The organism is Actinophytocola sp. (genome assembly GCF_036555685.1).
GTDB lineage: Bacteria > Actinomycetota > Actinomycetes > Mycobacteriales > Pseudonocardiaceae > Actinophytocola.
Genome location: NZ_DATBKY010000215.1, coordinates 1 through 46,945, shown reverse-complemented (window position 1 = coordinate 46,945; position 46,945 = coordinate 1). Strand labels below are relative to the sequence as shown.

Here is a 46,945-nt window from a genome sequence, read left to right as displayed (position 1 = left end):
TGATCAGCGTCGCGATGAGGCCCGTGCGCTTCTTCGGCGGCGGCGGGCCCGGAAAGCCTTGCGGCCCTTGGGTCCACGGCGTCGTCGGCTGGGGACCCTGGTTCCACTGGCCCTGGCCGTACGGCCCCTGGTTGTAGGGGTCGGGTTGCTGCCCGTAGGGCCCCGGCTGTCCTGGCGGACCGGGCGGGCCGGGCGGCTGCGGCGGGTACGTCATGATCTCCCCCGTGTGATCGACAGTGGCACGCCGCCGACAGAGTAGTGTCACGCGAACTTCAGCGAAGGGAGCAGGGTGACGGAGGTCAGGGCGAGCGGACCGTTCCGGGAGGGGGATCGCGTTCAGCTGACCGATCCCAAGGGCAGGCACTACACGCTCGTGCTCACCCCGGGCGGGCAGTACCACACCCACCGCGGCGCGGTCGCCCACGACGAGATCATCGGTAAGCCGGAGGGCTCGCTCGTGACCTCGGCCGGCGGCACCTCCTACCTCGCGCTGCGGCCGCTGCTCGCCGACTACGTCCTGTCTATGCCGCGCGGCGCGCAGGTGATCTACCCGAAGGACGCCGGCCAGATCGTCATGTGGGGCGACATCTTCCCGGGCGCCCGGGTGCTGGAGGCGGGCGCCGGGTCGGGCGCGCTGACCTGCTCGCTGCTGCGGGCGGTCGGCCCCGAGGGCCGGGTGACCTCCTACGAGGTGCGCGCCGACCACGCCGAGCACGCCGAGCGCAACGTGACCGCGTTCTTCGGCGAGCGACCGGCGAACTGGGACCTCCACGTGTGCGACCTCGCCCGGCACGCGGGCGAGGTCGACCGGATGATCCTCGACATGCTCTCGCCGTGGGAGCTGCTGGCGGTCGCGGCGGACAGCGTCATCCCGGGCGGCGTGCTCGTGGTGTACGTGGCGACGACGACGCAGCTGTCCAAGGTCACCGAGGGGCTGCGCGAGCAGCAGTGCTGGACCGAGCCGCAGGCCTGGGAGACGCTGATGCGCCCGTGGCACGTGGTCGGCCTGGCCGTGCGTCCGGAGCACCGGATGGTGGCGCACACGGCGTTCGTGCTGACGGCCCGGCGCCTGGCCGAGGGCGTGGTCACGCCCCGGCCGCAGCGCCGGGCTCAGCGGGCCTGACGTCCTACGGCACGCACCACTTGCCGTTGTGCCGCTCCATCGGCAGCGGCACGAGGGTCGGTTCGCTGCCGGAGATCGACAGCTCCAGCTGGGCCGTCGCCTTGTTGCCCTCGACCTCCGGGTTCTGCACGAGCCGGGCGGTGGCCTCGGGCGGGAACGCCTGGACCGAGCCGACCGTGCTCGGGTCGCAGCTCAGCTCCTTCATCGCGTCGATGTCGCGCTCGTTGATCGCCTGCGCCGCCTCCTCCGCGGCGGAGCGGGCGGCCACGACGGGGCGGTCGGCCGAGGGCTTCGGCGCCTTCGACACGGTCCCCGCCGCCGACGACGGGGTGGGCAGCCCGGACGGGTCCGGCGCCGAGGACGGCGGCTTCGGCTGGGACGGGTCGGTGATCGTCGGGGGTGCCGGATCGGCCACGTCCTTCTCGCCCGACGTCGCGATCAGGTAGATCCCCACGCCGATCGCCGCCAGCACGACGACGGCCACGCCCAGGATCAGCAGCGCCGTCCGCCTGCCGAAGCGGGCCTCGTCCCGCTCCTCCGTGTTCGCGCCCGGGCTCGCCGGCTTCGCCGGGTCTGGTGACTCCGGCTTGCCGGCCGGCTCCTGCTCCGGTGGTAACTCGTCACTCATAGCGCCGCCCTCAGATCGCCACGCACCAGCGGTCCTCCCGCTTCTCCATCAACAAAGCCGTCTCGCCGTCGCCGACCCGCAGCTGGGCGGAGCCGACGGCGCCTTCCAACACCTCGACCCGGACGAGCCGCACCTCGCGACCCCCGGTGACCGAGTACAAGGTGCCCGGATCCTTTCGCTCGCAGGTGAGCGCGGTCGCCGCGGCCTCGTCCCGGCCGTTCACCGCGACAACGTAGTCGCGTGCCACGGCCTCCAGGTCAGCGGTGTCGGGGACCGCGCTCGACTCCGAACCGGACTCGGACCCACCGTCCGAGCCGTTGCCGGAACCCCCGCCCGGCGACTCGGTCGAGGATCCCGGGCCGGGGCTTTCCGGAGCGCTTGCCACCGGTCGCGGCTCGCCGGTTTCCGGCGGCGGGTCCGGCCGGAAGAACAGCAGGTAGACGCCGAGCGCCAGCAGGCCGAGGATCAGCAGCACGCCCAGCAGCAGGACGGCGATCATGCCGGCCCGGCGGAGCAGTGGCCGATCGGTTATTTGGCCTCCCCCTCACCGCAGAAGCGCCACTGGCCGTCCTCTTCGACGATCTTGATGAAGATCTTCGGCTTCTCGGTGGTGCCGGCATTCGACAGCTCGAGGTTGATGTCGGCGGTGGCGGTGTTGCCGTTGACGTCGGGCTCGCCGCTCGCGGTCGCGGTGATCTCGAACGGGGCGAGCTGCTTCTCGAGGCTGGTGGTGTCGGTTCCGTACTTGCTCTTGTAGGCGGCGCACGCGCTGTTCACGACGTCGGCGAAGCTCTTGCTCTCGTACGCCTCCATGTACGCGGTGCGCACGTCGTCGGGCGTGTTGCTGGCGCCGCCACCGCCGTCCCCGTCCGAGGTCTGCGTGGACTCCTCGGTCGGCTGGTCCTCGGAGGACGGCGTGTTCTTTTTGCTCTCGTCCGCGGTCTGCTGCTTGTCGTCCTTGTTGAGCAGGACGTAGGTGGCGACGCCACCGCCGCCGAGCACGAGCAGGACTATCAGGACGATCGCGACGATCATCCCGGTGTTGCGCTTCTTCGGAGGCGGCGGTGGCGGACCGTAGCTGCCGAGCCCTTGGTAGGACGTCTGTCCGCCATATGGCGGAGTGCCGGGTGGCTGCTGTTGGCCGTACGGGTTCTGCCCGTAGGGACCCGGCTGCTGCGGTGGGTAGGTCATCTGGGCCCGGACTCCTTCGGAACGAATGCCAACACCAAGCTAGACGGAGCCGCCGAACGACCCGTTCCCCCTCAAACACATCGTATGGCCCCGAAAACGACGATCGCCGCCGGGACCGGGACCGACGGCGATCGTCATCGAGTCGTTGCTGGTGGCTCGCCCGTGCGTCAGCCGATGTCCTTGACGCACCAGCCGCCCTCGTCGGCCAGCTTCATGGTCAGCTTGGTGTTGCCGGTCCCCTCCGGCAGGTTCTCCGCGGCGCCGCCGCTCAGCGAGATCGTCATCTCGGCGGTCGCCGTGTCGCCGTTCTCCTTGACCTCGCCGAGTTCCGCCTTCACCTCGATGCCCTCCTGCGGCTCGAGGTCCTTCGGGTCGACCTTGCCGGCCGCCTCCTTGGCCGAGTCGCAGGCGAGATCGTTGAGCTTGTTCGCGTCCTTCGAGTTGAACGCGTCGACGACATCCTCGGCAACGCCTTGAGGACTGCCTGAGCCGCCGCCGCCGAGCACGATGATGAGAATCACCGCGACGGCGACGACGAGCACGCCGCCGCCGGCAAGAATCCACGGCATCTTGCTCTTCTTTTGCGGACCGTAACCGTAACCACCCGGCTGGCCGTAAGGGCCCTGCTGCCCAAATTGACCCGGTTGTCCGAATCCGCCGGACTGCTGCGGCTGGGGTCCGCCGGGCGGGTACCCACCCTGCTGGGGGTAGCCTCCCTGCTGCGGGTAACCGCCCTGCTGCGGATAGCCACCAGGCTGCTGACCAGGGCCGGGCTGGCCTCCGTAGCCGGGTTGGCCGCCCCACGAACCCGGCTGCTGCGGAGGTTGCGTCATCGAACATCTCCTTCATCGCGGCGATCTCGTCGCCAAGTCTGGTGTGGACGCCTGCGTCAGCGGCGTTCCCTTCTAGCTGACGCACCGTAGCGGGTGAGTGGTTCCTCGCCTCGCTGAGATGGCGCAATGTACCGGTGTCCACATCGGTTTCCGCGATGTGTCGCGACAGTTCCGAGATATGGATGCTCTTCTCTTGTCGGTATGCACCGGTACCGTGGTTGGTAAGAGAATTAACGGGAGGAGGTGCCGACATGCAGCACGATCGTCCCGGTGGTCGGCCCGAGGAGGCCGACGAGCACGGCGCTGGACATGAGCCGGGGTCTGGGCACGAACCGTCGGAGGCCGCACAGATCCGGTTCCTCGAGGAGGAAGTAGCGCTGCTGCGCCGGAAGCTGACGGACTCGCCACGCCATGCGCGGCTGCTCGAGCAGCGTCTCGCGGAGGCATCCGAGCGGGTCAGCCAGCTGACCGAGCGCAACGCCAAGCTGGTCGAGACGTTGCGCGAAGCTCGGAGCCAACTGCTGGCGCTCCGGGAGGAAGTGGACCGCCTGGCCCAGCCGCCGAGCGGCTACGGGGTATTCCTGGCCGGTCACGAGGACGGCACCGTCGACGTGTTCACCGCGGGCCGCAAGATGCGGGTCGCGGCGTCGCCGGCCGTCGAGGTCGACCAGTTGCGCCGGGGCCAGTCGGTGCGCCTCAACGAGGCGCTGACCATCGTCGAGGCCGGTGACTTCGAGCGCATCGGCGAGGTCTCGACGCTCCGCGAGCTGCTCGCGGAGATGCAGGAGGGCGTGCCGCCGGCACGCGCGCTGGTCGTCGGCCACGCCGACGAGGAGCGTGTCGTCTGGCTCGCCGATCCGCTGCGGGAGGCGACGCTCAAGCCGGGTGACTCGCTGCTGGTGGACACGAAGTCCGGCTACGCGTACGAGCGGGTGCCCAAGGCCGAGGTCGAGGACCTGGTGCTGGAGGAGGTGCCGGACGTCGACTACGCGTCGATCGGTGGCCTGTTCCGGCAGATCGAGCAGATCCGCGACGCGGTGGAGCTGCCGTTCCTGCACGCCGAGCTGTTCCACGAGTACGAGCTGCGCCCGCCGAAGGGCGTCCTGCTCTACGGCCCGCCCGGCTGCGGCAAGACGCTCATCGCCAAGGCGGTGGCGAACTCGCTGGCCAAGCAGGTCGCGGCCATCCGTGGCGACGGCAACGCCTCCGAGGCCAAGTCCTACTTCCTCAACATCAAGGGTCCCGAGCTGCTCAACAAGTTCGTCGGCGAGACCGAGCGGCACATCCGGCTGATCTTCCAGCGGGCGCGCGAGAAGGCGTCGGAAGGCACCCCCGTCATCGTGTTCTTCGACGAGATGGACTCGATCTTCCGCACCCGGGGCAGCGGCGTCTCCTCGGACGTGGAGACGACGATCGTGCCCCAGCTGCTCAGCGAGATCGACGGCGTTGAGGGGCTCGAGAACGTCATCGTGATCGGTGCCTCCAACCGCGAGGACATGATCGACCCGGCCATCCTGCGCCCGGGCCGCCTCGACGTGAAGATCAAGATCGAGCGGCCGGACGCGGAGGCGGCGCGGGACATCTTCTCCAAGTACCTCACCAAGAGCCTGCCGATCCACGCCGAGGACCTGGCGGAGTTCGGCGGCGACCCGGCGGCGTGCATCGAGGCGATGATCCAGCACACGGTCGAGCGGATGTACGAGGAGACCGAGGACAACCGCTTCCTCGAGGTGACCTACGCCAACGGCGACAAGGAGGTGCTCTACTTCCGCGACTTCAACTCCGGCGCGATGATCCAGAACATCGTCGACCGGGCGAAGAAGGCGGCGATCAAGTCGGTGCTGGAGACCAAGCAACCGGGTCTGCGGGTGCAGCACCTGCTGGACGCGATCGTCGACGAGTTCGCGGAGAACGAGGACCTGCCCAACACCACCAACCCGGACGACTGGGCGCGGATCTCCGGCAAGAAGGGCGAGCGGATCGTCTACATCCGCACGCTCGTCACCGGCAAGAACCAGGAGTCCGGCCGGGCGATCGACACGGCGACGAACACCGGACAGTACCTGTAGCTTCGCCTCATGGCGGGCCGCACGGCACAGAGGGCGGCGAGTATCGAGCGGCTGGCGCTCGGGCTCGCCGCCCTCGGTCGTCCGGCCTACATCAACGTGGGCCGCGACGAGCTGCCGGCCGACCGCTCGATCGACGCGATGCGCGCGGCCTCGTGGGAGGTGCTCGACCGCGCCTATGCGGCGGGCGTGCGCTGGATCGACGTGGCGCGCTCGTACGGCCGGGCGGAGGAGTTCCTGGCGGGCTGGCTCGCCGACCGCTCGCCGGCCGGGCTGACCGTGTCGAGCAAGTGGGGCTACGCGTACGTGGGCGACTGGCGCCTCGACGCGCCCGTGCACGAGGTCAAGGAGCACTCGCTGGCCCGCTTCACGCAGCAGTGGGCGGAGACGTCCGCGCTGCTCGGCCCGGCGCTGTCGCTGTACCAGGTCCACTCGCTGACCGCGGACAGCCCGCTGTTCGACGACGTCGAGCTGCAGGACGCGCTCGCGGCCCTGCCGGTGCGCGTGGGCTTCTCCACCTCCGGGCCGCGGCAGGCGGACACCGTGCGGCGGGGGCTGTCGCTGGAGCGGCACGGCAGGCCCCTGTTCACCGCCGTGCAGTCGACGTGGAACCTGCTGGAGCAGTCGGTGGGACCGGCGCTGGCGGAGGCCCACGACGCGGGCGCGCACGTGCTGGTCAAGGAGGCGCTCGCCAACGGCCGCCTCGCCGTCTCACCACCGGCTCCGGTCGCGGAGCTCGCCGCCGAGCACCGCGTGGGCCCGGACGCCGTCGCGCTGGCGGCCGTGCTCGCCCAGCCCTGGGCGGACACGGTTCTGCTGGGTCCGGCCGGCCCGGAACAGCTGCACGGCAACCTCGCGGCGCTGCGCGTGCCCGCGGTGCCGGGCCTCGCGGACCTCGCGGAGGACCCAGAGAAGTACTGGACGTATCGAGCCGCCCTTGCCTGGGCCTAATTCCGTGTCCGTAGGCTGGTGAGCATGCGCCGGATCATGGGCACCGAGGTCGAGTACGGCATTGCCGTTCCCGGAGATGCCACCGCCAACCCGGTACTGACCTCCACCCAGGTCGTACTGGCTTACGCCGCCGCCGCGGACATCCCGCGGGCGCGGCGCGCGCGGTGGGACTACGAGGTCGAGTCACCGCTGCGCGATGCGCGCGGGTTCGACCTGGGGGCACCGGGCATGCCGCCCGCCGACCCCGAGGTGGAGGACCTCGGCGCCGCCAACGTCATCCTCACCAACGGGGCCCGCCTCTACGTCGACCACGCGCACCCCGAGTACTCCGCGCCCGAGGTGACCAACGCCCGTGACGCGGTCATCTGGGACAAGGCGGGGGAGCGGGTCATGGAGGAGGCCGCCGTGCGCGCGGCCACCGTGCCCGGCCAGCCCCGCCTGCAGCTGTACAAGAACAACGTCGACGGCAAGGGCGCGAGCTACGGCACGCACGAGAACTACCTGATGGCCCGCAGCACCCCGTTCACCGCGGTGATCGCCGGGCTGACGCCGTTCTTCGTGTCCAGGCAGGTGGTCTGCGGCTCCGGCCGGGTCGGCATCGGCGTGGCCGGCGAGGAGGCCGGCTTCCAGCTCTCCCAGCGTGCGGACTACATCGAGGTCGAGGTCGGCCTCGAGACCACCCTCAAGCGCGGCATCATCAACACCCGCGACGAGCCGCACGCCGACGCGGACAAGTACCGCCGCCTGCACGTGATCATCGGTGACGCGAACCTGGCCGAGACCTCCACGTACCTCAAGGTCGGCACCACCGCGCTGGTCCTCGACATGATCGAGAGCGGGCTCCGGTTCGACCACCTGAAGCTGGCCGACCCGGTCCGCGCCGTGCACACGCTGAGCCACGACCCGAGCCTCAAGGCCACCGTCGAGCTCGCCAACGGCCGTAAGTTCACCGGCCTGGACATCCAGCAGGCCTACCACGAGCTCATCTCGGAGAACCTCGACCGCACCGAGCAGGACGCCGTCTCCATGAACGTGCTCGCCACGTGGGGGGAGATCCTCGACGCGCTGGCCCGTGACCCCATGGAGTGCGCCGACCGGCTCGACTGGCCGGCGAAGCTGCGGCTGCTCGAGGGCTACCGCGCCCGCGACGGCCTCGGCTGGTCCGCACCCCGGCTGCACCTCGTCGACCTGCAGTACTCCGACGTGCGGATGGCGAACGGCCTCTACAACCGCCTGGTCACCCGGGGCTCGATGAAGCGCATGGTGACCGAGGAGGAGATCCAGGCGGCCATCACCACGCCGCCGCTGGACACCCGTGCGTACTTCCGCGGCCGTTGCCTGGAGCGCTACCCGAACGCGATCGCCGCCGCCTCGTGGGACTCGGTCATCTTCGACCTCGGCCGCGAGTCGCTCGTGCGGATCCCGACGCTGGAGCCGCTGCGGGGCACGAAGGCGCACGTCGGCGAGCTGCTGGACGGCTCGGAGACCGCCGAGCAGCTGGTCGACGCGCTCACCGGAGGATCGCGCCGCTGAGGTCTGGTACGACTGTGCGATGGATGGCGACTCCCGGGCCTGCGACGTGGTCGTCGTCGGCGCCGGCCTGGCGGGACTGACCGCGGCAACCGCGCTGCGCCGGGCCGGTCGCAGCGTCCTCGTCCTCGAGGCTCGCGACGAGGTCGGCGGGCGGACCCGGTCGCGCGAGGCGGACGGCGCGGTCACCGACTTCGGCGGCGAGTGGGTCGGCTGGGCGCACCGCGGCATGCGCCGCCTCGCCGACGACCTCGGGCTCGACCTCGAACCGGCTCGCCTGCTCGGCGCGCCCGTGCTCTGGCGCCTGCCGTCCGGCCACAGCAGGGGCCGGACCCCACCCGTCCGTGTCTGGCGGGACCTGTACCACCTGCACAGCCGTGCGGTCCGGGACGCGCACGGCATCGACCCGGAGGCCCCGTGGCGGGCCCGCTGGGCCGACGAGCTCGACGCCTGGTCGGTCGCCGACTGGCTCGACGAGCTCGATCTCGGCGCCGACAGCCGGTACCTGTTCGAGCGGATCGCCGGCTCGCTGGTGTGCGCGCCCGCGGAGTCGACGTCGCTGCTGCACCTGCTCTGGCTGGGGCGCCTCGCGGGCGGCCCGCTGCGCAGCCTCCACACGACGTTCCAGTGGCGCATCGCGCAGGGGGCGCAGGAGGTCGCGATCCGGCTGGCCGCCCGCCTCGGGGACGCCGTACGGCTGCGCACGCCGGTCGAGCGTGTCGTCCAGGACGGCGGCGGGGTCAGCGCGCACGGCGGCGGCCGGGAGTACCGCGCCGCGCAGGCCGTGGTCGCGGTGCCGGTCCACCTCCTGGCCACCGTCGGCTTCGAGCCCGCGCTGCCCGAGGGCCGGCAAGCGCTGTCCGCGCTGCACGTGGGCGCGGGCGTGAAGGCCGTCGCGAGGCTGCCGGAAGGGCACCGCGTGGGGCACGCGTCCGTCGTGGGCGGCGACGCGCTGTGGGTCGCCTGGCGGCGTGGTGACCGGGTCACCGGCTTCGTGCCGGGGCACGCGGAGGCGCCCGACGAGGTGCTGCTCGCGGACCTGGCGGGAGCGTTCGGCACCAGTGCGGACCGGTTGCGGTCCGCGCAGGTGTTCCGGTGGGCCGACCAGGAGCATGTCCTCGGGTGCGACGTGGCCTTCGCGCCGGGCGAGGTGTGCCGGCTCGGCCCCCGGCTGGCCGAGCCGCACGGGCTGATCCGGTTCGCCGGGGCGGAGCGCAGCGGCTGGCCCAACAACATGGAGGGCGCGGTCCGCAGCGGGCTGCGCGCGGCTCGAGAGACGCTCGAGGCCGGCTGAAATCCGGGCCGTTCGCCGACAGCGATCGCGATCTTCGCTCGGATGGTCCGCGACTATGTCGGTCCCGGTCGGTAGCCTGGGAGACAGACAATCCCGATCCGGGAGGCGAGATGGCCCAGGAACAGACGCAGCGGCAAGGCGGCGGTGACGGCGACGAAGATGTCGACGGCGGTGCGCCGGCCGGTCAGGAGCGCAGGGAGAAGCTCGGCGAGGACGTGGACACGATCCTCGACGAGATCGACGACGTGCTCGAGGAGAACGCCGAGGACTTCGTCCGTGCGTATGTCCAAAAGGGCGGCGAGTAGGTTTCTCTCCACACCCCGTCGACAGTCGTAACCAGGAACGAAAGCAGGCATGGAACACACTCCGTCCAGCGCCATGCCCGGCGCATCACTTCCGGCTGCCTACCTCACGGCCCAGACCTCCTCGTTCACCGACTTCCTCCGGGAGCAGGCCCCGCACCTGCTGCCGGGGACGCGCGGTGGCTGGCGTGGCGACGAGCCGGTCCAGGCGCGCCGCGGTCCCGCCGAACTCACCCCCGCACCGCCGCACGGCACCACGATCGTCGCGATCGCCTTCGACGGCGGCGTGCTGGTCGCGGGTGACCGCCGCGCCACGTCGGGCAACATGATCGCCCAGCGCGACATGGAGAAGGTGTACGTCACCGACGACTACTCGGCGGTGGGCATCGCCGGCACCGCGGGCATCGCGGTCGACCTGGTGCGGCTGTTCCAGCTGGAGCTGTCCCACTACGAGAAGATCGAGGGCGTCTCGCTGTCCCTGGACGGCAAGACCAACAAGCTGGCCTCGCTGGTCCGCGGCAACCTCGACGTGGCGATGGCCGGGCTCGCCGTGATCCCGCTGTTCGTGGGCTTCGACACGGCCGCCGAGAATCCGTCGCGCGCGGCCCGGATCGTGTCCTACGACGTGGTCGGCGGGCGCTACGAGGAGCGTGCCGGCTTCCACTCGGTCGGCTCCGGATCGGTGTTCGCCCGAACCTCGCTCAAGAAGACCTACGACCCGGGCAGCGACCAGCAGACCGCGGTCCGGCAGGCCGTGGACGCGCTCTACGACGCGGCGGACGACGACTCGGCCACCGGCGGCCCCGACCTCGCCCGCCGGATCTTCCCGAGCATCATTACGGTGACCGGCGCCGAGGGCGCGGTCCAGCTGCCGGAGGAGACGATCGCCCCGGTGGCCGAGGCGATCATGGCCGAACGGGCCGCCAGGCCGCGCGGCTGACCCACCGCACCAACAGACGCATACGAAGGAGCCACCGCCGTGACCATGCCGCTGTACGCGTCGCCCGAGCAGTTGATGCGGGATCGCTCGGAGTACGCCCGCAAGGGCATCGCGCGGGGCCGCAGCGTCATCGCGCTCAAGTACTCCGGCGGCGTGCTGTTCGTGGCCGAGAACCCCTCGACGACGCTGCACAAGGTCTCCGAGATCTACCACCGGATCGGGTTCGCGGCCGCCGGCCGCTACAGCGAATACGAGAGCCTGCGCCGCGGCGGCATCCGGCACGTCGACCTGTGGGGGTACGCCAACGACCCGCGCGACGTCTCCGCCCGCCAGCTCGCCAACGTCTACGCGCAGACGCTCGGCTCGATCTTCACCGACCAGCTCAAGCCGTTCGAGGTGGAGATCTGTGTGGCCGAGGTCGGCGCCGCCCCCGAGGAGGACCAGCTCTACCGGCTCACCTACGACGGCTCGATCGTCGACGAGCCGCAGTACCTGGTCATGGGCGGCCAGACCGAGCCGATCTCGAGCACGATGAAGGACAACTACGAGGAGGGCATGTCGCTCGAGGCCGGGGTCGCGTTCGCGATGAGCGCGCTGTCGGCAGGCACGAGCGCGGGCAACGGCGACAACGGGCAGGGCATCGGAAAGGTCGAGGTCGCGGTGCTGGAGCGGGCCCGGCCACGCCGGGCATTCCGCCGCATCGAGGGAGCCGCGCTCACCGCGCTGCTGCCGGCCGGCGCGGAGCCCGAGGACAAGCCGGAAGGCGAGCCGATGGACCCGCCGCCCCCGTCCGAAGGCAACGGTGACGGCAAGGGTGACGGCAATGGTGACGGCGCCAAGGGCTGACGCGATGCCCGTGCACACTCCGTCCGCTTCGATGACGCGTTCGTCTCACCTCGGAGCGGCCCGTCCACGTTCGCGCTTTCAACGCCTAGGCTAAGAGAATGCAGCGGCGGATCTTCGGTATCGAGACCGAGTTCGGCGTGACCTGTACCTTTCACGGGCAGCGCAGGCTGAGCCCGGATGAGGTCGCGCGGTACCTGTTTCGGCGAGTGGTGTCCTGGGGCCGGTCCTCGAACGTCTTCCTGCGCAACGGTTCGCGCCTCTACCTGGACGTCGGCTCGCACCCCGAGTACGCCACGGCGGAGTGCGACGACCTCGTCCAGCTGGTCACGCACGACAAGGCGGGCGAGCGGATCCTCGAAGACCTCCTGGTCGACGCCGAGCGCCGGCTCGCCGACGAGGGCATCGGCGGGGACATCTTCCTGTTCAAGAACAACACCGACTCGGCCGGGAACTCGTACGGCTGCCACGAGAACTACCTGGTCACCCGCGCAGGGGAGTTCTCCAGGATCGCCGACGTGCTGCTGCCGTTCCTGGTCACCCGCCAGCTGATCTGCGGCGCCGGCAAGGTCCTGCAGACCCCGCGCGGCGCGGTCTACTGCCTCTCGCAGCGCGCCGAGCACATCTGGGAGGGCGTCTCCTCGGCGACCACCAGATCGCGCCCGATCATCAACACCCGCGACGAACCGCACGCCGACGCCGAGCGTTACCGCCGCCTGCACGTCATCGTCGGCGACTCGAACATGGCCGAGGCCACGACGCTGCTCAAGGTCGGCAGCGCGAACCTGGTCCTGGAGATGATCGAGGACGGCGTCCAGTTCCGGGACTTCAGCCTGGACAACCCGATCCGCGCGATCCGCGAGATCAGCCACGACCTGACCGGCCGCCGCCTGGTCCGCCTGGCCGGGGGCCGCGAGGCGTCCGCGCTCGACATCCAGCGCGAGTACTTCGCCCGCGCGGTCGAGCACGTCGCGAAGCGCTCGCCCGACCCGATCGCCGACCGCGTGATCGAGCTGTGGGGCCGGACGCTGGACGCGGTGGAGCAGCAGGACCTGTCCCGCATCGATCGCGAGATCGACTGGGCGATCAAGCACCGGCTCGTGGAGCGCTACCGCAACAAGCACAACCTCGAGTTGTCGAGCCCCCGGGTCGCGCAGCTGGACCTGGCGTACCACGACATCCGCCGCGGCCGCGGCATCTTCGACCTCTTGCAGCGCAAGGACCTGGTGGCCCGCGTGACCGAGGACGGCGAGATCGAGGCCGCCAAGGACACCCCGCCGCAGACCACCCGGGCCAAGCTTCGCGGCGACTTCATCGCCGCCGCACAACAAGCGGGCCGCGACTTCACGGTCGACTGGGTACACCTGAAGCTGAACGACCAGGCCCAGCGCACGGTCCTGTGCAAGGACCCCTTCCGCGCGGTCGACGAACGCGTGGAACGCCTGATCGCCTCGCTGTAAGGGCCCGAACGTGGCCTCGTGTCGCTTCGGCGGGGGCCGACGTGTTCGCTGCCTACCATCGAGGCATGCTCGCCGATGTCGCTGCCGTGCTCGCCGATCCCAGCCGGGCCACGATGTGCCTCGCGCTGATCGACGGGCGGGCTTGGACGGTCGGTGAGCTCGCGAGGGCCGCCGGGATCGCGCCGTCCACCGCCAGCGAGCATGTCGGGGTCCTCGCCAAGGCGGGGTTCGTCCGCACGCTCAAGCAGGGCCGGCACCGCTACGTCCGCCTCGAGGGGCCGGACGTCGCGGAGCTCATCGAGAAGCTCTCCCAGTACGCCGGGCCCGAGCGGCCGAAGAGCCTGCGCGCCTCGATCCGCGCGCGCCGCCTCGCCGCGGCCCGCACCTGCTACGACCACCTCGCGGGGCGACTGGGCGTCGCCATCCGGGACGGCATGCTCGCGACCGGCCTGCTCGACGACGTCGACGGCCTGCACCTGACACGGCGCGGCCGGACCGTCCTGGAAGAGCTCGGCGTGGAGCTCCACCGAACGCGGCGACCCGTGGTGAAGGACTGCCTCGACTGGACCGAACGCCGCGAGCACCTCAGCGGCGCCATGCCCGCCGCCCTCCTCGACCGCGCCCTCGCCGCCGGCTGGCTCGCCCGCGACCCGACCCGCGCCATCCGCGTGCACCCCGCCGCCGGCCCCGCCTTCGAACGCCTGGGCGTGGACGAACGCCGCGCCCGGAGCATCGAGGCTCCGGACGCGGCGTCCGCGTACGGCTAGACCTTCGCGAGCTCCGGCGACGGCGAGTCGGCGTCCTCGCGCAGGCCGACCCGGCCGTGCACGCGCCGCAGGAACGGCGGCGCCCACCACGCGGCCCGGCCCAGCACCCGCATGCCGACCGGCAGCAGCACGCCGCGGATCAGCGTCGCGTCGATCAGGATCGCGAGCCCCGAGCCGATGCCGAACATCTGGATGAAGCTGACGCCGCTCGTCCCGAACGCGAGCAGGCTGACGGCCAGCAGCACCGCGGCCATCGTGATCAGCCGGCCGGTCCGCGACAGCCCGGCGACAACCGCGTCGCGTGGCGTGGCGCCCTGGTCGTGCATCTCCTTGATCCGGCTGACCACGAACACCTCGTAGTCCATCGACAGGCCGAACACGATGCAGAACAGCAGCACCAGCATGCTCGTGTCGAGCGGCAGCGGCGTGAAGCCGAGCCACGAGGACAGCCAGCCCTCCTGGAAGATCAGCACCATGATGCCGAGCGTCGCGGACAGGCCGAGCACGTTGAACAGCAGCGCCCGGATCGGCTGCAGCACGCTGCCGGTGAACAGGAACAGCAACAGGAACGTGCTGATCGCGATGAGCCCCGCCGCGAGCGGTAGCCGGCTCCCGATCGCGTCCTTGCTGTCCACCAGCTGCGCCGCCGGGCCGCCGACTGCGACGTCCACGCCCGCGGGCACCGCGCGAACCGCGCCGACGAGGTCCTGGCCGGCAGTCGAGTGCGGGTCGTACGTGGTGCGCACGGTCAGCCGCTGCTCGCCGGAGGGAGCCGCCATGGTCGGGATGCCGGGGCCGGCCGTCCGGCCGTCGGCGTAGGTGCCGGTGCTCGCGGTGACCGACTCGACGCCGGGCACCTCGGACAGCCGGGTGGCGTAGCCGGTGACGTCGGCCGGCCCGCGGGTGACGACCTGCAGCGCCTTGCTGTCGTCGCCGGGGAAGCTCTCCCGCAGCACGTCACCGACCACCCGGGTCTCCGACGCGGTCGTCAGCACGCGCTCGTCCGGCGTGCCGAACTCCACGCGCAGCAAGGGGACCGCGGCCAGGACCAGCAGCACGATCACCGGCACGCCCGCGGCCACCGGGCGGCGGCCGGCGAACCCGGCGATCCGCGCCCAGAAGCCGGACACCGAGCTCGGCGACTTCTTCACCCAGGGCAGTCGCAGCGAGTTGACCTTCGGGCCGAGCACCGTGAGCAGCGCCGGCAGCACGACCACCGCACCGATCATCGCGACCAGCACCACGCCGACACCGGCGTAGGCGAACGAGCGCAGGAAGTACAGCGGGAAGACGAGCAGCGCCGCGAGCGCGACCGCGACGGTCAGCGCGCTGAACATGATCGTCCGGCCGGCCGTCTCGACGGTCCGCACGACAGCCGTGTGCGTGTCGCGGCCGGAAGCGAGCTCCTCGCGGAACCGGTAGACCGTCAGCAGCGCGTAGTCGATCGCGAGGCCAAGGCCCAGCGCGGTGGTCAGGTTGATCGAGAAGACGGACACGTCGGTCAGCGAGCCGAGCACGGACAGCTCCGCGAACGTACCCAGCACGGCGATCGCGCCGATCGCGAGCGGCAGCAGGGCGGCCACGACGCTGCCGAACACGACGACGAGCAGGGCCAGGATGATCGGCACCGCGATCGACTCGGCGAGCGCGAGGTCGGCGCCCACCTGGTCGCCGATGTCCGGGCCGACCGCCTGCGGCCCGCCGACCCGCACCGTGAGCGGTCCGCTGGTCGTGTCGTAGGCCTCGCGCAGCTTCTCGACGTCGCCGGCATCGGTCAGCTTGGCGACGGCGATCGCGTACTTGCCGTCGGCCGACTTCATTCCCGGCGCGTGGGTGGTGAAGTACGACGCGAAGTCGTCCAGCGTGCCGTCCGCGGCCAGCCGGCCGGTGACGTCGGTGGCCACTGCCTTGACCGCGGGGTCGTCGACCGTGCCTTCGGTGGCGGTCATGAGGAAGACGACGTCGGCGTCGCCGCCGAACTTCGAGTCGAGCAACTCTTGAGCCTGGCTGGACTCCGCGGCCGGGTTCTCGAACCCGCCCTCGGTCTTGAGTTTGCCGAACGCGGTGAACCCGAGTGCGCCCGCTCCGACCATGAGCAGGACCGTGACCACGAGAACCGCGCGAGCGTGGGCGGCGATGAACCGGCCGATGCGACCGAACATGACGAGCTCCCCTTGCAATCGCACTAGATGTGTACGGGCGTAAACTTGACGGGCGTTAACTTGCCATCAATGTTCACTGGTGTCAACATCGGGTACGTGAACTCGCCGAAACGCGCCTACCACCATGGCGATCTGCGCAACGCGCTGGTCACCGCGGCGGCCGAGCTCGCCGCCGACGGCGGGCCGGGTTCGGTGAGCATCCGCGCGGCCGCCCGCCAGGTCGGCGTCACGCCGACGGCGGCGTACCGCCACTTCGCGGGTCAGGAGGAGCTACTCGGCGCCGCGAAGGAATGCGCGCTGGACGAGCTCGCCGGGGCGATGCAGAAGGAGCTGGCCGCCCGCACGCAGACCGACGACCCGGTGCAGTACGCGCTCGGCAGCCTCGCCGCGCTCGGCCGCGGCTACATCGCGTTCGCCCGCGCGCAGCCGGGCCTGTTCCGCACGGTGTTCTCGTTCCAGGGCCCGGTGCGCGACGAGGCCGACGACCACGAGAGCGACGGCCGGCCGGATCCGTTCGGGCTGCTGCTCGACTCGCTCGACGAGCTGGTCGCGGTCGGCTACCTGAGGGTCGAGCGGCGGCCGCTCGCGGAGATCGCGGCGTGGTCGATGGTGCACGGCCTCGCGGCCCTGCTGGACGGCCCGCTGCGCGACATGCCCCAGGACGTCCGCGAGGACGCGATCGTGAAGGCGATGCTGGTCCTCGGCCACGGCCTGTCCGGCACCGGGCTGACACCCGAGCAGGAGAAGCTGCTGGCCGACGAGGTTCGTGCGGGTATCTAGCTCGCCGCCGCCTCGCGGGAGTGCAGGTCGCGGACCGTGGGGGAGGTTCGCACGGTCTCCGGGTTCGGGTGGGTGCCCAGCACCCGGTCCGCGGTGCCGGACGTGGTCACGGTGAACCAGTAGTGCTCGTTCTTGTAGTGGTGCAGCCGGTGGTTGCGCCAGATCGCCCGGTACAGCCGGGTCCGCGGCCGGTAGTCGCTGTGGATCAGGTAGTGCATCCACTCGTAGCCCAGCCCGAGCGTGGCCGCCGTGCCGAGGAACGTCAGCCCGACGCCGAGGCGGGGAAACGCGAGCAGCGCGATCGCGGTCGTCGCCGGTAGCAGCCACAGCTGCACCTGCCACGGGATGAACACGAGCGGCACGTCGCGCGGGTCCGCGTGGTGGGCGCGGTGCTTGCGGGACAGCAGCGGGTCGATCGTCAGGCCGCCGACCCGGCGCGGCCGCCAGTGCAGCACGCACACGTGCACGATCCACTCGAAGAACGGGAACACCGCGAGCATGATCACCGGCGTGACCGCGTCGCTCAGCCGCCAGTCGCCGGCGACCAGGCGGGCCGTCACGGCGGCGGTCAGGAGCACGGCCAGCATCCACGGCGACGGGTGACGCCAGAACGCCCGGGCCGCGTCGGACAGGCCGGTCGAGCGGCGGCGCGAACCGGTGATGGCGGCCTCGTCGGCGCGGACCTGGGCGCGGGCGCGAGCTTCGACGGTGTCCTTGGCGTCGGTCATTGAGACTCCTCCAGTTGCCTGATCACTGTCAGCAGGCCGTAAGTGCCCGCGCCGAGCAGGTCCTCGGCGAGGCGGCGGGCCTCGGGGCCATCGCCTGCCACGATGGCCTCGGTCAGCGAGCGGTAGGCCGCGATGCGGGTGACCTCGGCGTCCATGACGGGGCCGAGCACCGCGATCGCCGGCTCGTAGGCGGCGCGCAGGCTGTTGAACATCAGCCGGAACGCGATCGAGTCGGCGCCGTCGACGACGTGTTCCCAGAACAGCAGCGCGTGCCGCTGCCGGGCGACCGAGTCGTCCGCCGCCTCCAGCGCGTCGACCGCCGCGCGCAGCGGTTCGGCGAGCCGGGCGCCGGCCCGCTCGGCCGCGAGCTCGGCCACCTTCGGGCCGACGTGCAGCCGCGCCTCGAGGATGCTGCGCGCCACCGACAGGTCGATCTCGCCGCCGGGCGAGAGCAGCCGGGGGAGCAGGTCGAGCCCGCCGTGGCGGCGGTAGTCGCGGACCGTCGTGGTGTCGCCCTGGCGGACCTCCACCAGGCCGGCCGCGGCCACCCGCTGCAGCGCCTCGCGTACTGCCGGGCGGGACACCCCGAGCACCTCGGCCAGCCTGCGCTCGCTGGGCAGCGGGTCGCCGGGCGCGAACTCGCCGCTCACGACGTCGGCGAGGATCTGCTCGAACACGGCGTCCGGAACGGACCGGCGAGCCACGGGTTGCAGGGCCATGGGTGACACCATGCCGCCCAGAAGGCCCGACGGTCAAGTGGTCAGACCAACGCTCGGTCGCGACCCGGGTAGCGACCGGGCGGCCGGTGCCCACTGATCGGGGGAATGCCGGGCGAACGGACCGTTCGCACGAATCGCCGGGGCGCGTTGGGGGACTGAGGTGTGTCAGTCGGGCTAGAGTTCGAAACGTGTCCGTCGCACGCGCCGAACGACTCGTCAACCTGGTGCTGTGTCTACTGTCCACCCGCCAGTACCTGACCGCCGAGCACATCCGGTCCCTCGTGGCCGGCTACTCCGACGCGCCCACGGACGAGGCCTTCTTCCGGATGTTCGAGCGGGACAAGGCCGAGCTGCGTGAGCTGGGCGTGCCGCTGGAGGTCGGCCGTAACTGGTCGTTCGACACGGTCGACGGGTACCGGATCGCGCGCCGTGACTACGAGCTCGGCGACATCGACCTCGAGCCCGACGAGGCCGCCGCGGTGGCGCTCGCCGTGCGGCTGTGGGACTCCCCGGAGCTGACCGGTGCGGCGGCCGGTGCGCTGCTGAAGCTGCGGGCCGCCGGGGTGGACGTCGACCAGGGCGTGCCGGCGGTCGTCGAGCCGAAGGTGCGTACCACCGAGCCCGCGTTCGGGCCGCTGCTCGCCGCCGTCCAGGCCGGCCGGGCGGTCGGCTTCGACTACCGGAAGGCGAACCCGGCCGAGGTGCGCCGGCGCACGCTGGAGCCGTGGGGCGTGGTGTCCTGGCGCGGGCGCTGGTACGTCGTCGGCCACGACCGGGACCGGGACGCGCCGCGCTGCTTCCGGTTGTCCCGCATCGTGGGGGAGGTCGAGATGTCCGGCCGGGCCGGGGTTGTGCAGCGGCCGGCCGACGTCGATCTGCTGACCTTCGTGTCACACTCCAGCGACGAACCACCCGACACGTCGACGGTGCGGCTGTGGCTTGCGAAGAACCGTGCGGCGGGCCTGCGCCGCCGGGCCAAGGTCGTCGGCGAGCAGACCATCGACGGCGTCGCGGGCGACGTGGTCGAGCTGGAGGTCTGGTACACCGACTCGTCGGCCAGCTGGATCGCGGGCTACGGCGAGGATGCCGTGGTGCTCGAGCCGGAGGTGCTGCGCAAGTCGGTGCACGAGCGGCTGCTCGCCGTGGCGGGGAGTACGGGGGGCTAGCGAGTGCCTCCGTGGATCTCGTTGGTCACAGTGGATCTTTGCGCGAAGTCCGGTGCCGATCAACGTAACCTCAGGGGACCGTGCTGGCACTCGGCCACAGTCGACAGACCATCCGGACTGTCCGCCGGAACGCAACCGACACTTTGAATTCCGGGGAGGCGGACCAGTGAGCACATCGCAGGACCGGCTGCCACGCCTGCTGGCGCTGGTGCCCTACCTGATCGCGCGGCCGGGCATCCCGGTGGACGAGGCGGCCGAGGACTTCGGCGTCTCCGCCAAGCAACTGCGCAAGGACCTCGAGCTGCTCTGGATGTGCGGGCTGCCGGGCTACGGGCCCGGCGATTTGATCGACCTGTCCTTCGAGGGCGACACGATCTCAGTCAACTTCGACGCCGGCATGAACCGGCCGCTGCGCCTCACCGGCGCCGAGGCCACCGCGTTGCTGGTCGCGCTGCGCACGCTGCTGGAGGCACCCGGCGTGGCCGACGCGGACGCGGTGCGCCGCGCGGTCGCCAAGATCGAGGCGGCGGCCGGGCAGGCGCAGCCCGCCGGGGTCGCGGTCGGCCTCGGCGTGCGCGAGGGCAAGAGCACCGCCAAGGCACGCCAGGTCGTGCAGGGTGCGCTCACGCAGCGGCGGGCGCTGCGGATGACCTACTACACGGCGTCGAAGGACGAGATCACCGAGCGCACGGTCGACCCGATGCGGATGCTGATCGTCGAGGGCCGCAGCTACCTGGAGGCCTGGTGCCGGCGGGCCGAGGGCGTGCGGCTGTTCCGCCTCGACCGCATCGACGAGGTCACGCAGCTCGACGAGCCGGCCGCGCCGCCGCCTTACGCCGAGCAGACCGACACCTCCGCGGGCATCTTCCGCGAGCGCCCCGACCAGGAGGTCGCTCAGCTCGTGCTCGAGCCGGACGCGCGCTGGGTGTCGGAGTACTACCCGGTGGAGAAGGTGACCGAACTCGACGGCGGCCGGCTCCGAATAAGGATGCGGTACGCGGACCTGTCGTGGATGGTCCGGCTCCTGCTGGGCCTCGGCGGCGACGTGAGCGTCGAGGAACCGGAGGAGCTCGCGGCGGGCTTGCGTGACCGAGCAAGGCGGGCGCTCGCGCGGGCCGGACAGCTCTCGGTAACCCCGTGACCTACGGGAAGCCGGGAACCGCCCACCCTACGGTGACCACATGCCCACTACGGTAGGAACGTGATGTCGTACCTGCCGACCTGGATCCTGGTTGCCATCGGGTTGGCGCTGCTCGGGCTCGTGCTCACCCGGGCACTGCGCAACGTGCGCCGGTTCGGCACCACGGCGGCCGGCGTGAACGCCCGGTTCGGGGACCGGACGAGCACGCTGCGCGCGCGGACGGCTGCCTTGCGGGTCGCTGTGAAACAGACCCGCGCACGATGGAAGCACGCCCCGGCTGACGTACCATCGAACAGCCGGGGGAGACAGGAGGATGACCGTGGGTAACTTGGGTGTACCCGAGCTGTTGATCATTGCCGGTGTGATCGTCCTGCTCTTCGGAGCACGGAAGCTGCCGGAGATGGCGCGCTCGCTCGGCAAGTCCGCCAAGGCCTTCAAGGAAGAGACCAAGGGCCTGCGTGGCGAGGACAAGGACAAGGACGACACCCCGGCCACGCCGCCGGTGCAGCAGCAGCTGCCGCAGGCTCAGACGCCGCCGCAGACGAACGGCACGACGCAGCCCGCCGCCGAGCAACCGGTCGAGCAGGCTCAGCAGAACAAGAACGCCGGCTGAGAAACGGGGTTCCAGACGGTGGCGCGCAAACCGCACCGCCGGGACGAGGGTCGTCGCGAGAAGAAGCGTCTTCGTAGCCGTCGGCACAATCCCGACGGCACCATGTCCCTCCGGGAACATCTCTACGAGCTGCGGCACCGGTTGGGTTTGGCGATCCTGGCCCTCCTCGTGGGCTGCATCGCCGGGTTCCTCTGGTTCCAGTGGTGGATCGGCCCGATCCCCTCGCTCGGTCACCTGCTCACCGGCCCGTACTGCGCGCTGCCCGCGGGTGTCCGGTTCGAGCCGATCCCGGGCAAGTGCCAGCTGCTGCAGACCCAGCCCTTCGAGGCGTTCCTCATCCAGTTCAAGGTCGGCCTCGCCGCGGGTGCGGTGCTGACCAGTCCGTTCTGGCTCTACCAGATCTGGGCGTTCATCACTCCCGGCCTGTACGACAACGAGCGCAAGTTCACCCGCATCTTCGTGATCCTGGCGACGATCCTGTTCGCCTGCGGCGCCGTGCTCGCCTACTTCGTGGTGCCGAAAGGCCTGCAGGTCCTGGTCAGCTTCGGTGGCGACCAGTTCATCACCGCGCTCGCGGCGAACGAGTACATCTCGTTCGTGCTCGTCATGCTGCTGATCTTCGGCGTGAGCTTCGAGCTGCCGCTGCTGATCACCATGCTGAACCGCATCGGCGTGCTGCCCTACCGCAACCTCGCCCGCTGGCGGCGGGGGATCATCTTCGCGCTGTTCGTGTTCGCCGCGGTCGCCACGCCCGGCACCGACCCCATCGGCATGCTGGCGCTCGCCGGCGCGATGACCGTGCTGTTCGAGGTCGCCGTGCAGATCGCCCGCATCCACGACCGCAAGAAGGACCAGCAGGCGGTCGCCGAGGGCTGGGGCGACCCGGAGGACTACGATCTCAAGCCCGAGAACGTCCCCGACGAGCCCGCCGCGAAACCGAAGTCCGAGACGCCCGCCGGCTTCGACGACGTGACCTGAGGGACGGCACAGTTGGCTGACACGGTGCGGGCCGCCATGGTGGTGCACCCGGCATCCGGCCTCGGCCGGGCCGGCCGGATCGCGGACACGGTCGCGCAGCGGCTGCGCGGCGCGGTCGACGACCTCATCACGGTCGCCGCGACGACCGTCGAGGAGTCGCGCCGGCTGATGGAGCGGGCGCACGACACCACGCTGGACGTGCTCGTCGTGGTAGGCGGCGACGGGTCGGCGCACCAGGGCGTGCAGTTCTGCGCCGACACCGGCGTCGCGCTCGGCGTGGTGCCCGCGGGCACCGGCAACGACCTCGCCCGCACGCTCGGCGCGCCGAAGGATCCGCTCGAGGCCACCGACGCGCTCGTCGCGGCGATCAAGGCGGGCCAGCGCACGAAGATCGACCTCGGCCGGGTCGCCGGCGGGCCGTGGTTCGCCGGCGTGCTGTGCGCCGGGTTCGACTCCGCGGTCAACGAGCGGGCCAACCGGATGCGTTGGCCGTCCGGTCCCCGGCGCTACGACCTCGCGATCGTCGCCGAGCTCGCGAAGCTGCGCGGCGGGCGGCTGTCGGTCACCCAGGACGGCGAGCGAACCGAGGTCGAGGCCACCCAGATCGCCATCGGCAACATCCCGTACTACGGCGGCGGCATCCCGGTATGCCCGTCCGCCGACCCGACCGACGGGCTGTTCGACATCACGCTCGTCCGCTCCGCGAAGCGGCGCGACCTGGTCAGGATGCTGCCGGGCCTGCGCACCGGCAACCACGTGCACAACCCGCTCGTCACGACCTCGCAGGCCAGGCAGGTGCGCATCGGTGAGGAGAACGGCTGGGTCGCCTACGCCGACGGCGAGCGCATCGGCCCGCTACCGGTCGAGGTCAGCCTGGTGCCCGGAGCGCTCACCGTGGTGAACGGTTCGCTTCGCGCATCCGCCTGACCGCAGTCCTCCCTCCGGCGCCGCTCGGCGTTCGTCCCGCACGCCCGCGCTGATCGTCAGTCCGGCCGGCGGACGCGGCTGCACTCGCTCGCGGGTCGGGTCCGCCAAGTGAGCGCGCGCGTCGTGTGACAGGCTTTGGAGTGTGGCCAGCCCTTCTCCATCTCCGGCCGAGGCTTACGCGGCGTCACGGCGCCGGTCCAGCTATCCCAAGCTGACCGAGTTCGTCCAGCAGCTGCCCTTCGAGCTCGACCCGTTCCAGGACCAGGCGTGCGCCGCACTCGAGGACGGGCACGGCGTGCTGGTGTGCGCGCCGACCGGGGCCGGCAAGACCGTCGTCGGGGAGTTCGCGGTGCACCTCGCGCTCGCCGAGGGCCGCAAGTGCTTCTACACCACGCCGATCAAGGCGCTGTCGAACCAGAAGTACGCCGACCTCGTCGAGCGGTACGGGGCGAAGATGGTCGGCCTGCTCACCGGCGACACGTCGGTCAACGGCAGCGCGCCGATCGTCGTGATGACCACCGAGGTCCTGCGCAACATGCTCTACGCGGGTTCGGCGACCCTCGACGGCCTCGGCTACGTCGTGATGGACGAGGTGCACTATCTCGCCGACCAGTTCCGCGGCGCCGTGTGGGAGGAGGTCATCCTGCACCTCCCGGAGTGGGTGCGGTTGATCAGCCTGTCCGCGACGGTCAGCAACGCGGAGGAGTTCGGCGACTGGCTCGTCGAGGTGCGCGGCGACACGACGGTCGTGGTCGACGAGCACCGGCCCGTGCCGCTCTGGCAGCACATGATGGTCTCCGGCCGGATGCTCGACCTCTTCGCCGGCGAGGACGCCGAGGGCCACCCGCGGATCAACCCGGAACTGTTGCGCCGCACCGAGAACGCGGCCCGCGAGCAGGCGCCGTGGCGCGGTCCGCGGCCTCGCGGCCGGGGCCGCCCGGCGCCCCGCGGCCCCCGGTTCCGGCCGCCGTCCCGGGTGGACGTCGTGGCCCGGCTCGACGGCGCCGGCCTGCTGCCGGCCATCGTGTTCGTGTTCAGCCGGGTCGGCTGCGACGCCGCCGTGGCCCAGTGCGCACGCTCGGGCCTGCGGATGACCACCGACGCGGAGATCGCCGAGATCCGGCGGATCGTCGACGCGCGCACCAGGGACCTCAACGACGCCGACCTGCGCGTGCTGGGCTTCTGGGAGTGGCGCGAGGCGCTCGAGCGCGGGTTCGCGAGCCACCACGCCGGGCTGCTGCCGGCGTTCAAGGAGACCGTCGAAGAGCTGTTCGTCCGCGGCCTGGTCAAGGTCGTGTTCGCCACCGAGACCCTGGCGCTCGGCATCAACATGCCCGCGCGCACGGTCGTGCTCGAGCGGCTGGTGAAGTACAACGGTGAGGCGCACGTCGAGCTGACGCCGGGGGAGTACACGCAGCTCACCGGCCGGGCCGGGCGGCGCGGCATCGACATCGAGGGGCACGCGGTGGTCGTCTGGGGTCCCGGGGTGGACCCGAAGGCGGTCGCGGGGCTCGCCTCCACCCGGACCTACCCGCTGCGCTCGTCGTTCCGGCCCGCGTACAACATGGCGGTCAACCTCGTCGACCGGCTCGGCGCGCAGGCCGCCCGCGAGCTGCTCGAGCAGTCGTTCGCGCAGTTCCAGGCGGACCGCTCGGTGGTCGGGCTCGCCCGGCGGATCGAGCGCAACCGCGAGGCGATCGAGGGCTACCGCGAGTCGATGACCTGCCATCTCGGCGACTTCGCGGAGTACATGGAGCTGCGGGCGAAGCTGTCCGAGCGCGAGAAGTCCCTGTCCCGCCGCAACGCGACGGCCCGGCGGGCGGAGGCGGCGCGCTCGCTGGAGTCGCTGCGCAAGGGTGACGTGATCGCCGTGCCGTCCGGCCGCCGCACGGGGCTCGCGATCGTGGTCGACCCGGGCGTGGACTCCATGGGCGAGCCGCGGCCGCTGGTGATCACCGAGGACCGGTGGGCCGGGCGGCTCTCGGTCGCCGACTTCCCGGTGCCGGTCGAGCCGCTCGGCCGGGTGAAGCTGCCCAAGCAGGTCGACCTGCGCTCGCCGCGGTCGCGCCGCGACCTCGCCTCGACACTGCGCAACACCGGCATCGAGGCGCCCGGCCGGAACCGGCGGCGCTCGGGCGGCGACGGCGAGGACCGCGAGCTGGCGGCGCTGCGGCGGGCGTTGCGGGCGCACCCGTGCCACGGCTGCGAAGACCGGGAGACGCACGCCCGCTGGGCGGAACGGCACCGCAGGCTCACCACGGAGACCCAGCAGCTGGCGCAGAAGGTCGCGGCCACCACCCACTCGCTGGCCCGCGGCTTCGACCGGATCCGTGCGTTGCTGACCGAACGCGGCTACCTCGACGGCGAGGACGGCGTGACCGACGCCGGCCGGCGCCTGGCCCGGCTCTACAGCGAGTCCGACCTGCTGGCGGCCGAGTGCCTGCGGCACGGCGTGTGGGACTCGTTGACCGCGCCCGAGCTCGCGGCGGTCGTGTCGGCCCTGGTGTTCGAGTCGCGCCGGGACACGCCGGCCGAGGCGCGCGTGCCTGCCGGGCCGGTGACCGACGCGCTCACCGAGACCGCGCGGCTGTGGACGGCGCTGGAGTCCGACGAACGGCGGCACAAGCTCGAGCGGACCCGGCAGCCGGACGCGGGCTTCGCGTGGACGGTGTACCGGTGGGCGCGCGGCGAGTCGCTCGAGAAGGTGATGACGGCGGCCGAGACGGCGGGCGCGGAGATCTCGGCCGGCGACTTCGTCCGGTGGTCCCGTCAGGTGATCGACTTGCTCGACCAGCTGCGTGATGTGATGGGCAAGGCACATCCCGTCGGCGCGGCCGCGGCCGAGGCGGTGCGGAGCATGCGGCGCGGCGTTGTCGCACTTGGCACGGCCTGACCGGGGCGGCCCGAACGGCTTGGGCCAGATGGCTGGCATTCGCGTGGCGGCGCACACGGGATGTTCACCTGCCGATATGGTTTGATCGCGCGAGACCAGACCCGACGTGGCGGAGGCGAACGATGACGAGCCCCTACGGGCCTCCCGGTGGGAACGACCCGCAGCAGCAGTGGGGACAGCAGCCCTACGGCGGCGGTCCGACCCCGGGTACGCCGTCGGGCGGCGTCCCGGCGCAGCCGGGTCAGGGTTACGGGCAGCCGCCTTACGGGCAGCCGGATCCGTCGCAGCAGCCGTACGGCGGGTACGGCCAGCAGCAGCCCACGCAGCAGTACCCGTACGGTCAGCCGCAGCAGCAGCCCTACGGTGGGTACGGCCAGCCGCAGGGCTATCCGGGTCAGTCGCCGTACGGCCCGCCGCCGAAGAAGGGCGGCAGCGCGTGGATCTGGGTCGTCGTCGTGGTCGTCGTGCTCGCCGCCGGTGTGTTCGCGGTGCTGGGCTTCGTGACTCCGGGCTTCCTCACGAAGAAGGTCTTCGACGAGAACGCCCTCGAGGGCGACAACGGCGTGAAGAAGATCCTCGTGGAGAACTACAACGAGCCCGCCGAGGATATCTCCAAAGTGGACTGTCCGGCCGACCAGGAGGTCAAGCAGGGCAACACCTTCGAGTGCAAGGTGACAATCCGCGACGAGGTGCAGACCGTCAAGATCACGGTCGTCAACAACGACGGCCAGTACGAGGTCTCCACTCCGGAAGGCAAGTAACTCGCTCGCGCGGCGGGCGCGCAGCGGTCATCATCGGGCGGTGACGCAGACACTCGCGCCCGCGCGGGACACCTCCTTCGACGTGCGCGTGCTCTCCGACGGTGAGCTTCGCACGGCCAGCACCGTGTTCCGCGAGGCGCTGCACGAACCGCCGCACGACGACGAGAAATGGGCGGTCTGGGCCAAGGTCTACGAGCCCGGCCGCAGCTACGGCGCCTTCGCCGGCGACACCATGATCGGCACGGTGACCTCGCTCGCCTCGAGCATGACCGTGCCCGGCGGCGCGACCGTGCCGATGGCCGCGGTCACCGGCGTCGGCGTCCGCGCCGACCACCGCCGCCGCGGCGCGCTCACCGCGATGATCCGCCGGGAACTCGAGGACCTCGCCGCCGCCGGCGAGACGCTCGCCGCCCTGCACGCGAGCGAGCCGGCCATCTACGGGCGCTTCGGCTACGGGCTCGGCACGCTCGGCCGGTCCGTCAAGCTCCGGTCCGGCCGCGCCCGCCTGCGCGACGACGTCCCCACCGCCGGCACCGTCCGGCTGCTCTCCACCGACGAGGCGCTGACGCTGCTGCCCGCCGCGTACCCGCCGCTGCAGGCCACCCGCCCGGGCATGATGAGCCGCGGGCAGTCGTGGTGGGTGCTCGGCTACGAGCGCCGGTTCGCACACGAGTACTTCCGCGTGGCCGCGCACCACGGCGCCGACGGCACGATCGACGGCTGGGTCGGCTACAAGCCGGGCCCGTACCACTCCGGCGACCCGCGCGACGGCTCCCGCCTGTACGTGCTCGACTTCCACGCGGCGAACCAGGGCGTGGCCAACGACCTGTGGCGCTACCTGATCGGCATCGACCTCGTCGAGGAGCTCATCGCCTACGGCCGCCCCATGGACGACCCGATCGAGGCGATGCTCACCGACCTGTTCGCGCTGCGCAGCGACCCGGACGACGAGCTGTGGGTACGGGTCGTGGACGTGCCCCGCGCGCTCGCCGCCCGCACCTACGGTCCGGCCGACCCCGTGGTGATCGAGATCGTGGATCCCTTGCTGCCCGGCAACTCCGGCCGCTACCTGATCAGTCCACAAGGGACGGAACGCACGAGCTCGCCGCCCGGCCTCACGATGACCGTGGAGGCGCTCGGGATGATCTACCTCGGCACGTGGCGGCCCTCGACGCTCGCCGCGATCGGCCGGCTCACCGCCAAAAACCCGGTCGCGGCCGAGGCGGCCGACCGGCTCTTCGCCACGGACCGGCCGTCCTGGTGCGGTAGCTTGTTCTGATGCCGGACAGGGGACGGGGGAGCATGCGGCGCGTGGTCCTGGCGGCGCTGCTCGCGGTCGCGGCCGTCCTCGCCACGAGCTGCGGCCCCGATGAGCCCGAACACCCCGAGCTGACCGACTACGCCGGCCCGCCTCCGGGTTGATGCGGTAGGCGCGTCCGGGTCGTCGTGGCCTCGTGCCGTGGGGCGCTATGCGGTCGCGGCCGGCAACGCGGCCAGCAACCGGTCCACCGACGTGCTCAGGTCCCACTTCTCCTGCAGCGCCCGCACCCGGTCGAGGTCGCGCGGCTTCGCCGGCACGGCGTCGCGCCGGTCGACGACGACCTCGGCGTCCTTGGCCACGCGGACCACGAGCGGCGCGGCGGCGACGTACTTGGCGGCGTCCTCGAGGGCCGTCTTGACCCGCAGCGGCACCAGCTTGTCGCCCGCCTCGGCGGCGGCGAGCAGGCCCTCCAGCGAGCCGAACCGCTTGATCAGCTTCGCCGCGGTCTTCTCGCCGACGCCGGTCACGCCGGGCAGCCCGTCGGAGGGGTCGCCGCGCAGCAGTGCCATGTCCGCGTATGCCGGGCCGGCGTTCTCCTCGGGCAGCTCGTAGCGGGCGGCCAGCTCGCGTGGCCCGATGACCTCGGCCTTCGCCCACCCGCGGCCGACGTACACGACCGAGACGGGCGTCGGCTCCTCGCGGACGACCTGGAACAGGTCCCGGTCGCCGGAGACGACCTCGACCGGGTCGGTGCCCTCCCGGTGTGCGAGCGTGCCGATCACGTCGTCCGCCTCGAAGCCGGCAGCCTCGGCGGTGGCGAGCCCGACCGCGTCGAGCAGGTCGAGGATGATCGGGATCTGCGGGGTCAGCGTGTCCGGCACCTCCTCGATGTTGTTCTTCGGGTCGGCCACGCGGTGCGCCTTGTACGAGGGCAGCGCCCTGACCCGGAACGCCGGCCGCCAGTCCGCGTCCAGGCACGCCACCAGCCGGGACGGCTTCCGCTCGGTGAGGATGCGGGCGATCGTGTCGGCGAACCCGCGGACCGCGTTGACCGGCGTACCGTCGGGCGCGGTCATCGAATCGGGTAGCGCGAAGTAGGACCGGAAGTAGAGGCTGGCCGAGTCCAGCAGCGCAAGGGGACGACTCACAGGCGCCAGCCTGCCACGTCGGTGGGGGAAGGCAGAATCGACACGTGCGTATCGCGATGCTCGGACCGGTCGAGGTCCGGGCCGACGACGGGCGGCCGGTGGAGATCACCGGCGCGCGGCTGCGCACCCTGCTGATCCTGCTGGCGCTCGACCCCGGCCGCGTGGTCACCAACGCGCAGCTCATCGACGGTGTCTGGGGTGCCGGCCCGCCCGCGGAGGCGACGAACGCGCTGCAGGCGCTGGTCTCCCGGCTGCGCCGGGCGCTGCCCGAGCCGGTCGTCGAGTCGACACCCGCCGGCTACCGCCTCGCCGTGCCGCCCGACGACGTCGACCTGCACCGCTTCGAGCGCCTCGCCGCCCAGGGCCGCGCCGAGCTCGCCGATGACCCGGCCGCCGCCGCCCGCACGCTGCGTGGCGCGCTCGACCTGTGGCGTGGGCCGGCACTCGCCGACGCGGCGGACGCGGCGTTCACCCAGGCCCCGCTGGCCCGGCTGCAGGAGCTGCGGCTCGCCGCGCTCGGCGACCGCATCGAGGCCGACCTCGTCCGCCACCACGGCGACCTCGTCGCCGAGCTCGAGTCGCTGGTCGCCGAGCACCCGCTGCACGAGCGGTTCGCCGCCCTGCTGATGCGCGCGCTCGCACAGTCCGGCCGCACCGGCGACGCGCTGGCGGTCTTCGCCCGGCTGCGGGAGGCCCTGGCCGACGAGCTCGGTGCCGACCCGTCCCGAGACCTCACCGCGCTGCACCTGTCGATCCTGCAAGGCGACCCGTCGCGCCAGGAGCGCCCGCACACGAACCTGCGCGCCGCGCTCACCAGCTTCGTCGGCCGGGACACCGACCTCACGCGCGTGTCGGCCATGGTCGGCGCGTCGCGGCTCGTGACGCTGACCGGACCGGGCGGGTCGGGCAAGACCCGGCTCGCCACCGAGGTGGCCCGCGCGCTGCTCGACCGCGTCCGCGACGTGTGGCTCGTCGAGCTGGCGCCGGTGTCCGACGGCGCCGACCTGCCGCAGGCCGTGCTCTCCGCGCTCGGCCTGCGCGCCCAGACCCTGGTCGTCACCGGCCCGGTGCTGGGCGTCCCGGCCGAGACCGCCGCGCCGGCCGACCGGCTCGCCGCGGCCCTGTCGAACCGCTCGATGCTGCTCGTGCTGGACAACTGCGAGCACCTCATCGGCGCCGCCGCCGCACTCGCGAACCGGCTGCTGGGGGAGTGCCCGCGGCTGCGGATCCTCGCCACGAGCCGGGAACCGCTCGGCATCACCGGCGAGACGCTCTGGCCGGTCGACCCGCTGCCGCTGCCGCCGGCCCGCGCGTCCCGCGACGTGGCGATGACCTACCCGTCGATGCGGCTGCTCGCCGACCGGGCGGCCGCGGTGCGCCCGGGCTTCGCCGTCGACGACCGCACCGCGCTGCACATGATCGACATCTGCCGGGCGCTGGACGGCATGCCGCTCGCCATCGAGCTCGCCGCCGCGCGGCTGCGCACGCTCTCGCCCGAGCAGGTCGCCACCCGCCTCGACGACCGGTTCCGGCTGCTGACCGGCGGCAGCCGGCTCGCGCTGCCGCGGCACCAGACGCTGCGCGCGGTCGTCGACTGGAGCTGGGAGCTGCTCGACGACGCGGAACGGACGCTGCTGCGCCGGCTCGCGGTGTTCTCCGGCGGCGCCACGCTGGCGGCGGCCGAGCAGGTGTGCGCGGGCGACGATCTGGCCGCCGAGGACGTGCTCGATGTGTTGTCGTCCCTTGTGGACAAGTCGCTCGTCGTGCTCACCGAGGACGGCCGGTACCGCCTGCTGGAGACGATCAAGGCGTACGGCGTCGAGCGGCTCGCGGAGGCGGGCGAGCTGGACGCCGTCCGCTGGGCGCACGTCGACCACTTCGGCCGGCTCGCCGCGACCGCCGAGCCGTACCTGCGCCGTGCCGAGCAGCTCGACTGGCTCGCCCGCCTCGACGAGGAGGGCGACAACGTCAACGCCGCGCTGCGCACCGCGATCGCCGCGGGCGATGCCCGCACGGCCACGTGGTTCTACGCGAACGTCGGCTGGTACTGGTTCCTGCGCGGGCACAAGGTCGAGGGCGGGGAGATCGCCGCGGAGGTGCTGGCCCTGTCGGGTGACGGGAGCGAGGCGATCGGGTCCGGCACCGGGGCGACCGAGCACGATCTGGCGCTGGCGTACGGGTTCGGCGCGCTGTTCGCCATCGACGCGTTGCGCGACCAGGACGCGGCGCTGCGCTGGTTCACCAGCGCGGTCGAGCGGGCCGACCGGGCCGAGCGCCGCGACCACCCGCTGCTGCGGTTGATGCGGCCGCTCGCCGAGGTGCTGAACTCGTTCGGCCGGGCGCACGAGGTGCCACCGGACGACGCGATGGACGACCTGGCCGGCGACCCGGACCCGTGGGTGCGCGGCACGGCACTGGTCATGCGCGCGCACGCGTCGCTCAACGCGGGCCGCCGGCACGACCGGGCGGAGGCGGACTTCCGCGTCGGGCTCGCGGCCTACCGCGAGCTGAACGAGCGCTGGGGGATGTCGTTCTCGCTGTGCTCGCTCGCCGATCTCCTGGCCTGGCGCGGGCAGCTCGACGAGGCGATGGAGATGTACCGCGACGCCGTCGGGCTGTTCTCGCAGCTGGTCGTGAACGAGGACCTGGTCGGCTACCGGCTGCGCCTCGCGGTCATCCTGTCCCGGCTAGGGCGGGAGGACGAGTCGTTGGCCGAGCTCGCGCAGGCCCGCCGGGACGCCGACCGCGCGGGGCTGCCGGACTCGCTCGCCGCCGTGGCGCACGCGAGCGGCGACTTCGCCCGGCGCCGCGGCGACCTCGGCCTGGCGCAGGCGGAACTGATGCGCGCCCGGCTGATCATGGAGCAGATGGGGTCGGTGGCGCCGCAGTTCCGGGCCGTCCTCGACGTGTCGTGCGGGTTCCTGGCGTCCGCCGAGGGCGACCACGACGCGGCCACGTCGCTGCACGCCGGTGCGCTGGACTGGGCGCTGCAGTCCAACGACGCGCCGGTGATCGCGCACGTGCTCGTAGGCGTGGCGGATGCCGTGCTCAGCGGCGGTGACGCCCGGCGTGCCGCGGAGCTGCTCGGCGCGAGCGTCGCCGTCCGCGGCCTGCCGGACCTCTCGTCCACGGACGCCGAACGCGTGGCGGCGGCCACGCGTGCCGCGCTCGGCGAGGAGTTCACCGAGTGGTACACGCGTGGCCGCCAGGCCACGATCGAAACGGTGCGCGAGCTCGCGGGCTTCACACCCGCCGTTTGAAGGCGGCGACCGCGAGCGGGGCGAAGATCGCCAGGATGCCGGCCGCCCAGAGCAGCGACGCGCCGGCCGGGCCCGCCACCGGGCCGCCCACCAGCAGCCCGCGGACGGCGTCCGCCAGCTTCGTCACCGGGTTGACGTCGACGAAACCCCGCAGCCAGCCCGGCATCGTGCTCGCCGGCACGAACACGTTGCTCACGAACGTCAGCGGGAACATCACGGCGAACCCGAAGATCATGACCTTCTCCGGCTCGTTGACGAGCATGCTGACGAGCACCGAGATCCACGAGAACGCCATGGCGAACACCAGCACCAGCCCGAACGCGGCGAGCACGCTCGGCAGGTCGGTGCTGACCCGGAAGCCCATGATCGCGCCCAGGCCGAGCAGCAGCGCCATCGCCCACGCCTGCTTGACCATGTCGGCGCCGATCCGCCCGGCCAGCGGCGACCAGCGGGCGATCGGCAGCGCGCGCAGCCGGTCGAACACGCCCTTGGTCACGTCGGTGTTGAGGCCGACGCCGGTGTTGAGCGTGCCGAACAGGCTGTTCTGCACGATGATCCCGGCCAGCGCGAACGTCAGGTAGTCGTCGGTGCTGCCGGCGATGGCGCCGCCGAACACGTACGTGAACAGCAGCAGGAACATGATCGGCTGGATGGAGAAGTCGATCAGCTCCATCGGGTTGTGCTTGATCTGCACGAGCGTCCGCCAGGACAGCGTCAGGCTCTGCACGAAGCCCTCCCACGGGCGGCTGCGCGGGGGCGCGGCCACCGTGCCGAAGGTCGGCGTCATGGTCGTCATGCCGGGACTCCTTCCGTCTCGGGCTCGTCGCTGTCCTCGGTGGCGCGGTGCCCGGTCAGGCCGAGGAAGACCTCGTCGAGGCTCGCGTCGCGCAGGGCCAGCTCGGCGACGAGCACGCGGGCGTCGTCGAGCCGGCGCACCACCGCGGGCAGCAGGCCCGGGTCGGTCACCGCCGCCGTCACGGTCGACCCCTCGACGACCGGTTCGGCGGCGGTCACGTCGCGCACGACGGACAGCACGATCGGCAGGTCGGACGTGTCGGCCGGGCGCACGACGAGCGGCTGCGCGCCGGTGCGGGCCTTGAGCTCGGCCGGCGTGCCGGTGGCGATGACGCGGCCGTGGTCGACCACTGCGATCTCGTGCGCCAGCTGGTCGGCCTCGTCGAGGTACTGCGTGGTGAGCAGGACCGTGACGCCGTCGGCCACCAGGTCGCGGACGATCTGCCACATGTCGATCCGGCTGCGCGGGTCGAGCCCGGTGGTCGGCTCGTCGAGGAACAGCACGCGCGGTCGGCTGACGAGGCTCGCCGCGAGGTCGAGGCGCCGCCGCATGCCGCCGGAGTAGGTCTTGGCCGCCCGGTTGGCGGCGTCGGCCAGGTCGAACTGCGCGAGCAGCTCGCGGGCGCGGCGCTTGGCCTGGGCCCGCGGGTGGCCGAGCAGCCGGCCGATCAGCAGCAGGTTCTCCGCGCCGGTGAGCATCTCGTCCACCGACGCGTACTGCCCGGTCAGCCCGATCAGCCCGCGAACCTGGTGGGCGTTGCGCACGACGTCGAGGCCGCACACCTGCGCGTGGCCGGCGTCGGGACGCAGCAGCGTGGTCAGGATCCGCACGGCCGTGGTCTTGCCGGCACCGTTGGGCCCGAGCAGGCCCAGCACGGTCCCCGTGCGCACGGCAAGATCGACGCCGTCGAGCGCGGTCGTCTCGCCGAACCGCTTGGCCAGCCCTTCGGCCAGCACGGCGTTGTTCATGGTCTATCCCCCTTCGGGTGGGTGTGGCACCAACATTCGCCCCACCGCCTGACAGACCACTGAGACGTGGCCACGCCGCGCTGACATGTCGCTGATACGGCCCGTGCCAGCGCAGGACTAGGCTTTCCCGCATGTCGACCACCGTTTCCGCGACCGATCCGACCGCTCTGCGCGCGCGCCTGGACCGCGCCCGGGAGGCCGCCGGGACCGCCGGCGTGGACGCCATGCTGATGGCACCCGGGTCGGACCTGCGCTACCTCCTCGGCGGGTCCGGCACCTCGTTCGAGCGGCTCACCTGCCTGGTCCTGCCCACCGCCGCGGCCGGGCGCGCGCCGGTGCTGGTGGTGCCCAAACTCGAGGCGCCCGGCTACGCCGCGGTGCCCACGGGCGAGCTCGGCGTGGAGATCGCCACCTGGGTCGACGACGAGGATCCGTACGCGCTGGTCGCGTCGCTGGTCGGCGGGGCGTCGCGGGTGGCGCTCGGCGACGTGATGCCGGCGCTGCACGTGCTCGCGCTGCGCCGCGCGCTGCCGGCCGCGGACCAGGTGCTGGCCGGACCGATCGTGCGCGAGCTGCGGATGCGCAAGGACGCCGCCGAGGTCGACGCGCTGCGCCGGGCCGGCGCGGCGATCGACCGGGTGCACGCGCGGATGGCGGAGTTCGTGCGCGTCGGCCGGACCGAGGCGGAGGCGGGCGCGGACATCGCGGCGGCCATCGTCGAGGAGGGCCATTCGACCGCGGACTTCGTGATCGTCGGGTCCGGGCCCAACGGCGCGAGCCCGCACCACGACCTGTCCGGCCGGGTGCTCGAGGCGGGCGACGTGGTCGTGGTCGACATCGGCGGCCCGGTGCCGGAGGGCTACTGCTCGGACAGCACGCGCACGTACGTGCTCGGCGAGCCGCGCGACGCCGACGTGGCAGACACGTACGCGGTGCTGCAGGCCGCCCAGCAGGCGGCGGTCGACGCCGTGCGGCCCGGGGTCGCGGCGCAGGACGTGGACGCGGCGGCGCGGCGGGTCATCGCCGACGCCGGATTCGGCGAGTACTTCATCCACCGCACGGGCCACGGCATCGGCCTCGACGTGCACGAGGACCCGTACATCGTGTCCGGCAACCGGCTGGCGCTGGAGCCGGGCATGGCGTTCTCCGTCGAGCCCGGGATCTACCAGCCCGGCCGTTGGGGCGCCCGGATCGAGGACATCGTGGTGGTCACCGAGGACGGCGTCGAGGCGTTGAACCGCCGGCCGCACGAGCTGACCGTGCTTCCGGCATGACCGGCTCGGAGCTGGAGCCGATCGACCAGGCGATCGCGCGCGAGCTGTCCGCGGACGGTCGGTGCAGCTTCACCGACCTCGCGGAGCGGGTCGGCCTGTCGGTGTCCGCGGTGCACCAGCGCGTGCGCCGGCTCGAGCAGCGCGGCGTGATCCGCGGATACTCCGCGCAGCTCAATGCCGACGTGATCGGACTGCCGCTGACCGCGTTCATCTCGCTGACGCCTATCGACCCCGCCGCGCCCGACGACTATCCACAGCGGATCAGCCACATCCGCGAGATCGAGGCGTGCTACTCGGTCGCCGGCGACGAGTCGTACATCCTGCTGGTGCGGGTGGCCTCTCCGGCCGCGCTCGAGGACCTGCTGCGCCGGGTCCGCGAGGCGGCCAAGGTCTCCACCCGCACCACGGTCGTACTGTCCACTCCGTACGAAGGCCGGTCGCCGGCGCTGTGATCGCTCGCGCCTAGCGCACGGCGACCAGCACGTGGTCGTCGCCGAACTGCCACACCGGGGCGGCCTCGGCGAAGCCGGACGCGCGCAGCAGCTCCGCGTGCTCGACGACGGTCAGCTCGTTCTCGGTGTGCTCGATCGGGGCCGGCGGGCGGCCGTCGAGCAGCGGGGCGAGCTCGGCGTCCTCGCCCAGCGCCTGCCACCACTGCGCCCAGCCCTCGTGCCGGTGCGTGCCGGCCCGCGCGGTCCGGCCCGCGCGCACGGCCAGCGCGATGTGGTCCACAGTGGAATTTCCGGGGGCCATGTGGTCGGCGTTGACGAACACGCCCCCGGGGCGCAGCCGCTCGGCGAGCGTCCGGTAGAGCGTGGCGAGCGTGTCGGCGTCGAGCCAGTGCAGCGCGGTGGAGGACACCGCCGCGTCCCACGGGCCGCTCAGCCCTGTGCGCTCGGGCCAGCTCGGGTAGCCGAGGTCCGCCTGGACCAGCCGTACGCGCGGGCCGGTGTTCGCGGCGCCGAGGCCCAGCAGCAGCGGGTCGGCGTCCACCCCGACCACGTGCACCTGGGGGAGTGCCGCGGCGAGTCTGGCCGACAGCGACCCCGGTCCGCAGCCGAGGTCCACGACGTTCGCCGGCCCGGTGCCGACCGCGGCCCGGACCGCGTCGATCACCACGCGGAAGCGCTCCTCGCGGTCGGGAATGTCGTACTCCTGCTGCCGGTCCCACCGCTTGACCCAACGCTGCGCCGTCGTACCCTGCATCGCCAACCTCCATGACTGTCTATATGCTGGATGACAGTGACGCTAGCCTGCGGAGAGGTAACTGGTCAAGTGGAGTTCGACAGTCACACGAGCGACGTCGTGGGTCATGTGGTGGCGTTGATCAACGAGGTCACGCCCGGGGAGCGGCACGGCCGGGGGTTCTCCGCACCGACGGACCTGGTGGCGACCGTGCGCGAGGTGCTGCCGCCCTCGCGCACGGCCGGCCACCCGAGCGACGACGAGGCGGCCGAGCTCGCCGGCTGGGCGGGCCGGCTGCGCACGGTGGTGGAGCGCGTCGACGCGGGCGACGTGGACGGCGCGTGCCTGGAACTCAACGCGATCATGCGGGCGACCGGCGCGGTGCCGACGCTGTCCCGGCACGACGGCGAGCCGTGGCACCTGCACTTCCACAGCGCGGACGCCGAGTGGGCGGTGAGCTGGGCGGCGTCGATGGCCACCGCCCTCGCGGTCGTGCTGGGCAACGCCGCGGTCGAGCGGCTCGGCATCTGCAACGCGGCCGGCTGCGACCGCGTCTACGTGGACATCTCGCGAAACGGCACGCGCCGCTTCTGCTCGACGGCATGCCAGAACCGGGTGAAGGCGGCGGCCTTCCGCGCGCGGAAGACCGCCACCTGACTCAGCTCCGCAGGAAGGCCTCGAGCCCGGCGAGGTCGTCGGTGTTGATGTGGTCCACGCCCGCCGCCACGAGCTCGCGCCAGACCGCCTCGCGTTGCGGGCCGGCCGCGTCCGGTGTCTCCCAGAAGCGCACCCGCTGACCCGCGGCGTGGGCGGTGTCGACGATCTCCTTCAGCTCGGCCCGCTCGCCGGCCGGCATCTCGCCCTCGCCGCGCCAGTCGAACAGCGTGGTCCAGTTGTCGGACACCAGCGGCGTGAGCCGGGCGTCGTCCCCCGGGCCGAGGTCGTCGGGGTTCGCGATGCGGCCGTCGTAGAAGGCGACGCGGGTCGGCTGCGCCTCCATCGTCGAGCGCGGCCGGTTGCCGGACACGACCGCCGTGATCGGGCCGCGGTGGACGTGGCCGTGGCGGAACTTCGTCCAGAGGAACGAGTACCGGGCCGAGCGCAGCAGCTTGTCGAGCGCGGCGTACGTGGACTCGCCTTCGGTCTTGATGTCGATCAGCAGCTGGAAGTCCGTGCGGTGGCCGGGGTAGATGCCGCCGTGGGTCACCTCGTGCCGCAAGGGATCCAGGTACAGCGAGCGCAGCGTCCGGTCGGGGTCGAGGTCCTCCGGATCGTGCGCGACGAGCAACTCGCCGTCGACGAGGAAGATGTCCGCCTCGACGCTCGTGAAGCCGTGATCCAGCGCGTCGTAGAGCGGCCGGTCGTGCTCGTAGTCGTTGTGCGCGTGGGCCTGGGCGAGCGGCTTGACCCGGTGGTGTTCGGGCGCCGCGGTGGCCGGCAGGGCGACGGCGACCAGGCCGAGCAGGGTGAGCAGTAGCAGCAGGGAACGGTGCAGGGCCCGCACAGGGAACCTCCGTGGCTGGGGGACAGCGGGTGTACAGCCACGGTAGGGCACCGGCGTGCGCCGGGTGTCGTCACGAGCCCGTACTGGTGGCCGCGTGGAGGCTGCCGTCGCGCCCCGGCAGGCACGCGGCCGCCCGGTCGGGAGTGTTCAGGAACTCGCCCAGGCAGCGGCCGATCTGCTCGTGGCCGGCCTCGTTCGGGTGAAAGGACTCCTGCAGCGCGTGGGTCGCGCGGTCCTCGTGCTGCAGGTCCTCCCACTCCACGGCCAGCCGGCGGAACCACTCCTGGCTCGTGTCCTTCTCGTGCGTGCACGCCTCGTGGCCGACGCCGGCGCGCGACAGGTCCAGGAACCGGGCGCCGACCTTCGCAGCCGCCTCGCGGACGCCCGCGGTCAGGATGGGAACCGCCTTCTGCTGCACCCACTCGAGGTCTTCCGTGCGGAAGGGACAGCCCGACAGGTCCTGCAGGTCGGCCACCACGTCCGGGCCGACCGGCGCCGCGTACGACTGGACGACCAGCTGGTAGTCCGACTCCGCGTACCCGGCGTTGCGCATCACCTCGCGGACGTCCTCGAGCGCCCTCGTCAGCTTCGGCTCCATCGCCTCGACCCGGTCCGACCACTCCGGCCCGACCGTCTCGCCGCACGGCCGCCCCCGCCCGGTCCACGCCTCCACGCACGCGTTCAGCACGTGCGAGAACGCCGGCTCGTCGTTGGCCCCGGCCGCGACCACGACGGCCACCACGCGGTTGCGGGCCGCGATCGGCGCGAGCCGCTTCGCCTGCGACGGCTCCGTGTACTGCTCGACGTCGCCGAGGCCGACCTGCGGGGAGGGCGCGCCCGAGCAGGCCAGGTTGTACACCCGGTCGATCGGCTGCAGGCCCGTCTCGTTGATCGACGCGTGCGGAGAGCGGTGACACCAGTCGCCGTTCTCGCCGTCGGTGCCCGGCTCGTAGTCGCCGGCGCCCTCGCCGGAGACCGTGCTGTCGCCCAATGCCACCAGCACGCGCGGCGCGTTCTGCGGCGGCCCGGGCAGCGGGGTCGGTTCGGGCGCGAGGCCGTCGCCCACGAGCAGAACCGTGCCGAGGAGCAGTATCACCACCGCGAGCGCGATCCACGCTCGCCATCCGGACGGTCGTCGCATCGCACTCAGCGTAGCGGCCGGCGCGGTCGGCACATGAGAACGGCGCCCCCGGCCCGGGGGCGCCGTTCTCCTGGCTCGGTCAGAGGGGGCGGCGGATGTTTCGCGGATCCCGCTGGTCGAGCGTGCTGACCGCGGCGGACCGCTTGGCGGCCGGGGCGGCGCTCACGCCGGCCCAGCGCAGCACCGTCGCGGTCGCGGCGGCCTTGTCCGCCGGGTTCAGCTTCGCGATGTTCGCACCGTGGTTCGCGCCGGGCGCGGTGTAGGTGTACGAGTCCTTGTCGCTCGAGTGGAACTGCTCGGCGCCCCACGGGTCGTCCGCGCCGTACACGAACAGCATCTGGCTCGAGTCCCGGCTCACCCACCGGTCGACGTCGGACATCGGCCACGGGTCGTGCTTGGCCCGCAGCTGCGGAGGCAGGCTGGAGTTCGCCACGTACAGCTTCGGGTAGTGCAGCAGGCCCTTGAGGTGGGCGAACTTCGGCTGCGGCCAGCCGAGCTGGGTCGCGGCCTGGTAGTAGTACGGCGAGTAGAACAGGATCGCGTCGTCGGCGTAGAACTCGAAGCCGGCGACGTTCTCGATGAAGTCGAAGATCTCCTGGTCGGTCGCCGTGCGCGGCGGCACGGAGCCGCAGTCGGCCTCGCTCGAGTACTGCCAGAACGCCCACTCGGTGTCCAGCACGGTCATCTCGAACGCCTTGTCCGTCGAGCCGAAGACCCGGTCGAAGGAAAGGTTGTGCTCGGCCGCGAACTGGTCGTAGAGGTTGACCAAGTTCGTGCGCCGGGTCAGCGCCTCCTTCTGCAGGTTCTCCAGCGCCGTGCGGCAGGCCGGGGTGGAGCCGACGCTCGCGAAGAAGTCGTCGTACGCCTTGTCCTGGGCGTTGTTCGCGTCGTTCGGCGCGACGTAGGCGACCACGCCGTCCACGTCACGCGGGTAGAACCGCCGGTGGTACACCGAGGTCATGCCGCCCTTGCTCGCACCGGTCGAGATCCACTTCGCCGCGTAGATCGGCTTGAGCGCCTGGACGATCTTGTGGTGGTCGGTGGCCGCCTGCCATATGTCCAGCTTGGACCAGTCCGCCGGGTTCGGCCGCGACGGGCTGAAGAACCGCTGCTCCACCGAGATCTGGTTGCCGTCCACGAGCGCGGTCGGCTCCGAGCGGAACGCGTACTCCGGCATGTTGTAGCCGGTGGTGTGCAGGATCATCGGCCGCGCGGTGTCGCGGTGCAGCAGCTGCAGGCGCTGCTCGAACGTCGGCCCCTGCGGGTTGCGGTGGTCGACGGCCTGGCGGAACGTGAGGAAGAAGAACCGGAACCCGGGTGCGGGCGCCGGCTCCTCGGAGACGACCGTGAGCCCGGGGACGGCCTCGAGCTGGTCCCGGAGGTCGTCCTGGGCCTGCGTGCTCGCCGCGTGCTCGGGACCCGCCTGGGCCGGCAGTGCCGTGGTCAGCCCGACCATGCCCGCCGCGACCACGGGCAGGATCACCGCCGCGAGCGTCCTTCTTCGGATGGACACGCCTTCTCTCCCTCGCATCAGCTGGTCGCGTAGTGTGTGCGACCGACCTGCGAGAGTGTTCCTGAGCGACCACTTCTGGGGTAGGTCCGATCAAGGGCACTTCACTACGCGTACGCGCGGTCACCCCTGGTGCACGTGTGCGGGCGGGCCTGTGTGGGTACGAACTCCCCATGACGATTCCCAACCTCACCCTGAACAACGGCGTCGCCATGCCGCAGCTGGGTTTCGGTGTGTTCCAGGTCCCCAACGAGGAGACGGCCGCGGCGGTGGGCGAGGCGCTGCGCGCCGGCTACCGCAGCATCGACACCGCGAAGGCGTACGGCAACGAGGAAGGCGTCGCGCAGGCGCTCCGCGAGTCCGGCATCCCGCGCGACGAGCTGTTCATCACGACCAAGCTCTGGAACGACGACCACGGCTACGACTCCGCGGTACGCGCCTTCGAAGGGAGCCGGCAGCGGCTCGGCCTCGACTACGTCGACCTATACCTGATCCACTGGCCGACCCCCAGGCGCGACGACTACGTCGAGACGTGGCAGGGGTTCGAGAAGCTGCTCGCCGACGGCGTCGTGCGGGCGATCGGCGTGTCCAACTTCCAGCCGGCACACCTGCGCCGGCTCGTCGACGAGACCGGCACCGTCCCCGCGGTCAACCAGATCGAGCTGCACCCGTACCTGCAGCAGGCCGAGCTGCGCGGGATGCACGGCGACCTCGGCATCGCCACCGAGGCGTGGAGCCCGCTCGCGAAGGGCGGCGACCTCCTGGGCGAGCACGCGGTGACCGAGCTCGCCGCCAAGCACGACCGCACGCCGGCGCAGGTCGTCCTCCGCTGGCACCTGCAGCTGGGCAACGTGGTGATCCCGAAGTCGGTCACCCCGGCGCGCATCCGCGAGAACCTGGACGTCTTCGGCTTCGAGCTGGACACGGACGACGTGGCCCGGTTGTCTACTTTGGAGCGCGGCCTGCGCACGGGCCCGAACCCGGACATATTCAACTGATCCCGTCGCGCTCGACGCCCGGCGAGCCCCTGCGCCCGCCGGGTGCCGAAGCACGCAGCCGCGTCGCGGACTAGGCCTCGTCGCCGAGAGAATCGCCGAGGGAGTCGCCGGAGGACTCGAAGTCCGCCCACCACTTCTGGCCCGTCTCGGGCAGGGTGGCGATCGGGTCGTAGTACGGGTACTTGCGGCTCAGCGCGTCCGGGTCGGTGCGCTCGATGCCGGTGCGGTAGTTCTTCGTCCAGTACGAGATGCCGCGCTCGGTGTCGTACTCGGCGAGCTGGTGCACCCAGCGCTTCCCCACGTACGGCACGTCACAGATGATCCGCGGCGTCGCGTACCCGGGCAGGTAACCCATGATCGCGTGCTGCAGCTGCTGCGCCTCCCAGACCGCGACCCGCCAGTGCTCCGCGTTGGGGATCATGTCGCACATGTAGAAGTAGTACGGCAGGATGTTCGCTTCCCCTTGCAGGGCAAAGCAAAGGTCCAGCAGGTCGTCCGGTGTCGCGTTGACACCGCGCATCAGCACGCCCTGGTTGCGCACGTCCCGCACGCCGACCTCGAGCGCGGTCCGCGCCGCCTCGGCGACCAGCGGCGTCACCGACTGCGCGTGGTTGACGTGCGTGTGGATCGCGAGATTGACCCCGCGCCGGCCCGCGGTGCGCGCAAGCCGCTCCAGTCCCTCCACGACCTTCGGCTGCAGCCAGTGCTGCGGCAGCCCGGCCAGCGCCTTGGTGGCGAGCCGGATGTCGCGCACGGTCTCGATGTCCAGCAGTCGCATGAGGAACGACTCGAGCTGGTGCCACGGCACGTTCGCCACGTCGCCGCCGGAGACCACCACGTCGCGCACGCCCGGCGTGCGCTTGAGGTAGTCGATCATCTGGTCCTGCCGGTCGACCGGCTTGAGCGCGAGCTTGTGCTTGTCGATCTGCGGCGTGGAGTTGCCGACCAGGTCCATCCGCGTGCAGTGTCCACAGTACTGCGGACAGGTCGACAGCAGCTCGGCCAGCACCTTGGTGGGGTAGCGGTGCGTGAGGCCCTCGACGACCCACATCTCCGCCTCGTGCAGGGAGTCCCGCGACGAGTACGGGTGGTTCGGCCACTGTGGATCGCGATCGCTCGCGATCGGCATCATGTAGCGGCGGATCGGGTCCGCGAGCAGCGCCTTGGTGAACGCGTCCTGGTCGAGCTCGGCGTCCGGCACCATCGTGTTCAGCATCTGCGGCGGCAACAGCATGGACATCGTCGCGAGGTTCTGCTGGTCTGCCACCAGGTCCTCATAGAACGACTCGCCGACCAGATCGCCGACCACGGCGCGGAGCTGCTTCACGTTCTTCACGCAGTGCACGCGCTGCCACTGGGCGTCACGCCACTGGGCATCCGTGATGTGGCGCCAGCCTGGGAAGCGGCGCCAGTCCGGCTCCACCAGTTCCCGTCTGACGTACTCGTACGGTTGCTTGCCGGTCTCGTCGACTGCCTCGGAGACCGTAGTGGCGGCTGTGACCACGCTGCGTGCGGGCATTGCCGTCATCTGTTCTCCTCGCTGCGTTGTTGACGTAAAGATATGCTGCCAGAACGTATCCTAGACGCAAATCCTACGGAAGGAGGGTTGAGTGTCGTCGCCCTTCGGTCTACATCGCGTCGTGGAGCCGGCCGGGGTGCTGCCGCAACAAGCATGGCGCCTCTCGACCGAGACTCACTCGTGGCCGGATGAGGTGCTGGTGGACGTCGAGGTGCTCAACCTTGACGCGGCCTCCTACCGCCAGCTACGCGAGGAACACGGCGAACCCGACGCCATCCGGCGTGCGGTGCTCGACATCATCGACGAGCGGGGCAAGATGCACAATCCGGTCACCGGATCGGGAGGCATGTTGCTCGGCACGGTTCGCGAGGTCGGCCCGGATTCCCCGCTCGGTCTCCAGCCCGGCGATCGCATCGCGACGCTCGTGTCCCTCACGCTCACTCCACTGCGGATCGACGACGGGCTCGCGAACTGGGACGGGGCCGGCGAGCAGGTACCGTGCCGCGGCAGCGCCGTCCTGTTCGGACGCTCGATCGCCGCGGTGCTGCCCGGGGACCTCCCGGACGAGCTCGCACTGTCCGTCCTGGACGTCTGCGGCGCGCCCGCGCTCACCGACCGCGTGGTCCGCGAGGCCGGCACGGAGCCGTCGGTGCTGGTCCTCGGCGGGGGCGGCAAGTCCGGCAGCCTGTCGCTCGCCGCGGCGCGCCGGGCGGGTGCGGGCCGGCTCGTCGCGCTTGTGCCGACCCGGCAGGAGGCGGACGCGGTCGAGGCGTCGGGCCTCGCCGACGAGGTCGTGGTGGCCGACGCCCGCGACCCGGTGGCGGTGTCCGAGGCGGTCGGTGCGCCGGTCGACGTGACGGTCGTGTGCGTGGACGTGCCCGGCTGCGAGCACGGCGCGGTGCTGGCCACGGCGGACGGCGGCACGATCGTGTTCTTCTCGATGGCCACCTCCTTCTCCGCGGCCGCGCTCGGCGCCGAGGGCCTGGCCGCGGACGTGCGGATGCTCATCGGCAACGGCTACGTGCCGGGCCACGCGACGTTCGCGCTCGACCTGTTGCGCACGACTCCGGGGGTTCGCGAGCTGTTCGAGCGGCGCGAGCGGCACACTTCACGCACATGAGCGTCCTGTTCACCGGTGGCCGGATCCACGGCGGCCCGGCGACCGCGCTGCTCGTCGAGGACGGCGTGGTCGCCTGGCTCGGCGCGGGTGACCCGCCCGCGGCCGGTCGGACCGTGGACCTGGCCGGCGCGCTCGTGACGCCGGCGTTCGTCGACGCCCACGTGCACGCCACCTCGGCCGGCCTGCTGCGCACGGGGCTGGACCTCACCGGCGCCGGGTCGGCGGCCGACGTGCTCGACGCCGTCCGCGACCGGGTGCGTGCCCAGCCCGGGGTGCTCGCGATCGGCCACGGGTGGGACGAGAGCCGCTGGGCCGCCCCGCGCCCGCCGTCGCGTGCGGAGCTCGACGCGGCCGCGGGCGCCACGCCGGTCTACCTCACCCGCATCGACGCGCACTCCGCGCTCGCCTCCACCGCGCTCGTCGACCTCGCGCCGCAGGCCCGCACCGCGGCCGGGTGGACGGCCGAGGGTCCGCTCGCGCGCGACGCGCACCACCACGTCCGCCGCGCCGCCTACGAGTCGATCACGCCCGAGCAGCGCCGCGCGGCCCAGCTCGGGTTCCTCCGGCACGCCGCGTCGATGGGCGTGGCCTGCGTGCACGAGTGCGGCGGTCCGGACATCGCCGGGCTCGAGGACTTCCAGGCGCTGCTGGCGCTGTCCGGCCCGCTGCCCCGCGTGGTCGGCTACTGGGGCGACTTCGGCGCCCGGCCGCCCGGGGCGCACGGGCTTGCCGGCGACCTGTTCGTCGACGGCGCCTTCGGGTCCCGCACCGCGGCCCTGCGCGAGCCGTACGCGGACGCGCCGCATACCAGCGGCGCGCGCTACCTCGACGCCGAGCGCATCGCCGAGCACCTGGTCGCGTGCACCGAGGACGGTGTCCAGGCGGGCTTCCACGTCATCGGCGACGCCGCGGCCGGGGCCGTGGTCGCGGGCTTCCAGCTGGCCGAGAAGGTCGTGGGGGAGCAGGCGCTCGGGGCCGTCCGGCACCGGCTCGAGCACCTGGAGATGATCACCGCCGAGCAGGCGGACGAGCTGGCCCGCTTCCGGGTGGTCGCGTCCGTACAGCCGCGGTTCGACGCCGCGTGGGGCGGGCGCGACGGCATGTACGCGCGGCGGCTCGGCGCGGACCGGGCCGCGGGGCTCAACCCGTACGCGATGCTCGCCGCGGCCGGCGTGACGCTCGCGTTCGGCTCCGACGCGCCGGTCACCCCGGTCGACCCATGGGCTACCGTCCGCGCCGCGGTGCACCACCGGACGCCCGGCTCGGGGCTGCCGTTCGACGACGCGTTCGCCGCGCACACCGCGGGTGGCTGGGCCGCGTGCGGGGAGCCCGGCGGCACGCTGTCGGCCGGCGCGCCGGCCACGTTCGCGGTGTGGCGCGACGAGACGTGCGTGCGGACCGTCCTTTCCGGAACCACAATTCACGAGGTGTCGTAATGGCTTTGCTGGACCTGGATCCCGAGGTGGTCGCCACCGCGCGCAAGCTCGCCGCGCGCGCGGCCGAGCCCGTGGTCGGGATCGCCAGAGCGCACACCACCGTCGCGGTCGAGCGCGCCACCCTGCGCCTCGCCGGCATCGCGGGTGCCGACTCGACCCACCGGGCCGGCGACGTGCCGTGGGTGAACCGGATGGTCGACACGATCCGCGAGCACTGCGGCCTCGAGCACGGCGCGGTGCTGCCCGCGTTCCACGCGCTGCGCGAGCACGACCTCTCGACGCTGACCGAGCTCGCGGAGGCCACCGCCGCCGGCCAGATCCAGTACACCGTCCCGGGTGGACGCGACGCCGAGCGCGCGGTGAAGGCAGGCCGGACCGCAGTCGCGAAGGGCCTGCGCACCGTGGATCGCAACCGGGCGCAGCGCGACCGGCTCGTCGCCCGCTACGGCAACCCCCCGCAGCGGCCGTGGATCTACCTGATCGTCGCGACCGGCGACATCGACGAGGACGTCGTGCAGGCCGCCAACGCCGCCCGGGCCGGCGCCGACATCATCGCCGTGATCCGCTCCACCGGACAGTCCCTCCTGGACTACGTGCCCGAAGGCGCCACGCACCACGGTTTCGCCGGCACCTACGCCACCCAGGAGAACTTCCGCATCATGCGGGCCGCCATGGACGAGGTGTCCAAGGAGGTCGGCCGCTACATCCGGGTCACCAACTACGCGTCCGGGCTGTGCATGCCGGAGATCGCCGTGCTCGCCGGGCTGCAGCGGCTCGACATGATGCTGAACGACTCCATGTACGGCATCCTGTTCCGCGACATCAACCCGATCCGCACGTTCGTCGACCAGCGTTTCTCCCGCCAGGTGCACGCGCGGGCCGGCATCATCATCAACACCGGCGAGGACAACTACCTCACCACCGCCGACGCCGTCGAGGCCGCGCACACGGTCACCGTGTCCCAGCTGCTCAACGAGCACTTCGCGCACGAGGCCGGGCTGCCCGACGAGCTGCTCGGCCTGGGCCACG

At 72.0% G+C, this 46,945-nt stretch carries 44 protein-coding genes and 1 pseudogene; 29 read left to right on the top strand and 16 right to left on the bottom strand.

The annotated features are described in order from the left end of the window. A pseudogene (locus VH969_RS20435) lies at positions 1-214 on the bottom strand (hypothetical protein); the annotation flags it as partial. Between the two features lie 75 nt (positions 215-289). On the opposite strand from VH969_RS20435, the gene VH969_RS20430 reads away from it, so the two are divergent. After that, complete coding sequence (locus VH969_RS20430) at positions 290-1,123, top strand: tRNA (adenine-N1)-methyltransferase (protein ID WP_331976564.1); 834 nt, start codon at positions 290-292, stop codon at positions 1,121-1,123. 4 nt (positions 1,124-1,127) lie between these two features. Here VH969_RS20430 and VH969_RS20425 read toward each other — a convergent pair whose 3' ends face one another. The 4 genes from VH969_RS20425 to VH969_RS20410 form a co-directional block, all read right to left on the bottom strand. Continuing rightward, a complete protein-coding gene (locus VH969_RS20425) occupies positions 1,128-1,751 on the bottom strand; it encodes a hypothetical protein (protein ID WP_331976562.1) in 624 nt (207 codons plus the stop codon). A gap of 10 nt (positions 1,752-1,761) precedes the next feature. Further along, entirely contained in the window at positions 1,762-2,250 is a 489-nt protein-coding gene (locus VH969_RS20420) for a hypothetical protein (protein ID WP_331976560.1), read from the bottom strand. A 29-nt stretch (positions 2,251-2,279) separates the two neighbouring features. After that, on the bottom strand, positions 2,280-2,942 hold the full coding sequence (locus VH969_RS20415) for a hypothetical protein (RefSeq protein WP_331976558.1): 663 nt from the start codon (positions 2,940-2,942) through the stop codon (positions 2,280-2,282). Positions 2,943-3,109: 167 nt separating this feature from the next. After that, on the bottom strand, positions 3,110-3,775 hold the full coding sequence (locus VH969_RS20410) for an Rv0361 family membrane protein (protein WP_331976556.1): 666 nt from the start codon (positions 3,773-3,775) through the stop codon (positions 3,110-3,112). 251 nt (positions 3,776-4,026) lie between these two features. Between VH969_RS20410 and arc the strand changes: the two genes are divergently transcribed. The 9 genes from arc (at position 4,027) to VH969_RS20365 (ending at position 13,928) form a co-directional block, all read left to right on the top strand. After that, the gene (gene arc / locus VH969_RS20405; RefSeq protein ID WP_331976554.1) at positions 4,027-5,844 is read left to right on the top strand and encodes a proteasome ATPase; all 1,818 of its coding nucleotides are present in this window, start codon (positions 4,027-4,029) and stop codon (positions 5,842-5,844) included. 9 nt (positions 5,845-5,853) lie between these two features. Continuing rightward, complete coding sequence (locus tag VH969_RS20400) at positions 5,854-6,792, top strand: aldo/keto reductase (protein WP_331976552.1); 939 nt, start codon at positions 5,854-5,856, stop codon at positions 6,790-6,792. 24 nt (positions 6,793-6,816) lie between these two features. Beyond that, positions 6,817-8,325: a depupylase/deamidase Dop gene (gene dop / locus VH969_RS20395; protein WP_331976550.1), complete on the top strand. Its 1,509-nt coding sequence runs from the start codon at positions 6,817-6,819 to the stop codon at positions 8,323-8,325. Between the two features lie 19 nt (positions 8,326-8,344). After that, positions 8,345-9,616 carry a flavin monoamine oxidase family protein gene (locus VH969_RS20390; RefSeq protein WP_331976548.1) on the top strand — a complete coding sequence of 424 codons (1,272 nt, stop codon included), beginning with the start codon at positions 8,345-8,347 and terminating at the stop codon, positions 9,614-9,616. Positions 9,617-9,726: 110 nt separating this feature from the next. Next, the gene (locus tag VH969_RS20385) at positions 9,727-9,921 is read left to right on the top strand and encodes a ubiquitin-like protein Pup (RefSeq protein WP_331077889.1); all 195 of its coding nucleotides are present in this window, start codon (positions 9,727-9,729) and stop codon (positions 9,919-9,921) included. A 49-nt stretch (positions 9,922-9,970) separates the two neighbouring features. After that, positions 9,971-10,858 (top strand): proteasome subunit beta, encoded by an 888-nt coding sequence (gene prcB, locus VH969_RS20380; protein ID WP_331976544.1) that lies wholly within the window; start codon positions 9,971-9,973, stop codon positions 10,856-10,858. A gap of 39 nt (positions 10,859-10,897) precedes the next feature. After that, the gene (prcA, locus tag VH969_RS20375; RefSeq protein ID WP_331976542.1) at positions 10,898-11,704 is read left to right on the top strand and encodes a proteasome subunit alpha; all 807 of its coding nucleotides are present in this window, start codon (positions 10,898-10,900) and stop codon (positions 11,702-11,704) included. 98 nt (positions 11,705-11,802) lie between these two features. Beyond that, positions 11,803-13,161: a Pup--protein ligase gene (gene pafA, locus VH969_RS20370; RefSeq protein WP_331976540.1), complete on the top strand. Its 1,359-nt coding sequence runs from the start codon at positions 11,803-11,805 to the stop codon at positions 13,159-13,161. Positions 13,162-13,226: 65 nt separating this feature from the next. Continuing rightward, positions 13,227-13,928 carry an ArsR/SmtB family transcription factor gene (locus VH969_RS20365; RefSeq protein ID WP_331976538.1) on the top strand — a complete coding sequence of 234 codons (702 nt, stop codon included), beginning with the start codon at positions 13,227-13,229 and terminating at the stop codon, positions 13,926-13,928. Here VH969_RS20365 and VH969_RS20360 read toward each other — a convergent pair. After that, positions 13,925-16,090 carry an MMPL family transporter gene (locus VH969_RS20360; protein ID WP_331976536.1) on the bottom strand — a complete coding sequence of 722 codons (2,166 nt, stop codon included), beginning with the start codon at positions 16,088-16,090 and terminating at the stop codon, positions 13,925-13,927. The genes VH969_RS20365 and VH969_RS20360 overlap by 4 nt on opposite strands. 69 nt (positions 16,091-16,159) lie before the next feature. Here VH969_RS20360 and VH969_RS20355 point away from each other — a divergent pair, with 69 nt between their 5' ends. After that, the gene (locus VH969_RS20355; protein WP_331976534.1) at positions 16,160-16,870 is read left to right on the top strand and encodes a TetR/AcrR family transcriptional regulator; all 711 of its coding nucleotides are present in this window, start codon (positions 16,160-16,162) and stop codon (positions 16,868-16,870) included. Here VH969_RS20355 and VH969_RS20350 read toward each other — a convergent pair. After that, positions 16,867-17,598, bottom strand: a complete 732-nt coding sequence (locus tag VH969_RS20350) for a sterol desaturase family protein (RefSeq protein WP_331976532.1) — start codon at positions 17,596-17,598, stop codon at positions 16,867-16,869. The two genes, VH969_RS20355 and VH969_RS20350, sit on opposite strands and share 4 nt — an antisense overlap. Continuing rightward, positions 17,595-18,317: a FadR/GntR family transcriptional regulator gene (locus VH969_RS20345; protein ID WP_331976530.1), complete on the bottom strand. Its 723-nt coding sequence runs from the start codon at positions 18,315-18,317 to the stop codon at positions 17,595-17,597. The genes VH969_RS20350 and VH969_RS20345 overlap by 4 nt, the downstream gene beginning before the upstream one ends. 188 nt (positions 18,318-18,505) lie before the next feature. Here VH969_RS20345 and VH969_RS20340 point away from each other — a divergent pair, with 188 nt between their 5' ends. The 10 genes from VH969_RS20340 to VH969_RS20295 all read left to right on the top strand — a co-directional run bounded on the left by VH969_RS20340 (position 18,506) and on the right by VH969_RS20295 (position 28,218). After that, a complete protein-coding gene (locus VH969_RS20340) occupies positions 18,506-19,483 on the top strand; it encodes a helix-turn-helix transcriptional regulator (protein WP_331976528.1) in 978 nt (325 codons plus the stop codon). 166 nt (positions 19,484-19,649) lie between these two features. Continuing rightward, positions 19,650-20,624 (top strand): helix-turn-helix transcriptional regulator, encoded by a 975-nt coding sequence (locus VH969_RS20335; RefSeq protein ID WP_331976526.1) that lies wholly within the window; start codon positions 19,650-19,652, stop codon positions 20,622-20,624. A gap of 63 nt (positions 20,625-20,687) precedes the next feature. Next, entirely contained in the window at positions 20,688-20,951 is a 264-nt protein-coding gene (locus VH969_RS20330; protein ID WP_331976572.1) for a bacteriophage holin, read from the top strand. Between the two features lies 1 nt (position 20,952). Then, a complete protein-coding gene (gene tatA, locus VH969_RS20325) occupies positions 20,953-21,237 on the top strand; it encodes a Sec-independent protein translocase subunit TatA (RefSeq protein ID WP_331976570.1) in 285 nt (94 codons plus the stop codon). A 102-nt stretch (positions 21,238-21,339) separates the two neighbouring features. Then, positions 21,340-22,215, top strand: coding sequence for a twin-arginine translocase subunit TatC (tatC, locus tag VH969_RS20320; RefSeq protein WP_331976524.1), 876 nt, complete (start codon positions 21,340-21,342; stop codon positions 22,213-22,215). A 36-nt stretch (positions 22,216-22,251) separates the two neighbouring features. After that, the gene (locus tag VH969_RS20315) at positions 22,252-23,142 is read left to right on the top strand and encodes a diacylglycerol/lipid kinase family protein (RefSeq protein ID WP_331976568.1); all 891 of its coding nucleotides are present in this window, start codon (positions 22,252-22,254) and stop codon (positions 23,140-23,142) included. 142 nt (positions 23,143-23,284) lie between these two features. Then, entirely contained in the window at positions 23,285-26,035 is a 2,751-nt protein-coding gene (locus VH969_RS20310) for a DEAD/DEAH box helicase (RefSeq protein WP_331976522.1), read from the top strand. Positions 26,036-26,157: 122 nt separating this feature from the next. Further along, positions 26,158-26,796 (top strand): DUF4333 domain-containing protein, encoded by a 639-nt coding sequence (locus VH969_RS20305; protein ID WP_331976520.1) that lies wholly within the window; start codon positions 26,158-26,160, stop codon positions 26,794-26,796. Positions 26,797-26,836: 40 nt separating this feature from the next. Continuing rightward, complete coding sequence (locus VH969_RS20300) at positions 26,837-28,075, top strand: GNAT family N-acetyltransferase (RefSeq protein ID WP_331976518.1); 1,239 nt, start codon at positions 26,837-26,839, stop codon at positions 28,073-28,075. Beyond that, complete coding sequence (locus tag VH969_RS20295; protein ID WP_331976516.1) at positions 28,075-28,218, top strand: hypothetical protein; 144 nt, start codon at positions 28,075-28,077, stop codon at positions 28,216-28,218. The genes VH969_RS20300 and VH969_RS20295 overlap by 1 nt, the downstream gene beginning before the upstream one ends. A 45-nt stretch (positions 28,219-28,263) precedes the next feature. On the opposite strand, the gene VH969_RS20290 is transcribed toward VH969_RS20295, so the two are convergent. Then, positions 28,264-29,205 carry a 5'-3' exonuclease gene (locus VH969_RS20290; RefSeq protein WP_331976514.1) on the bottom strand — a complete coding sequence of 314 codons (942 nt, stop codon included), beginning with the start codon at positions 29,203-29,205 and terminating at the stop codon, positions 28,264-28,266. A gap of 44 nt (positions 29,206-29,249) precedes the next feature. Between VH969_RS20290 and VH969_RS20285 the strand changes: the two genes are divergently transcribed. After that, a complete protein-coding gene (locus tag VH969_RS20285; protein ID WP_331976512.1) occupies positions 29,250-32,465 on the top strand; it encodes an AfsR/SARP family transcriptional regulator in 3,216 nt (1,071 codons plus the stop codon). On the opposite strand, the gene VH969_RS20280 is transcribed toward VH969_RS20285, so the two are convergent. Together VH969_RS20280 and VH969_RS20275 are read right to left on the bottom strand one after the other, a co-directional pair. Further along, positions 32,449-33,261, bottom strand: a complete 813-nt coding sequence (locus VH969_RS20280) for an ABC transporter permease (protein ID WP_331976510.1) — start codon at positions 33,259-33,261, stop codon at positions 32,449-32,451. The two genes, VH969_RS20285 and VH969_RS20280, sit on opposite strands and share 17 nt — an antisense overlap. Further along, on the bottom strand, positions 33,258-34,229 hold the full coding sequence (locus VH969_RS20275; protein WP_331976508.1) for an efflux ABC transporter ATPase subunit, DrrA-related: 972 nt from the start codon (positions 34,227-34,229) through the stop codon (positions 33,258-33,260). The genes VH969_RS20280 and VH969_RS20275 overlap by 4 nt, the downstream gene beginning before the upstream one ends. 131 nt (positions 34,230-34,360) lie before the next feature. Between VH969_RS20275 and VH969_RS20270 the strand changes: the two genes are divergently transcribed. Then, positions 34,361-35,503 carry a M24 family metallopeptidase gene (locus tag VH969_RS20270; protein ID WP_331976506.1) on the top strand — a complete coding sequence of 381 codons (1,143 nt, stop codon included), beginning with the start codon at positions 34,361-34,363 and terminating at the stop codon, positions 35,501-35,503. Then, positions 35,500-35,955: an Lrp/AsnC family transcriptional regulator gene (locus tag VH969_RS20265; protein WP_331976504.1), complete on the top strand. Its 456-nt coding sequence runs from the start codon at positions 35,500-35,502 to the stop codon at positions 35,953-35,955. The genes VH969_RS20270 and VH969_RS20265 overlap by 4 nt, the downstream gene beginning before the upstream one ends. Before the next feature lie 10 nt (positions 35,956-35,965). Here VH969_RS20265 and VH969_RS20260 read toward each other — a convergent pair whose 3' ends face one another. Beyond that, a complete protein-coding gene (locus tag VH969_RS20260; protein ID WP_331976502.1) occupies positions 35,966-36,709 on the bottom strand; it encodes a class I SAM-dependent methyltransferase in 744 nt (247 codons plus the stop codon). A 69-nt stretch (positions 36,710-36,778) separates the two neighbouring features. Here VH969_RS20260 and VH969_RS20255 point away from each other — a divergent pair, with 69 nt between their 5' ends. Beyond that, positions 36,779-37,345 carry a CGNR zinc finger domain-containing protein gene (locus tag VH969_RS20255; protein ID WP_331976500.1) on the top strand — a complete coding sequence of 189 codons (567 nt, stop codon included), beginning with the start codon at positions 36,779-36,781 and terminating at the stop codon, positions 37,343-37,345. 1 nt (position 37,346) lies between these two features. Here VH969_RS20255 and VH969_RS20250 read toward each other — a convergent pair whose 3' ends face one another. The 3 genes from VH969_RS20250 to VH969_RS20240 all read right to left on the bottom strand — a co-directional run bounded on the left by VH969_RS20250 (position 37,347) and on the right by VH969_RS20240 (position 40,846). Further along, positions 37,347-38,192: a phosphatidylinositol-specific phospholipase C/glycerophosphodiester phosphodiesterase family protein gene (locus VH969_RS20250; protein WP_414638582.1), complete on the bottom strand. Its 846-nt coding sequence runs from the start codon at positions 38,190-38,192 to the stop codon at positions 37,347-37,349. A 70-nt stretch (positions 38,193-38,262) separates the two neighbouring features. Then, on the bottom strand, positions 38,263-39,333 hold the full coding sequence (locus tag VH969_RS20245; RefSeq protein WP_331976498.1) for a GDSL-type esterase/lipase family protein: 1,071 nt from the start codon (positions 39,331-39,333) through the stop codon (positions 38,263-38,265). A 79-nt stretch (positions 39,334-39,412) separates the two neighbouring features. Beyond that, entirely contained in the window at positions 39,413-40,846 is a 1,434-nt protein-coding gene (locus VH969_RS20240) for a S28 family serine protease (RefSeq protein ID WP_331976496.1), read from the bottom strand. Between the two features lie 170 nt (positions 40,847-41,016). Here VH969_RS20240 and VH969_RS20235 point away from each other — a divergent pair, with 170 nt between their 5' ends. Further along, positions 41,017-41,841 (top strand): aldo/keto reductase, encoded by an 825-nt coding sequence (locus VH969_RS20235; RefSeq protein WP_331976494.1) that lies wholly within the window; start codon positions 41,017-41,019, stop codon positions 41,839-41,841. Positions 41,842-41,911: 70 nt separating this feature from the next. Here VH969_RS20235 and VH969_RS20230 read toward each other — a convergent pair whose 3' ends face one another. Continuing rightward, the gene (locus VH969_RS20230; protein ID WP_414638583.1) at positions 41,912-43,360 is read right to left on the bottom strand and encodes a KamA family radical SAM protein; all 1,449 of its coding nucleotides are present in this window, start codon (positions 43,358-43,360) and stop codon (positions 41,912-41,914) included. A 91-nt stretch (positions 43,361-43,451) separates the two neighbouring features. Here VH969_RS20230 and kdd point away from each other — a divergent pair, with 91 nt between their 5' ends. The 3 genes from kdd to VH969_RS20215 form a co-directional block, all read left to right on the top strand. Then, complete coding sequence (gene kdd, locus VH969_RS20225; protein WP_331976490.1) at positions 43,452-44,480, top strand: L-erythro-3,5-diaminohexanoate dehydrogenase; 1,029 nt, start codon at positions 43,452-43,454, stop codon at positions 44,478-44,480. Beyond that, complete coding sequence (locus tag VH969_RS20220) at positions 44,477-45,916, top strand: amidohydrolase (RefSeq protein ID WP_331976488.1); 1,440 nt, start codon at positions 44,477-44,479, stop codon at positions 45,914-45,916. The genes kdd and VH969_RS20220 overlap by 4 nt, the downstream gene beginning before the upstream one ends. Then, on the top strand, positions 45,916-46,945 hold a 1,030-nt coding region (locus VH969_RS20215; protein ID WP_331976486.1), incomplete at its 3' end, for a lysine 5,6-aminomutase subunit alpha TIM-barrel domain-containing protein. The genes VH969_RS20220 and VH969_RS20215, both read left to right, overlap by 1 nt.

Coding starts and splice junctions, on each gene's coding strand:
- VH969_RS20425 (WP_331976562.1), bottom strand. CDS start 1,751: ATGAGTGACGAGTTACCACCGGAGCAGGAGCCGGCCGGCAAGCCGGAG.
- VH969_RS20420 (WP_331976560.1), bottom strand. CDS start 2,250: ATGATCGCCGTCCTGCTGCTGGGCGTGCTGCTGATCCTCGGCCTGCTG.
- VH969_RS20415 (WP_331976558.1), bottom strand. CDS start 2,942: ATGACCTACCCACCGCAGCAGCCGGGTCCCTACGGGCAGAACCCGTAC.
- VH969_RS20410 (WP_331976556.1), bottom strand. CDS start 3,775: ATGACGCAACCTCCGCAGCAGCCGGGTTCGTGGGGCGGCCAACCCGGC.
- arc (WP_331976554.1), top strand. CDS start 4,027: ATGCAGCACGATCGTCCCGGTGGTCGGCCCGAGGAGGCCGACGAGCAC.
- VH969_RS20400 (WP_331976552.1), top strand. CDS start 5,854: ATGGCGGGCCGCACGGCACAGAGGGCGGCGAGTATCGAGCGGCTGGCG.
- dop (WP_331976550.1), top strand. CDS start 6,817: ATGCGCCGGATCATGGGCACCGAGGTCGAGTACGGCATTGCCGTTCCC.
- VH969_RS20390 (WP_331976548.1), top strand. CDS start 8,345: ATGGATGGCGACTCCCGGGCCTGCGACGTGGTCGTCGTCGGCGCCGGC.
- VH969_RS20385 (WP_331077889.1), top strand. CDS start 9,727: ATGGCCCAGGAACAGACGCAGCGGCAAGGCGGCGGTGACGGCGACGAA.
- prcB (WP_331976544.1), top strand. CDS start 9,971: ATGGAACACACTCCGTCCAGCGCCATGCCCGGCGCATCACTTCCGGCT.
- pafA (WP_331976540.1), top strand. CDS start 11,803: ATGCAGCGGCGGATCTTCGGTATCGAGACCGAGTTCGGCGTGACCTGT.
- VH969_RS20365 (WP_331976538.1), top strand. CDS start 13,227: ATGCTCGCCGATGTCGCTGCCGTGCTCGCCGATCCCAGCCGGGCCACG.
- VH969_RS20360 (WP_331976536.1), bottom strand. CDS start 16,090: ATGTTCGGTCGCATCGGCCGGTTCATCGCCGCCCACGCTCGCGCGGTT.
- VH969_RS20355 (WP_331976534.1), top strand. CDS start 16,160: ATGTTCACTGGTGTCAACATCGGGTACGTGAACTCGCCGAAACGCGCC.
- VH969_RS20350 (WP_331976532.1), bottom strand. CDS start 17,598: ATGACCGACGCCAAGGACACCGTCGAAGCTCGCGCCCGCGCCCAGGTC.
- VH969_RS20345 (WP_331976530.1), bottom strand. CDS start 18,317: ATGGCCCTGCAACCCGTGGCTCGCCGGTCCGTTCCGGACGCCGTGTTC.
- VH969_RS20330 (WP_331976572.1), top strand. CDS start 20,688: ATGTCGTACCTGCCGACCTGGATCCTGGTTGCCATCGGGTTGGCGCTG.
- tatC (WP_331976524.1), top strand. CDS start 21,340: ATGTCCCTCCGGGAACATCTCTACGAGCTGCGGCACCGGTTGGGTTTG.
- VH969_RS20315 (WP_331976568.1), top strand. CDS start 22,252: ATGGTGGTGCACCCGGCATCCGGCCTCGGCCGGGCCGGCCGGATCGCG.
- VH969_RS20305 (WP_331976520.1), top strand. CDS start 26,158: ATGACGAGCCCCTACGGGCCTCCCGGTGGGAACGACCCGCAGCAGCAG.
- VH969_RS20295 (WP_331976516.1), top strand. CDS start 28,075: ATGCCGGACAGGGGACGGGGGAGCATGCGGCGCGTGGTCCTGGCGGCG.
- VH969_RS20280 (WP_331976510.1), bottom strand. CDS start 33,261: ATGACGACCATGACGCCGACCTTCGGCACGGTGGCCGCGCCCCCGCGC.
- VH969_RS20275 (WP_331976508.1), bottom strand. CDS start 34,229: ATGAACAACGCCGTGCTGGCCGAAGGGCTGGCCAAGCGGTTCGGCGAG.
- VH969_RS20270 (WP_331976506.1), top strand. CDS start 34,361: ATGTCGACCACCGTTTCCGCGACCGATCCGACCGCTCTGCGCGCGCGC.
- VH969_RS20265 (WP_331976504.1), top strand. CDS start 35,500: ATGACCGGCTCGGAGCTGGAGCCGATCGACCAGGCGATCGCGCGCGAG.
- VH969_RS20260 (WP_331976502.1), bottom strand. CDS start 36,709: ATGCAGGGTACGACGGCGCAGCGTTGGGTCAAGCGGTGGGACCGGCAG.
- VH969_RS20245 (WP_331976498.1), bottom strand. CDS start 39,333: ATGCGACGACCGTCCGGATGGCGAGCGTGGATCGCGCTCGCGGTGGTG.
- VH969_RS20235 (WP_331976494.1), top strand. CDS start 41,017: ATGACGATTCCCAACCTCACCCTGAACAACGGCGTCGCCATGCCGCAG.
- VH969_RS20230 (WP_414638583.1), bottom strand. CDS start 43,360: ATGCCCGCACGCAGCGTGGTCACAGCCGCCACTACGGTCTCCGAGGCA.
- VH969_RS20220 (WP_331976488.1), top strand. CDS start 44,477: ATGAGCGTCCTGTTCACCGGTGGCCGGATCCACGGCGGCCCGGCGACC.